Source organism: Streptomyces sp. NPDC030838 (assembly GCF_055572035.1).
Genome location: NZ_JBVIED010000008.1, coordinates 286,597 through 342,599 on the forward strand (window position 1 = coordinate 286,597; position 56,003 = coordinate 342,599).

Sequence of the window (56,003 nt, forward strand, 5' to 3'; positions counted from 1 at the left end):
CGGCCGCAGGCGGAGGAGGGGCTAGCCGCGTGGAAGACGCACGACGCTGTGGGCCTGAACGCGTATGTTGTGCAGCAGTCTAGTGGCGTGGCGGAGGTCGTCTTGCGCCTCTGCGGAAGGATCACCCGTCCGTGGCTGGACGGGATGGACAACGCCTTCTTCTTCGACGTTACCCCGGGTTCGCCGAAGGGGCTGTCGTCAGCCGACGACAGCCCCTCGGGGTGAGGCTTACGCCTCCTCGTTCACCCAGCTCATGAGCTTGCGCAGCTCCTTGCCGGTGGTCTCCAGCAGGTGCTCGGCGTCCTGCTGCTTGTACTCGTTGTACTTCTTCAGACCGCCGTGGTACTCGTCCATCCAGGTCTGGGCGAAGGTGCCGTCCTGGATCTCGGCGAGGACCTTCTTCATCTCGGCCTTGGTGGCGTCGGTGATGATCCGCGGGCCGGTGACGTAGTCGCCCCACTCGGCGGTCTCGGAGATCGACCAGCGCATCTTCTCCAGGCCGCCCTCGTACATGAGGTCCACGATCAGCTTCAGCTCGTGCAGGCACTCGAAGTAGGCGATCTCCGGCTGGTAGCCCGCCTCGGTCAGCGTCTCGAAGCCGGCCTTCACCAGCGCGGCCGTACCACCGCAGAGGACGGCCTGCTCGCCGAACAGGTCGGTCTCGGTCTCCTCGGTGAAGGTGGTCTTGATGACGCCGGCGCGGGTGCCGCCGATGCCCTTGGCGTACGACAGGGCCAGCGCGAAGGCGTTGCCCGTGGCGTCCTGCTCGACGGCCGCGATGCACGGAACGCCGCGGCCCTCCTCGTACTGACGGCGCACCAGGTGGCCCGGGCCCTTCGGGGCGACCATGCAGACGTCGACGCCGGCCGGGGGCTTGATGAAGCCGAAGCGGATGTTGAAGCCGTGGCCGAAGAACAGCGCGTCGCCGTCCTTCAGGTTCGGGGCGATGTGCTCCTCGTAGACCTGGGCCTGGATCGGGTCCGGGACGAGGATCATGATGACGTCGGCCTCGGCGGCGGCCTCGGACGGGGTCACCACGCGCAGGCCCTGCTCCTCGGCCTTCGCCTTGGACTTGGAGCCCTCGTGCAGACCGACGCGGACGTCGACACCCGAGTCACGCAGCGACAGGGCGTGGGCGTGGCCCTGGCTGCCGTAACCGATGACCGCGACCTTGCGGCCCTGGATGATGGACAGGTCGGCGTCGGCGTCGTAGAACAGCTCGGCCACTTTGGGTTCTCTCCTTGAGTGCAGGTGTTGCGTCCCACCGTATGACGGCGGGGGGAAGGGAAGTCTCGGGGTCTCGGTATACGGGCGGCCCCGGTGGCCGGAAGCCGCCCGTACGGAGGTGTCAGGCGCTGCGGTCGAGGGCGCGCAGCGAGCGGTCCGTGATCGAACGCGCACCGCGTCCGATCGCGATCGTGCCGGACTGGACCAACTCCTTGATGCCGTACGGCTCCAGCATCTTGAGCATGGCGGACAGCTTGTCGCTGCTGCCGGTGGCCTCGATGGTGACGGCCTCCGGGGAGACGTCGACCGTCTTGGCGCGGAACAGCTGGACGATCTCGACGATCTGGGAGCGCGTCTCGTTGTCGGCGCGCACCTTCACCAGAACGAGTTCGCGCTGAACGGCCGAACCCGGCTCCAGCTCGACGATCTTGAGCACGTTGACCAGCTTGTTGAGCTGCTTGGTCACCTGCTCCAGCGGCAGGTCCTCGACGTTCACCACGATGGTGATGCGGGAGATGTCGGGGTGCTCGGTGACACCGACGGCGAGCGAGTCGATGTTGAAGCCGCGGCGGGAGAACAGGGCGGCGATCCGGGCGAGGATGCCCGGCGTGTTCTCCACCAGGACGGAGAGCGTGTGCTTGGACATGTCTTCTTGCTCTTCTCTGCCAGTCGACGTCAGTCGTCTTCGTTGTCGCCGAAGTCGGGGCGGACGTCCCGGGCGGCCATGATCTCGTCGTTGGAGGTGCCGGCGGCGACCATCGGCCACACCATCGCGTCCTCGTGGACGATGAAGTCGATGACGACCGGGCGGTCGTTGATCGAGTTCGCCTCCTCGATGACCTTGTCGAGGTCGGCCGGGTCCTCACAGCGGATCGCGTAGCAGCCCATGGCCTCCGACAGCTTCACGAAGTCGGGGATCCGGGTGCCCTGGCCGGGCTCCCTGCCGTCGTGCTCCGGACCGGAGTGCAGGACGGTGTTGGAGTACCGCTGGTTGTAGAAGAGGGTCTGCCACTGGCGGACCATCCCGAGGGCGCCGTTGTTGATGATGGCGACCTTGATCGGGATGTTGTTCAGGGCGCAGGTGGTCAGCTCCTGGTTGGTCATCTGGAAGCAGCCGTCGCCGTCGATCGCCCAGACCGTACGGTCCGGCGCGCCGGCCTTGGCGCCCATCGCGGCCGGGACCGCGTAGCCCATGGTTCCGGCGCCGCCGGAGTTCAGCCAGGTGGCGGGCTTCTCGTACTCGATGAAGTGCGCGGCCCACATCTGGTGCTGGCCGACGCCCGCGGCGAAGATCGTGCCCTCCGGGGCCAGCCGGCCGATCCGCTCGATGACCTGCTGCGGGGCCAGCGAGCCGTCCTCGGGCTGGTCGTAGCCGAGCGGGTAGGTGTCGCGCCAGCGGCTGAGGTCCTTCCACCAGGCGCTGTAGTCGCCCTTGTGGCCCTCGCTGTGCTCCTTCTGCACGGCCTGGATCAGGTCGGCGATGACCTCGCGGGCGTCGCCGACGATCGGCACGTCCGCGGCGCGGTTCTTGCCGATCTCCGCCGGGTCGATGTCGGCGTGGACGATCTTGGCGTACGGGGCGAAGCTGTCCAGCTTGCCGGTGACACGGTCGTCGAAGCGGGCACCGAGGGCGACGATCAGGTCGGCCTTCTGCAGCGCGGTGACGGCGGTGACCGCACCGTGCATGCCCGGCATTCCCACGTGCAGCGGGTGGCTGTCGGGGAACGCGCCGAGCGCCATCAGGGTGGTGGTGACGGGCGCTCCGGTGAGTTCGGCGAGGACCTTCAGCTCGGCGGTGGCCTTGGCCTTGAGGACGCCGCCGCCGACGTAGAGGACGGGCCGCTTGGCGGCGGTGATCAGCTTGGCGGCCTCGCGGATCTGCTTGGCGTGCGGCTTGGTCACCGGCCGGTAGCCGGGCAGGTCCATGGTGGGCGGCCAGGAGAAGGTGGTCTTCGCCTGGAGGGCGTCCTTGGAGATGTCGACCAGGACCGGGCCGGGGCGGCCGGTGGAGGCGATGTGGAACGCCTGCGCGATCACCCGCGGGATGTCCTCGGCCTTGGTGACCAGGAAGTTGTGCTTGGTGATCGGCATGGTGATGCCGACGATGTCCGCCTCCTGGAAGGCGTCCGTGCCGATCGCCTTCGAGGAGACCTGCCCGGTGATCGCCACGAGCGGCACCGAGTCCATGTGCGCGTCGGCGATCGGGGTGACCAGGTTGGTGGCGCCGGGTCCCGAGGTCGCCATGCAGACGCCGACCTTGCCGGTGGCCTGCGCGTAGCCGGTGGCCGCGTGGCCGGCGCCCTGCTCGTGGCGGACCAGGACGTGGCGCACCTTGGTGGAGTCCATCAGCGGGTCGTATGCCGGAAGGATCGCGCCGCCGGGAATGCCGAATACCGTGTCGGCGCCGACCTCCTCGAGAGAGCGGATGAGGGACTGCGCACCCGTGACGTGCTCGGGGGCGGAGTGCTGTCCTCCGGATCGGGGCCGCGGCTGCGGGTGATGGGCCCCGGTGGCCTGCTCGGTCATCGGCATTCTCTTCTCGATGCTGAGGGTTTTTGCGAAGTTTGTGCGGTGTACGACTGCTGTACGGCAGGTGCCCGTGCAACAAAAAACCCCTCGTGCCGTAAGGCAAGCGAGGGGAGCGCGCCGGTGAGGTCGCTGGGGATTCCGGATCGTCCTCCGGTGGGTCCCAGCTCAGCCGACGCGCTGTCCAAGTACGAGAATTCGGGTGCGCATGGCACTGACCCTCCCCCCGGCACGCACCCACTGTCAAGTGGGTGGGACGGGAGTCTCATTATGTGAGCGAAGGGCCGTCCCGCCTCCGAAGACGGCGGTCACACCACCCGTGTACACCCCCGCGCCGCCGCCCGCCAGAGCGGGCTCGGCCGGTCCGTGCGGCACCGGAAAGTGGCCGGATCCGAGTGCCCGGCGCAGCCGGTACTCGTCCAGCGGACCGGAGAACGCCATGCCCTGCCCGTGCGTGCAGCCCATCGCGCGCAGGGCCACGACCTGCTCCGGCAGGTCCACGCCCTCGGCCACGGACTGCAGCCCGAGGTCGGCGGCGATACGCAGCAGACCGCTGGTGATCTTGTGCAGCCGCGCGGACTCGACGACGCCCTCGACCAGGCCGCGGTCGAGCTTCAGCACGTCCAGCGGGAGGCGCCGCAGCGCGGTGATGGCCGGGCAGCCGGTGCCGAACCCGTCCAGCGCGATCCGCACGCCGAGCCGCCTGAGGCCGCTCAGCCGGCGTTCCAGCTCCTCCAGCGGGACCCGCTGATCGATGTCCGACAGCTCGATGATCAGCGACCCCGACGGCAGCCCGTGCCGGGTCAGCAGGGCCTCCACCGAGCCGAGCGGCATCGAGCGGTCCAGCAGCCGGCGGGCGGCCATCCGGACGGCCACCGGCACGACGAGCCCGCCCGCGGCGCGCTCGGCGGCCTGCTCGACGGCCTCCTGGATCGTCCAGCGGCCCAGCTCGGCGGTCTTGTCGCTGTCCTCGGCCACCCGCAGGAACTCGGCGGGCGTGAACAGCACCCCTTGCGAGGACCGCCAGCGCGCCAGCGCGGTGACCGACGAGATCCGGCCGTCCGCGAGCCGCACCACGGGCTGGTGCAGCAGCGTGAACTCGCCGTCGTGCAGCGCGGCCCGCAGCCGGGTGGCCAGCTCCGCCTTGCGGACGACGTCCTGCTGCATCTGCGGCTTGTACAGCACCACGCGGCCCTTGCCGGCCGACTTGGCCCGGTACATGGCCAGGTCGGCGTTGCGCAGCAGCTCGCCCGCGCCGAGGCCGGGCTCGGCGAAGGCGACGCCGATGGAGGCGGCGACCCGGACATCGTTGCCGTCGATGACGTACGGCTGCGACAGCTTCACCCTGAGGCGGTCGGCGAGCTCCAGGATGTTGCGTTCGCGGGCGGCCCGGTCCCGGGTGGCGCCGTCGCCGACGATCAGGGCCGCGAACTCGTCGCCGCCCAGCCGGGAGGCGGTGTCGCCCTGGCGGACCGCCTCCTGGAGCCTGCGGGCGGCCTGCACGAGGAGTTCGTCCCCGGCCTGGTGCCCGATGGTGTCGTTGACGGCCTTGAAGCCGTCCAGGTCGATGAAGAGCACGGCCGTGCCCCTGAGGGCGGCGCCCCGGTCGGAGGCGCGGCGGCCGGACAGGGCCTGCTGGACGCGCTTGGTGAACAGCGCGCGGTTGGGCAGGTCGGTCAGCGGGTCGTGCTCGGCGTTGTGCTGCAACTGCGCCTGGAGGCGCACCCTTTCGGTCACGTCCCGGCTGTTGAAGATCAGGCCGCCGTGGTGGCGGTTGACGGTCGACTCGACGTTCAGCCAGCCGCCGTCCCCGGACCGGAAGCGGCACTCGATGCGGGTCGTGGGTTCCTCCAGGGGGCTGGCGGCGAGGAAGCGGCGCACCTCGTGCACCACGCAGCCCAGGTCCTCCGGGTGGATGAGATCGGCCAGTTCCGAGCCCACCAGTTCCTCCGCGGGGCGGCCGTAGACCCCGGCGGCGGCCGGGGAGACGTACCGGAGGATGCCGTTGGGCGCGGCGATCATGATGACGTCGCTGGAGCCCTGCACCAGGGAGCGGAAGTGGTTCTCCTTCTGCGCCAGTTCCTGGGTGAGGGTGATGTTGTCGAGCAGCATGATCCCCTGGCGCACCACCAGCGCGAGCACCACGGTGCCGCCGGTGAGCAGCACCACGCGGTCGACGCTGCGGCCGTTGAGCACGTTGTAGAGGATCCCCAGCGTGCACACGGCGGCGGCCAGGTACGGCGTGAGGGCGGCCAGCGAGCCGGTGAGCGGGCGGGTGGACGGATAGCGGCTGTGCTCGCCCGGCGGTACCGGACCGTGCGGGGGATGGCCCGCGGGTCGCTGTCCCGGCACGTGCTCGTGCACCACGCGCGTGTGCTGCTCCTCGCCCTGCCGCGGCGCCACCCAGGGGGCGTACGCCAGCAGCAGCGAACCGGCGAACCAGCCCGCGTCGAGGAGCTGGCCCGAGCGGTAGCTGTGGTGCAGCAGCGGCGAGGTGAACAGGGCGTCGCACATCACGGTCAGGGCGAGCGCGCCGATCGCCGTGTTGACGGCCGGGCGGTGCGTGCCCGAACGCCGGAAGTGCAGCGCCAGCACCATGCTGACCAGGGCGATGTCGAGCAGCGGGTAGGCGAGCGAGAGCGCGGCGTGCGCCACGCCCTGGCCGCCGCCCTTGGCCGCCTGGGCCAGCGCCAGGCTCCACGACAGGGTGAGCAGCGAGCCGCCGATCAGCCAGGCGTCCAGCGCCAGGCAGACCCAGCCGGCCTTCGTCACCGGCCGCTTGGCGAGCACCAGCAGGCCCACGATGGCGGGCGGCGCGAAGCACAGGAAGAACAGGTCGGCGTAGGAGGGGCTGGGTACGGGCTGCCCCAGGACGACCTCGTACCAGCCCCAGACCAGGTTGCCCATCGCCGCCATCGCGGAGGACAGGGCGAACAGCAGCCACGCGGGTCGAAACCGCACCCGGCGGCTGCGGGCGTAGAGGAGGCAGGACACCGCGGCGGCGCCGGCCGCCGCGCTCAGCCCGAAGTCCCCCATGATGAGGGCGAGCTGCTCCGAGCCCCAGCCGAGCGCGGATCCGACGGCGTAGGCCGCGCACACCAGGGCCAGCAGCAGTTGGTGGACCGCGCTCGGCCCGCTGTGCGGGACGGGCGGACGGGGACGCGGCGCACTCGAGGCGCGCTGGGTCCGCAGTCGTGCGTCGAGGGTGGTGGGAGGCGAGGGCGCGTTCACCGGTCCCTCCCGCTCCGCGGCGCCGCCCCCGCATCGCGCGGGTCCCGCTGCGCCGGATGTGCGTGCCGCCTGCGGCTGCTGTACCGGCGGTGGTGAGGACTGTGGTTGTGGTTGCCGTGGTGGCCGCCATGACCGGCGTGGTGGCCACGCCTGCGCGTGGCCGTGCGCCAGGGTCGCCGTCGGCGGCCCCGCCGAGTCGGATCGTTGGTCCATAGGCCGTGCATCGCCCGTCGCCCCCCTCGCAGTCTGAAATGTCCATCCCCGGCGCCGAACGGTCCACGGCGCAGCCCCTGTCGGGACGATACACCAGTCTCGTCACTCAGGGACATAGCTTCTCTACGCTCCGTGACCACCAGCGGGAATGCGGGTACGGACCGCGTCCGAGGGATTGCGGAGGGTACCCGAAACGGATTACACGCCCGCGGCGCCGGTTGCGCCAGCCCTGTCGGCGCCCGTCGTAAGGATCACGTTGCGCAGCGGCTGCCGGTTCACGAAACGGCTCAACTGGTCCACCAGGAGCCGCTTGGCGCGCGGCAGGAACGCGGACGTGGGTCCGCCGACATGGGGGCTGATCAGCACGCCCGGCGCACGCCACAGGGGGTGGCCCGGCGGCAGCGGCTCCGGATCCGTGACGTCCAGGGCCGCCGTGATCCGGCCGCTCTCCAGCTCGCCGAGCAGCGCCTTGGTGTCGACGACCGGCCCGCGGGCGACGTTGACGAGCAGCGCTCCGTCCTTCATCCGCGCCAGGAACTCGGCGTCGACGAGCCCGCGCGTGGTCTCGGTGAGCGGGGTGGAGAGCACCACCACGTCCGCCTCGGGCAGCAGGGCGGGCAGATCGGTGAGCGGATGCACAGGACCGCGCGCCGTGGTGCGCCCCGAGCGCGCGACGCGCGCCACCCGCGCGACCTCGAACGGTTCAAGCCGGTCCTCGATCGCTGATCCGATCGAGCCGTACCCCACGATGAGGACGCTCTTGTCGGCCAGCGCGGGACGGAACCCGCCCAGCCACTCGCCCCGGCCCTGCGCGCGCACGAAGTCGGGAATCCCCCGCAGCGAGGCGAGGATCAGGGTGAGCGTCAGCTCGGCCGTGCTGGCCTCGTGCACCCCGCGCGCGTTGCACAGCCGCACCCCCGCGCGGATCCGGCCCAGCGCCGGCTCCACGTGGTCGATGCCGGCCGACAGCGTCTGCACCACCTCCAGCGAGGTCATCTCCGGCAGGGGACGCTGCCCCAGTTCGGCGGGCTTCATGTAGGGGACGACGTAGAAGGCGCAGTCGGCGGGGTCCGAGGGGAAGGTTTCCGCACCGTCCCAGAAGCGGTACGTCGGCCCCTCCGGAAGCCCCTCGATCTCCTCCGGCGGGATGGGCAGCCACACGTCAGCAGTCATGGTCCGGAGGCTATGTCAGGGGCGCGCGGGCGCAGACGTTAGGTTGGGGGCCGGGAGAGGGAGGGTCACGACCAGGTGGAGCGCAGGACGATCGGCGCGGCGGCACTCGCGGTGGGGGCCGTCGGACTCGGGTGCATGCCGATGAGCTGGGCGTACAGCACGTCCAGGCAGCGCGGCGACGAATCGCTCAGGGCGGTGCACCGGGCGCTGGATCTTGGCTCGACGCTGCTGGACACCGCCGATATGTACGGTCCCTTCACCAACGAGCTGCTGGTGGGCCGGGTGCTGAAGGAGCGGCGCTCCGACGCGTTCGTCTCCACCAAGGTGGGGCTGCTGGTGGGCGAGCAGCACATCGTGGCCAACGGACGCCCGGGCTATGTGAAGCGGGCCTGCGACGCGTCGCTGAGACGGTTGCAGACGGACGTGATCGACCTCTACCAGCTGCACCGCGCCGACCCCGAGGTCCCGGTCGAGGAGACCTGGGGGGCGATGGCGGAGCTGGTCCGGGCCGGGAAGGTGCGGGCGCTGGGCTTCTGCGCGGTCGGCGCACGCGGCGGACGCCGGTCCGGCAGTCGCCTCTACGATGCGACGATCCGCCAACTCCAGCGGGTCCAGCAGGTGTTCCCGGTGAGCGCGGTGCAGGCGGAGCTGTCGGTCTGGTCCCCGGAGGCCCTGGAGACGCTGCTCCCCTGGTGTGAGACGCGCGGCATCGGCTTCCTGGCGGCGATGCCGCTCGGCAACGGCTTCCTCACCGGCACGCTGACCCCCGGCGAAGGCTTCGAGCCGGACGACATGCGCGCCCGCCACCCGCGCTTCACCGCCGAGATGATGGCCGCCAACCAGCCCATAGTGGCCGGCCTGCGCCGCGTCGCCGCCCGCCACGGCGACCATGTCACCCCCGCCCAGGTGGCCCTGGCCTGGACGCTGGCCCAGGGCCGCCACGTCGTCCCGGTCCCCGGCACCAAGCAGGAACGCTGGGTCACCCAGAACGCCGCCGCGGCCGGGCTGCGGCTGTCGCCGCAGGACCTGGCCGAGGTGGCGGGGTTGCCGGGGGCGCAGGGATCGTGGGAGTAGGCGGCACGGCGGCAGGGAGCTGACACGGCGGTGATCCGGCGGGCCGGTGACCCGGTGCGGTTCGGGGTGCCGGGATCGGGAACCTGTGGGGCGCGAGCGGTGTATGACAAGGAGAAGCCGGGCTGGAGACCGCCGCGTCGAAGGGACCAAGATCGTGCAACGTCGAGCTGTGTCGGCCGTGTTGGCCGCGGCCGCCCTCGTGCTCACGGCCGCCTGCTCCTCCGAGGACGGCGGAGGAGCACCGGGCGGCGCCGAGCGCGCCACCCCGAGTCGTACGGCCGCCGAGGCCTCGCCCCCGGGCGGCGCGGCCGAGGAGACCCCGCCGGCGACCGGCACCGTCAAGGTGGTCCGCACCGTCACCGAGGGCCTGAACAGCCCCTGGGGCCTCGCCCCGCTCCCGGACGGCGACCTGCTCGTCTCCTCCCGCGACGAGGGCACGATCCTCCGGGTCGACGACAAGACGGGCGAGAAGACCGAGCTGGGCGAGGTGCCCGGCGTCTCCGCGGCCGGCGAGGGCGGCCTGCTCGGCATCGCCCTGTCCCCGGACTACGCCTCGGACCACATGGTCTACGCCTACTTCACCTCCGCCTCGGACAACCGCATCGTCCGCATGCTCCACGACGAGCAGAAGCCCGCCGGCGAACAGCTCGGCGCTCCCGACACGATCTTCAAGGGCATCCCCAAGGGCTTCGTCCACAACGGCGGCCGTATCGCCTTCGGCCCCGACAAGATGCTCTACGCCGGCACGGGCGAGAGCGGCGAGGAGGGCCTCTCCCAGGACAAGGAGTCCCTGGGCGGCAAGATCCTCCGTCTGACCCCGGAGGGAGAACCGGCCCCGGGCAACCCGTTCCCGGACTCCCCGGTGTATTCCTACGGCCACCGCAATGTGCAGGGCCTCGCCTGGGACGACAAGCAGCGTCTGTTCGCCGCGGAGTTCGGCCAGGACGCCTGGGACGAGCTGAACGCGATCAAGCCGGGCGACAACTACGGCTGGCCCGAGGCCGAGGGCAGGTCCGACGAACCCGGCTTCCACAACCCGATAGCCCAGTGGACCACCGACGAGGCCTCCCCCAGCGGCATCGCCTACGCCGAGGGCTCGATCTGGATGGCGGGCCTGCGCGGCGAGCGCCTGTGGCGGATCCCGCTGAAGGGCACGGAGGCCTCGGCCGACCCGCAGGCCTTCCTGGAGGGCGACCACGGCCGGCTGCGCACGGTGGTCCCCGCGGGCGGCGACAGGCTCTGGCTGGTCACCAGCGAGACGGACGGCCGCGGCTCCCCCGGGGAGGGCGACGACCGGATCCTGGAGCTCCAGGTGAGCTGACCGCGCTCACTCCCCCTCCGGCGCTCCGCCCCCCGTCTCCGGCTCGTCGGTCCCCGCCTCCGGCTCGGTCCGCCGTATGACGACCTTCCCGGACGCGAGGTCTATCGGCCCGCGTCCGGGATCGGCGTCACCGACGTCCTCCCGGGTCAGCTCCAGCCGGTTCTGTTCGTCGCGGGTGTGCTTGCGGCCCGGGGCGAACAGTTCCTCGAAGGGGTTGAACACAGAACCTCCCTGGGCCGGCGTCCCTCCAGCGTAAGCCTCAGCCGGCGGGACCGGCCGGGAGCGGTTCCATGGGGAACAGCCCCAGCCGGTGGGCGACCGCCGCCGCCTCGCCTCTGCCGGAGACGCCGAGCTTGGCCAGGATGTTGGAGACGTGGACGCTGGCCGTCTTCGGGGAGATGAACAGCTCCTCGGCTATCTGGCGGTTGGTGCGCCCGGCGGAGACCAGGCGCAGGACGTCGCGCTCCCGGCTGGTCAGGCCCAGTGCCTCGGCCGGGTCGGCGGGCGCGAGGGCCTGCTGCGGGGCGCGGGTCAGGGAGAGACGGGCGCGCTGGGCGAGCAGGGTGACGGCCTCGGCGAGCGGTCGGGCGCCGAGGTGGCCGGCGACGGCGTGGGCGAGGCGCAGCAGCTCGGCTGCGCGGTCACGGTCGTCCTCGCCGCCGGCCGTGAGCAGGGCCTCGGCGAGGCGGTGGCGGACCCGGGCCAGGTCATAGGGGCGTTCCAGCCGCTCGAAGGCGGTGACCACGTCGGACCAGGTGTCCGGGTCGGCGGTGTCCTCGGCGCGGTGCAGTTCGGCGCGGACCCATGTGTCGTGGGCGAGCCAGATGGGAGCGCCGGTGGTGAGGCGCTTGGCGGCGTCGCGGATGCGGTCGATCGCCTCGGTGCGGCCCTGGTGGGCGGCGGGCAGGGCGCGGGCGTCGGCCTCGGCGGTGGCGGCGGCGAGGAGCAGGGGCCAGGCGTAGCGGTGGGTGCCGGGCGGGAAGCCGGTGTCCAGGAGGGTGTGGAGTTCGGCGCGGAGGTCGAGGAGGCGGCCTTCGGCGGCGGCGATGCCGAGGCTGATGCCGGCGAGCGGGAGGGACTGCTGGGGCATGGGGTCGTGGGTGCCGAAGTAGCCGCGGGCGGCGGCGAGATGGCGGGCCGCCTCGGCCACGTCGCCCCGGCCCAGGGCGACTCGGGCGAGGCACATGGTGCCGGTGCCCTGCGGCTTGGCGCTCTGGCCGCGCCGCAGGGCGTTCTCCGCGGCCTGGGCGGCCTCGTCCCAACGGCCCAGTGAGTAGAGCGAGTCGGAGAGGTTGGCCCAGACCCAGGCCTCGGTGTTGAGCAGGCCGAAGGTGCGGGTGTGCGCGACGCCCTGTTCGAGCAGAGGCACGGCCTCGCGCGAGCGGCCCACGGCCTCCAGCTCGGAGGGGAGATTGATGTAGGCGCGACCCGCGACATAGGGCATGCCCTCGGCGAGGGTGCGCTCCTTGACCTCGTACATCACCGCGAGCCCGGCCTCGGTGTCGCCGGAGTCGACCATGAGGCCGCCGAGGGTCAGGCGGGCGTTCAGCTCGGTCTCGCGGGCGCCGACCATCCTGGCGTACTCCACCGCGCGTTCGGCCGCGGAGAAGGCCTGCGGGCCCGGGGCGCGCAGCATCAGCCAGCCGGCGACGGCGGCCAGCACGTCGGCGTGCACCTGGGACGGCGGCAGGCCGCGGACGAGGTCCTGGGCGGTGGCGAGTTCCGTCCAGCCGTCCCCGCGGCCCTTGCTCTGCATCAGCTGGGCGCGCTGGGTCCAGAACCAGGCGGCGCGCAGCGGGTCGGGCTCCTCCTCCAGCAGCCTCAGGGCGCGCTTGGTGATCTTCATGGCGCGGTCCCGCTCGCCGCAGAGCCGGCCCGCGACGGCGGCCTCGGCCATCAGGTCGAGGTAGCGCAGCGGGGCGGTCTCGGGGTCGCAGCCGCAGGGGGGATAGACCTCGGTGTGGTCGGCGGGGCGCAGGGTGGCGCGGATCTCCTCGGGGGCGGCGTCCCACAACTCCATCGCGCGTTCCAGGAGCCGGAGTTGTTCGGCGTAGGCGTGGCGGCGGCGGGCGGCGGAGGCGGCGTCGAGGACGGCGGGGAGGGCCTTGGCGGGGTCGTGCGCGTGGTACCAGTAGCTGGCCAGCCGGGTGACGCGCTGGTCGGCGGGGACCAGGGCGGGGTCGGCCTCCAGGGCCTCGGCGTAGCGGCGGTTGAGGCGGGAGCGTTCACCGGGCAGCAGGTCGTCGCTGACGGCCTCGCGGACCAGGGAGTGGCGGAAGCGGTAGCCGTCGCCGCCGGGGGTGGGGAGCAGCAGATGGGCGTTGACGGCGGCGCGCAGCGCCTCGATGAGGTCGTCCTCGGCGAGCCCGGCGACGGCGGCGACCAGCGCGTGCTCGACGGTGGAACCGCCCTCGGCGACGATCCGGGCGACCCGCTGGGTGCTCTCGGGCAGCGCCTCGACGCGGACGAGGAGGAGGTCGCGCAGGGAGTCGGTGAGGCCCGTGTGGCAGCCCTCGTGGGCGGCGACGGCCAGTTCCTCGACGAAGAAGGCGTTGCCGTCGGAGCGTTCGAAGATGTCGTCGACGTGGGCGGGGTCGGGTTCGGCGGCCAGGATGCCGGCGATCTGGCGGCCGACCTCCTCGCGGGTGAAGCGGGCGAGTTCGAGGCGGCGGACGGTGCGCAGCCGGTCGAGTTCGGCGAGCAGGGGGCGCAGCGGGTGGCGGCGGTGGATGTCGTCGGAGCGGTAGGTGGCGAGGACGACGAGGCGGCCGGTGCGGAGGGTGCGCAGCAGGTAGGAGAGCAGGTGGCGGGTGGAGGCGTCGGCCCAGTGCAGGTCCTCCAGAGCGAGGACGACCGTGTGGTCGGCGGCGACGCGTTCCAGCAGGCGGGCGGTGAGTTCGAAGAGGCGGGCCACGCCCTCCTCGTCGTCGTGCCGCCCGGCGCCGACCTCGCCCAGTTCGGGCAGCAGCCGGGCCAGTTCCTCCTCCTGGCCGGCGGCCGCGGCGGCCACGGCGTCCGGCAGGGCGCGGCGCAGGGTGCGCAGGGCGGCGGAGAACGGGGCGAAGGGCAGTCCGTCGGCGCCGATCTCGACGCAGCCGCCGAGCGCGACGACGGCGCCCTTCCGGCCGGCGACGGCGGCGAACTCCTCGACGAGCCGCGTCTTGCCGACGCCGGCCTCGCCGCCGAGCAGCAACGCCTGCGGCTCTCCCGCGGCGGCACGGGCGAGCGCGTCGTCGAGCGTCGCCAACTCCTCGGCGCGACCGACGAAAACGGGACTGACGGACCTGGTCTCCACGGCCCCGAGCATCGCATGCGGGTCCGACAACGCGGCACCGGTTTTCCGGCGGGCGAAGGCAACGGGGATGCGACGCGCGACCGGCCCGGCGCCTGTCGGTGGGGCGCCGGGCCGGTCGGGTGCGTCGGTGCGGTGCCGGGTGGTGGAGCGAGCCGGCTCCTGCCCGGCCGCCACGTTCACGCGGTGCGCGGGAAGCGGGAGCGGCGGAGGCGGCGGCTATGGGACTCGCTCTCGGCGGTGCGTCGGGCGGCTTGTCGGCGCGCGGCGCGGTTGTTCCGGGCGACCTCGCGGGCCAGGCGCTCCTGCTCGGCGTGGCGAATCAGCTCGGCGGACCGCATCTGCTGCAACTCGTACGCGTTCATGGTCTCTCCCGGGGAGATCGAAGGGTCGGTCATCGCTCTCTGCGATGCCTCAACCTTCGTCTCCCAGGGGGGTCCGCCACATCGGGAGAGTTCCGCATCTTGGGGGTGGGGCGGTGCCTTAGACGGGCGTGCGTGATCCGGGCGCCGCCATAAGTCCCCTAAGGCACATGCCTCCTGAGGCATAAGGCCCCTAGGCCGCCGGCAGTCCCAGCAGGACGTCGGTGTACTTCAGGACGGCCAGGAGCAGGCCGACGACGCCGAGTGAGATGCCCGCCCAGGCGACCGACTTGATCCAGGCGGCCTGCGGCCTGCCGGGCGCCCCGAACGCGGGCCGGGCGAGGACGACGACGCCGACCACCAGCGCGGCCAGCGCGAACAGGCCGGCCCACAGGGCGTTGGCCTGCCAGGCGTCGCCGTAGCCCTCCTTGACCATGGAGGCGACGCTGGAGGAGGTCGAGGTCTCCAGCTGGCCGATCAGCGACTCCCGCGCGGAGGCCACCGTGCCGACCCAGCTGCCGGTCAGTGAGACGACGCCGAGCGCGGCGGATACGACGGCTCCGGCGCCCTGCCCGACCCCGGAGGGCCCGGCTTCCTCGGCCGGCGCGGCCTCCTCGGCCTCCTCGGGGGCCTCGGGGGCCTCCGCCCCCGTCGTCTCGGCCTCCGTCACCTCGTCGTTCGTCGCCTCCTCAGCGGTCGTCGGCTCGTTCTCGTCCACAGTCTTGGTACCCATGCCCCGCACCGTACGGACGGAGTCTGAGAGCCGCCTTAATGATCGTTGTGCGCGGCGCGCCACTCGGGGGCGAGCACCGACCAGATCTCCATGTCGTGCCGTACGCCGTGGTGGAGGTAGCTCTCGCGCCGCACGCCGTCCCGGGTCATCCCCAGCCGCCGGGCGACGTTCAGGCTGGGCTGGTTGCCCGCGGCGGCGACCCACTCCACGCGGTGCATCCCGCGCTCCTCGAAGGCCCAGTCGAGCAGCACCCGCATCGCGCGCGTGACCAGCCCTCGCCCGGTGCCGGCGGGTTCCAGCCAGCAGCCGACCTCGCAGGTGCCCTCGGCGGCGTCGAAGTTCAGGAACAGGACGCCCCCGACGAGCTTGCCGCTCAGCCACAGCCCGTGCAGCGACCCGGTGTCGGCGGCGCGCCGGTCGGCGTGCCGCTGGAGCAGCTCCCGCGCGCCGGCCACATCGGTGGCCTGCTCCCCGAAGGGGACGAACCGGTTGATGAACTCCCGGCCCCGGTCGAGGTGGGCGAGGAACTCCTCGGCGTGCCAGGGCTCCAGGGGACGCAGTTCGGCTCCGTCGTCACCCAGGGATATCGCGTACATCCGGTCTGCCGCTCCTTATGCGCTACGTCAACGACGTCCGAGCTTTTCACGTTCGGCGTCGACATCCGCGAGCTTTTCCTGCTCGGGGCGGCACTCGGGCGGTTCGATGCTGATCCTCGGCAGGCGCCGGTCGAGCCAGCGCGGCAGCCACCAGTTGGCGCCGCCGAGCAGATGCATCAGCGCGGGCACCAGCAGCGTACGGAGGACGAAGGCGTCCAGGGCGACGGCGGCGGCGAGCGCTATACCGAACATCGCGATCACTCGGTCACCGCTGAGCACGAACGCGAGGAACACCGAGATCATGATCACGGCGGCCGAGTTGATCACCCGGCTGGTCTCGGCGAGGCCGACCCGCACGGCCCGCCGGTTGTCGCCGGTCTCCAGCCACTCCTCGTACATCCGGCTGACCAGGAAGACCTGGTAGTCCATGGAGAGGCCGAAGAGCACCGAGACCATGATCACCGGCAGGAACGGTTCGATGGGGCCCGCCCGGCCGAGACCGAGCAGCTCGCCGCCCCAGCCCCACTGGAAGATCGCGACGACCACGCCGAAGGCGCCCGCGACGGCGGCGACGTTCATCGCGGCGGCCTTCAGCGGGATCCCGATGGACCGGAAGGCGAGCAGGAGCAGCAGACAGCCCAGGCCGATCACGACGCCGACGAACAGCGGCAGCTTGCCGACGATCACGTCCGCGAAGTCGTCGTAGCCGGCGGTGACACCGCCGACGTTCAGATCGAGCGAGGTGCCCGCCTCCGCGCGGGGCAGCACCTCGGTGCGCAGCCGGTCCACGAGGTCGCTGGTCTGCTGCGACTGCGGGGAGGACTCCGGTACGACGGTCAGGTACGCGGTGTCGCCGCCCGCGTCGAACGTCACGGGGGACGCGGAGGCGACGCCCTCGGTGCCGCGCAGGGTGGCGTCGAGGTTGTCGAGGGCGAGCCGGTCACCGGCGCCGTGCACCTCGGTGACGAGGGTGAGGGGGCCGTTCACGCCGGGCCCGAAGCCGTCGGCGAGGAGGTCGTAGGCCTGCCGCGTGGTGGCCGTCTCCGGATCGTTGCCCTGGTCGGAGGTGCCCAGGTGGAGGGAGAGGGTGGGCAGGGCGAGCAGGGTCATCACGGCGAGCGCGAGCGCGCCGAGCTTCCTCGGGTGCCGTTCGACGAACGCGGACCAGCGGGCGGCGAACCCGGTGGGCAGCTCCGGCTCGGGCCCGTGCTCGGCGAGCCTGCGGCGTTCGCGGCGGCTGAGGGCCCGCATGCCGATGAGGGACAGCAGGGCGGGCAGCAGGGTCACGGAGGCCGCGACGGTGAGGACGACGGTCAGCGAGGCCGCGACGGCGACGCCGTTCAGGAAGCCGAGCCGCAGGATCAGCATGCCGAGCAGGGCGATGCAGACGGTCGCGCCCGCGAAAACGACCGCGCGTCCGGTGGTCGCGACGGCCTGGGTGGCCGCCTCGGTGACACCGAGCCCGCGTTTCAGGCCGCGCCGGTGCCGGGTGACGATGAACAGCGCATAGTCGATGCCGACGCCGAGGCCGATCAGCATGCCCAGCATGGGCGCGAAGTCGGCGACCGTCATGACGTGGCCGAGCAGCACGATCCCGGCGTAGGCGGTGCCGACGCTGACCAGCGCGGTGGCGATGGGCAGCAGGGAGGCGGCGAGCGAGCCGAAGGCGAGGAACAGCACGACCGCGGCGACGAGCACGCCGACCACCTCCGCGAGGTGCCCGCCGGAGGACTCGGTGAGCGCGACGGCGCTGCCGCCCAGCTCCACCCGGAGCCCGTCGCCCTCGGCGGCCTTGGCGGTGTCGACGACGGCCTTCGCCTCGGCGGCGTCTATGTCCTTGGCCTGGTCCTCGAAGGTGACGGTGGCGTACGCCGTATGGCCGTCCTCGCTGATCCGGCCGACGCCGTGGCCGTCGTAGGGGCCCGCCACGGAGGCCACGCCCGGCAGGTCGGCGATCTTCTGCAGGGTCCGGGTCATGGTCTGCTCGACGTCGGCGGCGCGGACGGTGTCCTGCTCGGTGTGCCAGACGACCGTGTCGCTGTCCCCGCCGAGGTTCGGGAAACCGTCCTTCAGCAGCTGTTCGGCGCGGCCGGACTCGGTGCCGGGGACCCGGTAGTCGTTCGAGTACGCGGTGCCGGCGACGACCGCGCCCGCGCCCACCCCTCCCAGGGCGAGGAGCCACAGCAGAACGGCGACCAGGCGGTGCCGGACACACCAGCGTGCAAGGGCTGCCACGAACGTGCTCCCAGAGTGGTGACGTGTGGATCTTTGGCCGGGAACAGTCCTACATAGTCTGAACAGCCCGCAAAGAACATATGAGCAATGCAGCCACTCTTGCAGGGAGATGTGATCATTTGGTGGTTTCGTGTGCTTGTTCACACGATGGTCGGATCACCTGTCAGTCGAACTGGTCGCCCACCGCCATCACCATCACCCCGGCGATCAGCAGCCACAGGGCCCTGCGGGTGCGGCCCCGGGAGCCGAGCAGGGCGGCGAGGGCGCACACGGCGGCGCCGAGGGCGTAGGCGGCCGGGACGAGTGCCGGAGCGGGGGCGGCGAGCCGCAGCCCGGACGCGGCGAGCCCCGCGAGGGCCAGCAGCGCCCCGGCTCCGGCGGCCGTCCAGCGGGCCCGCCGCGCGTCGGTCATCCCCTCGGCTATCTCGGGTTCCGGGTCGGAATCAGCACGTCCACTCATGGCGCGGGAGCGTAGCGCGTACGGCCGCAGCCGATGGATGAGGGGCGTTTGTCGCAGTTCGCGCGGGTCATCGCGCGGGTCGCGGGCGCCGTACGCATGCCACAGGCCCTGGGGACGAGTGTCCCCAGGGCCTGTACGCGTGGTGGGCTCAGCCCTCGCTGACGCGTGGTGGGCTCAGCCCTCGCTGACGCCCAGCTTCTCCAGGATCAGCTCCTTGACGCGCGCCGCGTCGGCCTGGCCGCGGGTGGCCTTCATGACCGCGCCGACCAGGGCGCCGACCGCGGCCACCTTGCCGCCGCGGATCTTGTCCGCGATGGCCGGGTTGCCGGCGATGGCGTCGTCGACGGCGGCGGTGAGCGCGCCCTCGTCGGAGACGACCTTCAGACCGCGCTTCTCGACGACCTCGTCCGGGGTGCCCTCACCCGCGAGCACGCCCTCGATGACCTGGCGGGCCAGCTTGTCGTTCAGGTCACCCTTCGCGACCAGCTCGGTGACCCGGGCCACCTGCGCCGGGGTGATCGCCAGCTCGTCCAGCGCCTTGCCGGACTCGTTGGCGCTGCGGGCCAGCTCGCCCATCCACCACTTGCGGGCGGCCGCGGCGTCGGCACCGGCCTCGATCGTGGCGACGATCCGGTCCAGCGCACCGGCGTTGAGGATCGCCTGCATGTCGGTGGCGGAGACGCCCCACTCCTCGCGGAGCCGGTTGCGGCGGACCAGCGGCAGCTCGGGCAGGCCCGCCCGCAGCTCCTCGACCCAGTCCCGCGAGGGCGCCACCGGCACCAGGTCGGGCTCCGGGAAGTACCGGTAGTCCTCGGCCTCCTCCTTCACGCGGCCCGAGGTCGTCGAGCCGGTGTCCTCGTGGAAGTGGCGGGTCTCCTGGACGATCGTGCCGCCGTCGCCGAGCACGGCCGCGTGCCGCTGGATCTCGAAGCGGACCGCACGCTCCACCGAACGCAGGGAGTTGACGTTCTTGGTCTCCGAGCGCGTGCCGAACTTCTCGCTGCCCTTGGGCATCAGCGACAGGTTCACGTCGCAGCGCATCTGGCCCATCTCCATGCGGGCCTCGGACACACCGAGGGCACGGATCAGCTCCCGCAGCTCGCGGACGTACGCCTTCGCCACCTCGGGGGCGCGCTCGCCGGCGCCGACGATCGGCTTGGTGACGATCTCGATGAGCGGGATGCCGGCGCGGTTGTAGTCGAGCAGCGAGTGCTGGGCACCGTGGATACGGCCCGTCGCGCCGCCGACGTGGGTCGACTTGCCGGTGTCCTCCTCCATGTGGGCGCGCTCGATCTCCACGCGGAAGGTCTCGCCGTCCTCCAGCTGCACGTCGAGGTAGCCGTTGAAGGCGATCGGCTCGTCGTACTGGGAGGTCTGGAAGTTCTTCGGCATGTCCGGATAGAAGTAGTTCTTCCGGGCGAAGCGGCACCACTCGGCGATCTCGCAGTTCAGCGCGAGACCGATCTTGATCGCGGACTCGACGCCGGTCGCGTTGACGACCGGGAGCGCGCCGGGCAGGCCGAGGCAGACCGGGCAGGTCTGGGTGTTCGGATCGGCGCCGAGCGCGGTCGAACAGCCGCAGAACATCTTGGTCTTGGTGCCGAGTTCGACATGGACCTCGAGGCCCATGACGGGGTCGTACGACGCCAGCGCGTCCTCGTACGACACCAGGTCGGTCGTGGTGGTCACGGTGAAACTTCCCTCTCAGCCCAGCAGGACGTCGTCGTCGCCCAGCCGCTTCAGCTCGCGGTAGAGAATGGCGAGGTTGGTGACGACCGCGGCGCCGGTCACCACGGCGTCGAGCAGCCGCAGCGTGTCGTTCTCGCCACGGGCCTTCTTGATCTGCTTGTAGACACCGACGGCGCCGAACGCCGACGTGGCCATCGAGATGTACAGACCGGAACGGGACTTCTTGAAGCCCTTGGCCTTGGACAGTGCACTCACAGCGACGGAGCCTCCTCCAGGAGCGGGTGGCCCCACTTTTCCACGAAGGCGGCCTCGACGGCGGCGCCGACCTTGTACAGGCGCTCGTCCTTCATCACCGGGGCGATGATCTGCAGGCCGACCGGGAGGTTGTCCTCCGGGGCGAGACCGCAGGGCAGCGACATGGCCGCGTTGCCCGCCAGGTTGGTCGGGATGGTGCACAGGTCCGCGAGGTACATCGCCATCGGGTCGTCGGCGCGCTCGCCGATCGGGAAGGCGGTGGTCGGGGTCGTCGGGGAGACGATCACGTCGACCTGCTCGAACGCCTTGTCGAAGTCCTGCTTGATGAGCGTACGGACCTTCTGGGCGCTGCCGTAGTACGCGTCGTAGTAGCCGGAGCTGAGCGCGTAGGTGCCGAGCATGATGCGGCGCTTGACCTCGGGGCCGAAGCCCGCCTCACGGGTGAGGGAGGTGACCTCCTCGGCGGAGTGCGCGCCGTCGTCGCCGGTCCGCAGGCCGTAGCGCAGGCCGTCGAAGCGCGCGAGGTTGCTGGAGCACTCGCTCGGGGCGATCAGGTAGTACGCCGACAGGGCGAGGTCGAAGGACGGGCAGTCCAGCTCGACGATCTCGGCGCCCAGTTCCCTCAGCAGCTCGACGGACTCGTCGAAGCGCTGGATGACGCCGGCCTGGTAGCCCTCGCCGCGGAACTGCTTGACCACGCCGACGCGCATGCCCCGCACGCTGCCGTTGCGGGCGGCCTCGACGACCGGCGGGACCGGGGCGTCGATGGAGGTGGAGTCCATCGGGTCGTGACCGGCGATGACCTCGTGCAGCAGCGCCGCGTCCAGGACCGTACGGGCACAGGGCCCGCCCTGGTCGAGGGAGGACGAGAAGGCGACCATGCCGTAGCGGGAGACCGCACCGTACGTCGGCTTCACGCCGACCGTGCCGGTGACGGCGGCCGGCTGACGGATGGAGCCGCCGGTGTCGGTGCCGATGGCGAGCGGCGCCTGGAAGGAGGCGAGCGCGGCGGAGGAACCGCCACCCGAACCGCCGGGGATCTTGGTGAGGTCCCAGGGGTTGCCGGTCGGCCCGTAGGCGCTGTTCTCGGTGGAGGACCCCATGGCGAACTCGTCCATGTTGGTCTTGCCGAGGATGACGACGTCGGCGGCCTTCAGCTTCCGGGTCACCGTCGCGTCGTACGGCGGGATCCAGCCCTCGAGGATCTTCGAGCCGACGGTCGTGGGCACGCCCTCGGTGGTGAAGATGTCCTTCAGCGCGAGGGGGACGCCGGCCAGCGGGCCGAGCTTCTCGCCGCGCTCCCGCTTCTCGTCGACGGCGCGGGCCTGCGCGAGGGCGCCCTCACGGTCGATGTGCAGGAAGGCGTGCACCTTCTCGTCGACGGCCTCGATCCGGGCCAGGTGCGCCTCGGTGACCTCGACGGCGGTCAGCTCGCCGGAAGCGATCTTCGCGGCGATCTCGGCCGCGGTGAGCTTGATGATGTCCGTCATGGCGGATTACTCCTCCCCCAGGATCTGCGGCACCTTGAAACGCTGCTGCTCCTGGGCCGGGGCGCCGGAGAGCGCCTGCTCGGGGGTGAGCGACGGGCGGACCTCGTCCGGGCGCATGACGTTCGTCAGCGGGAGCGGGTGCGAGGTCGGCGGTACGTCTTGGTCGGCGACCTCGCTGACGCGGGCGACCGCGCCGATGATGTCGTCCAGCTGTCCCGCGAAGTGGTCGAGCTCTTCGGGCTTCAGCTCCAGACGCGCCAGCCGGGCGAGGTGGGCGACCTCCTCGCGCGTGATGCCAGGCATGCAGCGATCCTCTGGGGTGAGTGTGAGTGTTTTGGCCCAATCCTATGGGGCGCCGCCCCATGCCCGTGAAACGGTTTGCCGCGACCGGCGCACGGAGGCGCCGGGCGCACTGGTGAGCCAACGGCACGGGGACCGACCTAGGGGGGCGGGGCTGTATCGATATGCGGCTCCGCCGCGTGGGCGCGACCAGCCACAACCGACCCGCACCCGGCCGACGACCGAACCCGGCACTGCCCCTGGCCGCTACTCCTCCGCCGCCGCCGCAGGCAATGCCGCAGCCGCGCGGGAGGGCCGCTGCCAGCCCCGGGAACCCCGGGCCCGCAGCCACGCCGTGGTCTCCTCGGGAGGCATCGCCGCGGCGACCAGCCAGCCCTGTACGGCGTCGCAGCCCAGGTCCCGCAGGCGTTCCCAGGTCTCGTCGTCCTCGACGCCCTCGGCCACCACCAGCAGCCCCAGGGAGTGCGCGAGATCCACCGTGCAGCGCACGATCTCCGCGTCCTCGGTGTCCACGGCGAGACGGGCCACGAAAGAGCGGTCGATCTTCAGTTCGCTGACCGGGAGGCGCCGCAGATGGACCAGGGAGGAGTAGCCCGTGCCGAAGTCGTCCAGGGACATCTTCACGCCGTGGCCGGTGAGGCCGGCGAGGGTGTCGGCGGCGCGCTGCGGGTCCTCCAGGAGGACGTGTTCCGTGATCTCCAGCTGGAGCGCCCCGGCCGGGACGCCGTGGCGGGCCAGGCGGGCGGCGACGGAGCCGGCGAAGCCGGGGGTGTGGACGTCGCGTGGGGAGACGTTGACGGCGACCGGGACGAACAGACCCTGGGAGCGCCACTCGGCGACCTGGCCGAGCGCGGTCTCCAGCACGTACTCGGTGAGGTGGGGCATCAGCCCGGAGGACTCGGCGATCGCTATGAACTCGTCCGGCGGCACCTTGCCCCGCTCCGGGTGCACCCAGCGCACCAGCGCCTCCAGGCCGGCCACCTGGCCGTCGAAGCGGACCTTCGGCTGGTAGTGCAGCTGCACCTCGTGGGCGTCCAGCGCCCGGCGCAGGTCGGCGAGGAGCCCGAGCCGGTCGGGGGTGTTCGAGTCGCGCTTGGACTCGTAGACCTCGACGCCGGTGCGGTCCCGCTTCGCCTGGTACATCGCCACGTCCGCGCGGCGGAGCATGCCCTCCGCGTCGAGCGCGTGGTCGGGGAAGACCGCGACGCCGGCGCTGGCCTCCAGGACCAGGGTGAGCCCGTCGAGGTCGAGCGGGGAGCTGAGCGCGGCCACCAGGCCGCGGGCGATCCGGGTCGCGGAGGTCGTGGAGTCGGCGACCGGCAGTAAGACGGCGAACTCGTCGCCGCCCAGCCGGGCGACCTCCGCGCCGCGCGGCAGGGCCAGCCGCAGCCGGTCGGCGGTCTGCAGCAGCAGCCGGTCACCGGCCAGATGGCCCAGGGTGTCGTTGACCGATCGGAAACGGTCGAGGTCGATCAGCATCAGGGCGGCGCGGGCGCCGATGCGCTCGGCGTCGTCGAGGGCGGTCCAGATGCGCTCCAGCAGCCACTGCCGGTTGGGCAGCCCGGTGAGCGGATCGCGCAGTTGCTCCTCGGCCCGGGCCCGGGCTATCCACAGGGTGGAGTCGAGGGCGATGAGCGGGATGGAGAACAGCGGCAGCAGGATCGGCTTGGCGACGGCGACCACACAGACCAGCGGCGCGATGCCGAGCAGCGCGATCGCGACCAGGCCCTGTCTGACCAGGGCGGTGCGGGCGACGGTGGGCAGGCCGCCGGTGCGGGGCGCGTGCAGGTACCACAGCAGGATGCGGGTCATCAGGAGGTACGCGGCCGCGACCAGCACCACCTCGGGGGCGGTGTAGAGCGTCCAGGAGTCGGGGTTCCAGGGATCCTCGACGGACGGCACCCGGCCGAAGGCGGCGAGCACCAGGGCGCCGGCGCCGATGCCGAGGATGTCCACCGCGCCGTGCAGGACGCCCTGCCGCCAGCGGTGGCGCCGGGCTATGCCGACCAGTACGACCACGGTGAGGCTGACCATGCCGGCCGACACCCAGCCGTAGAGCAGCAGCACGGCGAGGGTGAGGGCGGCGCCGGAGCCGGTGCCGCCCCACCAGCGGGCGCGGCCGAGCATGACCAGGTGGCCGACGATGATGCCGGTCAGCACGGCCAGCGACCAGCCGGCCGTGCCGGACGGGAAGAGCGCGTGATGGCCGGTGAAGGCCCGCAGAAAGCCGGCGCCGAGCGCGAACCCGGCGGCGGCGACGACGGCCGCGGGCAGCGCGGGCCACGACAGGTGCCGTTCGCCCTCGGCTTCCGGCAGCCCGGTGCCGCGCCCGGCGGTCAGGGGTGCGGTGCCGGGGCCGTCCGCGACCGCGGACGCTCCCGGGGCCCGCTCCCGCGTACCCGCGTTCCGGGCCGGCCGGCGGCCCCCTCGCCAGACGCCGGCCAACCGGCGCAGCCGTGAATCCGGGGCGGCGCTCTCGGTCGGTTCCATTCCCGTCCCTCTCACAGCCGGCGGTGCCCACGCCTCGCGGCCCGATGCCCGACAACCTTCAGCGGCGCCGCGTTGGAAAACCCTTCCCCGTGCCCGTCAAGAGCAGGGGATGCCCCAACCGCAGCTGGGCACGGCAGGCGCACATCTCAACAGTAGGCCGCAGAAGGCTTCCACGGGCAGCGGTCGCCGACGGTTGCCCGAATGCGCCCCAGCCGCCCGTATGCATCTGATATGCGCCGATCGGGTGGCCTTCAACCGCTACTCCTCGACCGGGAGAGCGGCCTCCGACGCGGCCTCAGGCCCTTGTTCCAGCAGGACGTTGAAGCCGTCCTCGTTCAGAACCGGCACCTTGAGCTGCATCGCCTTGTCATATTTCGACCCCGGGTTGTCACCCACAACGACGAATGACGTCTTCTTCGAGACGGAACCGGTCACCTTGGCGCCCCGGCTCTGCAGGGCGTCCTTGGCGCCGTCGCGGGTGAAGTGTTCGAGCGTGCCGGTGACGACCACGGTCAGGCCCTCCAGGGGGCGCGGCCCCTCCTCATCGCCGGTGCGCTCCTCCTCCATACGGACGCCGGCCGCCCGCCACTTGCGCAGGATCTCCTGGTGCCACTCCTCGGCGAACCACTCCTTGAGCGAGGCCGCGATGATCGGCCCGACACCCTCGGTGCCCGCCAGCTCCTCCTCGGTCGCCTGTTCGATCCGATCGATGGAGCGGAACTCGCGCGCCAGCGCCTCGGCGGCGACCGGACCGACGTGACGGATCGACAGGCCGGTGAGGATGCGGGCGAGCGGGCGCTGCTTGGCGGCCTCGATGTTCTTCAGCATGGCAAGCGCGTTCTTCTTGGGCTCGCCCTGCTGGTTGGCGAAGACCGTGACGATCTTCTCCTCGCCGGTCTTCGGGTCCCGCTTCGGCAGACCGCTGTCCTGGTCGAGGACGTACGCCTTGATGGGCAGCAGCCGCTCCACGGTGAGGTCGAACAGATCGCCCTCGTCCTTCAGCGGCGGGTCCTCGGGCTCCAGCGGCTTGGTGAGCGCGGCGGCGGCGACATAGCCGAAGTGCTCGATGTCCAGCGCCTTGCGCCCGGCCAGATAGAACAGGCGTTCACGCAACTGTGCGGGGCACGTACGTGAGTTCGGACAGCGCAGATCGACGTCGCCCTCCTTCATCGGCCGCAGCGGCGTGCCGCACTCCGGGCACTCGGCCGGCATCACGAACTCGCGTTCGGTGCCGTCCCGCAGGTCGACGACCGGTCCCAGGATCTCCGGGATGACGTCACCGGCCTTGCGCAGCACCACCGTGTCCCCGATGAGGACGCCCTTGGCCTTCACCACGTCCTGGTTGTGCAGGGTGGCGAACTCGACCTCCGAGCCGGCGACCGTCACCGGCTCGACCTGCGCGTACGGCGTCACGCGACCCGTACGGCCGACGCCCACGCGGATGTTGACCAGCTTGGTGTTGACCTCCTCCGGCGCGTACTTGTACGCGATCGCCCAGCGGGGCGCGCGGGAGGTGGAGCCCAGCCGGCCCTGGAGCGGGATCTCGTCGAGCTTGACGACGACGCCGTCGATCTCGTGCTCCACGGAGTGGCGGTTCTCGCCGTAGTACGCGATGAACTCCCGTACGCCGTCGAGGTCGTCGACCACCTTGTTGTGCCGGGAGGTGGGCAGGCCCCAGGCGCGCAGCAGGTCGTAGGCCTCGGACAGGCGGGTCAGGCCGTCGAAGCCCTCCAGGGCACCGATGCCGTGCACCACCATGTGGAGCGGGCGGGTGGCGGTGACGCGGGGGTCCTTCTGGCGCAGCGAACCGGCGGCTGCGTTGCGCGGGTTGGCGAAGGGCTTGTCGCCGGCTGCGACCAGACGGGCGTTCAGCTCCTCGAACTTCTCCATCGGGAAGTAGACCTCGCCGCGGATCTCCACCAGGTCCGGGACGCGGTCGCCCTTGAGGCGGTCCGGGATCTCCGTGATCGTCCGCACGTTCGGCGTGATGTCCTCGCCGGTGCGGCCGTCGCCGCGGGTGGCCGCGCGGGTGAGGCGGCCGTGCTCGTAGGTGAGGTTCACGGCGAGGCCGTCGACCTTCAGCTCGCACAGGAAGTGGTGCGGGGCGCTTCCGACGTCCTTGTGGACGCGCTCGGCCCAGGCCGCCAGCTCCAGGTCGTCGAAGGCGTTGTCCAGCGACAGCATGCGCTGGCGGTGCTCGACGGAGGTGAACTCCGTCGCGTACGCCCCCGCGACCTTCTGGGTCGGGGAGTCCGGGGTGCGCAGCTCCGGGTGCTCGTCCTCCAGGGCCTCCAGCGTGCGCAGGAGCTGGTCGAACTCCGCGTCGCTGATGACGGGAGCGTCCTTCACGTAGTACCGGAAGCGGTGCTCCTCGATCTGCTCAGCGAGCTGCGCGTGCCTCTCCCGTGCCTCGGTGGGCACCGTGCTCTCCGCTTGCTTGTCGCCGGCCACCGTGTTGTCCTCCCGTTACTCAGGGTTGTCCGCGAGGGATCTCGCCGCCCGGACGCAGTGGGCGAGGGCCTTGCGCGCGTACTCGGGGGAAGCGCCCGCGAGTCCGCACGTCGGCGTGACCGTGACCGCCTCCGCGAGAAGCCCCGGTGACAGCCCCAGCCTGCGCCACAGCGTCCTGACACCCATGACGCTACCGGCAGGGTCTGACAATCGGCCGTCCGTGCTCGGGACGACACCGGCGAAGAGCCGGGTGCCGCCCTCCACCGCTTCGCCGATCGCCTCGTCGTCACGCTCGGTGAGCAGGGAGAAGTCGAACGAGACCGCCGCCGCACCGGCCCGGCGCAGCAGGGCGAAGGGCACGTCCGGGGCGCAGGAGTGGACCACGACCGGACCGCCCTCCTGCACGCCGATCACATCCCGCAGGGTGGCCTCGACGAGCTGGCGGTCGACGGCGCGGTGGGTGCGGTAGCCGCTGGCGGTGTTCACCTGGCCGCGCAGGACGGCGGTGAGGGACGGCTCGTCGAGCTGGAGCACGAGGCGCGCGCCGGGGATGCGGCGGCGGACCTCGTCGAGGTGGAGGCGCAGGCCCTCGGCGAGCGAGGCGGCGAGGTCGCGGCAGGCGCCGGGGTCGGAGAGGGCGGCCTCGCCGTTCCTCAGCTCCAGCGCGGCGGCGAGCGTCCAGGGGCCGACGGCCTGCACCTTCAGCGGCCCCTCGTAGCCCTGGGTGAACTCCTCCAGGGCGTCCAGGTCCTCGCCGAGCCAGGAGCGGGCGCGCCTGGTGTCCCGGCCCGGGCGGTCGCCGATGCGCCAGCCGCTGGGCTCCACGCGCGCGTACAGCTCGACGAGCATGCCGGCGGTACGGCCGATCATGTCCGCGCCGGGGCCGCGGGCGGGCAGTTCGGCCAGGAACGGGAAGTCCTCGAAGGAGCCGGTGACGGTCTTGGCGGCCTCCCGGGCGTCGTCGCCGGGCAGGGACCCGACGCCGGTGGCGGGGCCGAGGGTGAACTGGCTGTTTTCACTCACCCGGGAAGCCTATGCCTCCGGCGGCAGGGCGTTTTCCGCCCCCGCCGCCCCTACCCGTCCCGTCCCGGGGCGCCGCCCCGGACCCCCGCTGGGGGCACGCCCCCAGCCCCCCGGCGGGGGCTCCGCCCCCTGCACCCCCACGGGCGCTGGGCCCAGGCCCACACCGGGGGCTCTCCGCCCCGCCCCCCAACACACACAGCCACTGCATCCAGCTCCACGCCCGGGCTCCGCCCCACACCCCCACTGGGGCTGCGCCCCAGACCCCCTTCGGCCCTGAACGGGCCTCGTCCTCAAACGCCGGACGGGCTGGGTAGGTCCGCTGCACGGGCGGTGGGGCGACGGACGACCGGGGAGGGGGCGTCGTCCCGCCTCCTGAGGGCGCTGCGAGCGGCGTAGCCGCCACGGCGGAGGCCTCAGTACTCCGGCACGCCGTATCCCGCCAGCAAGGCACGCAGCCGATCCGGGTCGGCGACCTGGAGGTTGTTCCGGAAGCGGCCGCGCTCCCAGGCGATGTCGCTGCGGCCGTGCCAGCTACCGCTGCCGACGAACTCTCCCTCGGCGTCCAGCAGGGCGACGGTCAGGCTGCCGAAGCAGCGGCAGATGTCGTCCAGGAAGACGCCGGTGGTGGTGAGCGCTCTGAGTTCCGCCAGGCCGGTCGCGTCGAAGACCTCGCCGAGGACCTTGCGGTCCGCGAGCGGTCCCCCGTCGTCGCCGCCCGCGAGGATCAAGGCGGCCTCCGCGCGGTCCCACGCCTCCGCCGGCCAGCCCCGGATCTCGTCACCGCTCGCCGCGTCGTCCCCCCACCACGGGTTCACCGCCCCGGCCGCACCGTCAGATCATTGACCTCCGCGTCCCGCGGCAGATCCAGGGCCATCAGGATGGTCGTGGCGACCGAGTCGGGGGCGATCCACTTGGACGCGTCGTAGTCCTTGCCCTCCTGCTGGTGGACCTTGGCCTGCATGGGGCTGGCTGTGCGGCCGGGGTAGACCGAGGTGACCCGGATGCCGTTGGCGTGTTCCTCGTGGCGCAGGGAGTCGGCGAGAGCCTTCAGGCCGTGCTTGGAGGCGGCGTAGGCGGACCAGTCGGCGTGGGCGTTGAGGCCGGCGCCGGAGTTGACGAAGACGACGTGGCCGCGGGTGGCGCGCAGCTGGGGCAGGAAGTGGCGGGTCAGCTCGGCGGGCGCGATCAGGTTCACGTTGAGCTGGTGGCGCCAGGACTTCGGGGTCAGGTCGCCGACCGGGCCCAGGTCGACCACGCCCGCGATGTGCAGGAGCGAGTCCACCCGGTCCGGGAGCGTCTGGTGGGAGAAGGCCCAGCTGAGCTTGTCGGGGTCGGAGAGGTCGCCGACGAGGGTGCGCGCGCCGGGGAACTCGGCCGCCAGTTCCTTCGCCCGGCCCGCGTCGCGCGCGTGCAGCACGAGTTCGTCCCCGCGCGCGTGCAGACGGCGGGCGACGGCCGCGCCGATGCCGGAACCCGCTCCGGTGATCACATGTGTAGCCATGCCCGCCATGCTCGCATCAGTGAGAGGTCACTCCACTCCGCGGCTCTCCTCCAGGTAGGCCAGCGCCCCCACCGGCTCCTCCGCGAAGAACACCAGCTCGGTCAGCGGGCAGGGCAGGAAGCCCTCGTCCTCCATGCGCCGGAACTGCTCCTTCAGGCCGTCGTAGAAGCCCGCGGTGTTGAGCAGGACCACCGGCTTGTCCGTCTTGCCGTGCTTCTTCAGCTCCAGGATCTCGGTCGCCTCGTCCAGCGTCCCGGTGCCGCCCACCATGATCACCACGGCGTCCGACTTCTCCAGCAGCAGCCGCTTGCGCTCGGCGAGGTCCCGGGCGATCACCATCTCGTCGGCGCCCGCGCGGGCCTTCGCCGCAAGGAAGTCGACGGAGACCCCGACGAGCCGGCCGCCCGCCTCCTGCACGCCGTCCGCGACGACCTTCATCAGGCCGACGTCGGAGCCGCCCCAGACGAGCGTGTGCCCGCCCTTGCCCAGGAGCTTCGCGAACTCCCGCGCGGGGCGCGTGTAACGGTCGTCGAGGTCGGCGGCGGAGAGGAAGACGCAGATGTTCATGGACTCCACGGTACGGGGGAACAACCGGCGTCCCGCACGCGCTGTCCGGGTATGGCAGAAGGACACACGATCACCATCGAGCAGGGCACCCAGCGGGTCCGGGTCGTGCACGACGGGCAGGTGCTCGCGGAGAGCGACCGGCCCCTGGTGCTGCGGGAGACCGGCTGTCCGGTGCGGTACTACCTCCCCGCCGAGGACGTCCGGCTCGATCTCCTGACCCCGTCCGACACCCACACCTACTGCCCCTTCAAGGGGACCGCCTCCTACTGGTCACTGCCGGACGCGGCCGACCTCGTCTGGGCCTACCCGGACCCCAAGCCGGACGTCGCCGCGATCAAGGGCCACCTCTGCTTCTACGACGTCGAAGTGACGTGACCCGAAGTGTTGTGAGCCGATGAGTGCCGTGTCCCATGGCAGTCTCCATGGGCATGGACAAGGAGACCATCTCGCGCGACGGCACGCCGATCGCGTACCAGCGCACCGGTGAGGGCCCCGCGGTCGTCCTGATCAGCGGGGCCATGTCGGCGGGCGCCACGGTGGCGCCGCTGGCCGCCGTCCTGAGGGACCGCTTCGACGCGGTGGTGTACGACCGCCGGGGCCGCGGCGCGAGCGGCGACACGACGCCGTACACGGTGGCCCGCGAGGTCGAGGACCTGGCGGCGCTGATCGAGGCGGTGGGCGGCGAGGCGTCGCTGTACGGCATGTCCTCGGGCGGCGCGCTGGCCCTCGAGGCGGCGGCGAGCGGACTGCCGGTGCGCCGGGTCGCGGTGTACGAGACGCCGTACGCCGACTTCGCCCCGGGCGGCGCGAGGGAACGCGCCGACTACACCGAGCACTTGACGCGGGCGCTCGCCGAGGGGCGGCGCGGGGATGCCGTGGAGCTGTTCCTGCGGCTCACCGGCATGGAGCCGGAGATGATCGCGGGCGCGCGGCAGTCCCCGATGTGGCAGGAGATGGAGGCGATCGCCCCGAGCCTCGCCTACGACGACGCGGTGATGGGCGACGGTCTGGTGCCCCGCGAGCGCCTCGCCGCGGTCTCCGTGCCCGTGCTGGCCGTCGCCGGCGCGGAGAGCCCCGCCTGGCTGCGCGAGGCGGTGCGAGCGGTCGCGGAGGCGGCGCCCCAAGGCACGTATCGCGCCCTGGAGGGCCAGACGCACATGGTGGACCCGCAGGTGCTCGGGCCGGTGCTGGCGGAGTTCTTCGCCACCGGGTGACCGCGAGGGGAAAGTGCCAGCGCGGAGAAGCGGGTGACCGCGCGGAGCCGTCTCAGGCCACCTCGGCCGTCGCCCGTACCGTCGTCGCGATCGTCGCCGAGCCGACCACGCGGGTCCCGTCGTACAGCACGATCGCCTGGCCGGGGGCGACCCCGCGGACCGGCTCGGCGAAGTGCACGCGCAGCTCGCCGTCGACCAGTTCCGCGGTCACCTCGGTCTCGCCGCCGTGGGCGCGCAGCTGGGCCGTGTAGGTGCCGGGGCCGGTGGGGGCCACGCCGCACCAGCGGGGCTTGATCGCGGTGAGGGAGGAGACGTCCAGGGCGTCCGCCGGGCCCACCGTGACGGTGTTGTTCACCGGCGAGATGTCGAGGACGTAGCGCGGCTTGCCGTCGGCGGCGGGGGTGCCGATCCGCAGGCCCTTGCGCTGGCCGATGGTGAAGCCGTAGGCGCCCTCGTGGGTGCCGAGCTTGTTGCCGGCCTCGTCGACGATGTCGCCCTCGGCCTTGCCGAGCCGGCGGGCGAGGAAGCCCTGGGTGTCGCCGTCGGCGATGAAGCAGATGTCGTGGGAGTCGGGCTTCTTGGCGACCGCCAGCCCTCGCCGCTCGGCCTCCGCGCGGATCTCGTCCTTCGTCGTGACCGTGTCGCCGAGCGGGAACATCGCGTGCGCCAGCTGCTTGTCGTCCAGGACGCCGAGGACGTACGACTGGTCCTTGGCCATGTCGGAGGCGCGGTGCAGCTCGCGGGTGCCGTCCTCGCGGACGATCACCTTCGCGTAGTGGCCGGTGCAGACCGCGTCGAAGCCGAGGGCCAGCGCCTTGTCCAGCAGCGCGGCGAACTTGATCTTCTCGTTGCAGCGCAGGCACGGGTTGGGGGTGCGGCCCGCCTCGTACTCGGCGACGAAGTCCTCCACGACGTCCTCGCGGAAGCGGTCGGCGAGGTCCCAGACGTAGAACGGGATGCCGATGACGTCCGCCGCGCGGCGGGCGTCCCGGGAGTCCTCGATGGTGCAACAGCCCCGCGCGCCGGTACGGAACGATTGCGGGTTCGCGGAGAGCGCGAGGTGGACGCCGGTCACGTCGTGGCCTGCCTCGGCCGCACGGGCGGCGGCGACGGCGGAGTCGACACCGCCGGACATGGCGGCGAGGACGCGGAGCGGGCGGGAGCGCTGCGGGGTGTCAGTCATAACCCCTCCAGAGTACGGGGGCGCGGGAACCGGAGCCCGCGAGTATCCGTTCTGGATCACATGGAGGAGACGAAGGACGGCTCGGGCCGGCGGATCGGGCGGCGCTCGCTGATCGTCGGCGGGGCGGCGGCCGTGCTCGGCACGGGCGCCGTGCTGGCGCGCGAGGAGCTGTCGCGGTTGTGGTGGCAGGTGCCGGGCGTGGAGAAGCCCCGGGTGGAGGGCGCGGTCGACTACCGGGGCGCGCGCTGGGTGGCGGCCTCCTCGGCCAACTTCCGGTGGGCGGACCGGCCGGACGACTACTCGATAGACATGGTGATCGTCCATGTCACCCAGGGCAGCTTCGACAGCGCGGTGAAGGTGTTCCAGGATCCGGGGCACGGCGCAGCGTCGCACTACATCGTGGGCCAGGACGGCCGGGTCACCCAGATGATCCGCGAGCTGGACGTGGCGTATCACGCGGGCAACCGGGACTACAACGAGCGCAGCATCGGCATCGAGCACGCCGGTTTCGTCGATCGCCCGCAGGACTTCACGGACGCGATGTACGCCGCGTCGGCCCGCCTGACGGCGGGGGTCTGCCGGCAGTACGACATCCCGGTCGACCGCGAGCACATCATCGGGCACGTGGAGGTGCCGGGGACCGATCACACGGATCCGGGGCCGCACTGGGACTGGGACCGGTATCTGCGGCTGGTGCGCGCGGCGCGTACGGCGACGGCCTGACCCCGGTCGGTCAGGCGCCGGGCGCGCGGTAGTCGACCGTCCTGCGGGCGGCCTCGTCGACCTGGTCGGCCGACAGCAGGACGACGGTGTTGGTCCGGACACCCCCGGCGGCCGAGGTGACCAGGCCGATGGCCGCGGCGGCGACGTTGTCCGGCAGGTCCACGGTGAGGTACACGTCGTCCTCGCCGAACGCCCAGTACATCGACTCCACGCTGCCCCCGAGGCCCTGCACCATGCGCTCGACGACCTCGCGACGCGCGCCGGCGCCTTCCTTGAGCAGGCCCTTCAGCCCATCGACGGTCAGTCTGACCTTGAAGAGGTACTTCGCCATGACAGCCTCACTCATTCCCGCTCAATCCGGATGAACCGGGGAAAAAATGTCTATACAGACTCTTCCATCTGGAGCCGGACGTTCTATTATTGAAGTAGGCCTATGGGACGAGTGAGGGAGCTCGACCGGAGTAGCCGACTTTGGCGAGAAGCTACGGCTTCCGCTGAGGCCGACGTCGACGGTCGCGCTGAGAGGCCCGAAAGTCGCAAGACTGGAAGGCGACCCCTAGCCACCTGATCCGGGTCATACCGGCGAAGGGAACCCGTCTCATAGGTCGTTTTGCTGCGCCTGCGGCCCGGGGGCCTACGTCAGCCCCGCCGCCCGCGCCCTCTCCACCGCCGGCCCGATGGCCTTGGCGACCGCCTCCACATCCGCCGCGGTCGAGGTGTGGCCGAGCGAGAAGCGCAGCGTGCCCCGGGCCAGGTCGGGGTCGGCGCCCGTGGCGAGCAGGACATGGCTGGGCTGGGCGACGCCCGCCGTGCAGGCGGAGCCGGTGGAGCACTCGATGCCCTGGGCGTCCAGGAGCAGCAGCAGCGAATCGCCCTCGCAGCCGGGGAACGTGAAGTGGGCGTTGGCCGGGAGCCGGTCGACGGGGTCGCCGCCGAGGATCGCGTCCGGGACGGCCGTACGGACCGCGGTGACCAGGTCGTCGCGCAGGGCTCCGATCTCCCGGGCGAAGCGCTCGCGGTGCTCGCCGGCGTGCCGGGCGGCCACGGCGAAGGCGGCGATCGCGGGAACGTCGAGGGTGCCGGAGCGCACGTGCCGCTCCTGGCCGCCGCCGTGCAACACGGGAACGGGGCTGTACTCCCGGCCCAGCAGCAGCGCGCCGATGCCGTACGGGCCGCCGATCTTGTGGCCGGACACCGTCATCGCGGCGAGGCCGGAGGCGGCGAAGTCGACCGGGAGCTGACCGACCGCCTGCACCGCGTCGGCGTGCAGCGGGACACCGAACTCGGCGGCGGCCTCGGCGAGTTCGCGGACCGGCATGACGGTGCCGATCTCGTTGTTCGCCCACATCACGGTGGCGAGGGCGACGTCGTCGGGGTCGCGGGCGATGGCCTCGCGCAGGGCGTCCGCGTGGACCCGGCCGTAGGCGTCCACCGGGAGGTACTCGACCGTGGCGCCCTCGTGTTCGCCGAGCCAGTGCACCGCGTCGAGGACCGCGTGGTGCTCGACGGGGCTGGCGAGGATGCGGGTGCGGGCGGGGTCGGCGGACCGCCGCGCCCAGTACAGGCCCTTGACGGCGAGGTTGTCCGCCTCGGTGCCGCCGGAGGTGAAGACCACCTCGCTGGGGCGGGCGCCCAGGGCCTCGGCGAGGGTTTCGCGGGCTTCCTCGACGGTACGGCGCGCCTGCCGGCCCGACGCGTGCAGGGAGGAGGCGTTGCCCGTGACGCCCAGGTGGGCGGTGAGTGCCTCCGCCGCCTCCGGGAGCATGGGGGTGGTCGCGGCGTGGTCGAGGTATGCCATGGTGAGGCCGATTCTACGGCGCGCTCCCCCACGGGCTTCAGACGCCCGGTCGGCCAAGGTGGCCGACGGCCGGCGCGGTCCGGCTCAGAGGCTCGAAGCCCAGCGGCTCACAGGCCCGGAAGCTCAGAGGCCCAGAAGCTCAGAAGCTCCACGAGATCGTGTTGTCCGCCTGCATGAACGCCGCCAGCACCACCAGGTCCGCGACGCCGAGGCCGAGGCCGAGGGCGGCGCGCCCGCGGCGGTTGGTCCCGCGCCACAGGGCGATGCTCGCCAGGGCGATGGCGATGGGACCGAGGAAGACGTTGAGGACGAGCAGGCCCAGGAGGCCGAGGACGAAGGACGCGACGGCCATGCCGTCGGTGTCGTGGATGCCGATGCGGCGCGTGGCCGGTGCGGTGAGGTGCATGTCGGTCGGCTCCCGGCGGTCAGTGGGTCGGTGTGTGACGGCGGCGGGCGTGGCGCTCGCGCACGGCGAAGACGGCGAGCCAGACGGCGATCACCGCGGCCGCAACGACGGAGAAGGTGAGCGGCGCGTGGGCGACGGTGCCCATGACCACGCCCAGCAGGAGAAGGGCGGCAACCAGGAAGAGCATTGGGGGATCCCCCTCGGTGAACGGTTGCGGAAACAGTTGTTCACTGACTCTGGAGTCTAACGCGCCGCCGGCCTTTCCAATTACGGAGAACAGTTGTTAACTGCATGGCATGAGTCACACCCTCGGCATCCGGCAGGCCCAGAAGCAGAAGACCCGGCAGGCGCTCCTGGACGCGGCGTTGCGGCTGCTGGAGGAGCAGAGCCTGAGCAGTCTGGGCCTGCGTGAGGTCACCCGCGCCGTCGGTGTCGCCCCGACCGCTTTCTACCGGCACTTCCGCTCCACGGCGGATCTCGGCGTGGCCCTGGTCGAGGAGGCGCTGGGCAGTCTGCACCCGATGATCCGGACGACGGTGTCCGCGGTGGACGACCACGAGGAACGCATCGCGCGCGCCGTCGAGTTGATCGCCCGTCATGTGGACGCGTACCCCGCTCACGTCCGTTTCATCGCCCGGGAACGGCACGGCGGGGTGCAGCCGGTGCGCGAGGCGATCCGGGAGCAACTGGCCCGGTTCACCGAGGAGGTGAAGGCCGAGCTGGCCAAGGACCGGGTGTCCGAGGGCTGGAGCGACGACGACCTGGCGATGCTCGCCGGTCTCTACGTCGACCAGATGCTCATCACCGCTTCGCTCTTCCTGGAGAGCCTGGACGCCCCCGAGGAGGAGCGCCGGCGCGTCACCCGGCTCGCCACCCGCCAGCTCCGGCTGATCAGCGTCGGCCGCGCGCACTGGCGGGAGTGAACTCCCGGGACGGGAGCCTAAAGGCGCGCCCGGGCCAGCTGGCGGGACTGGGCCACCAGGCGGTCCGCACTGTCCCAGACCTCCGCGTCCTCCTCCAGGAAGCCGCCCGCGAGGTTGCGGGTGGTGATGGAGACGCGCAGCGGACCGGGGGCCGGGCGGCAGCGGATGTGGACGGTGAGTTCGACCGTGGGCACCCAGCCGGAGAGGCCGAGTTCGAAGGCGGTGGGCGGCAGCGCGTCGACCGCGAGCAGCAGGGAGAAGGGGTCGGCGTCGCGGCCGTCCTTGAGCCCGAACCAGGCCCGCATCTCGCCCTTGCCGGAGGGCGCGCCGAGCGCCCAGCCCAGGGTGGCGGGGTCGAGCTTGAGCATCAGCCGGTCGGTGATGGCGGAGCTGCCGGGGACGGGGGCGGGCGCGTCGTCCGGGCCGAAGCACTGGTCGATCGGCGGGATCGCGGGCGGCTTCGCCGTCGTCCGCACGTCGTCGGGGAGGGTGTCGAGGTCGCCGTAGGAGGCGAGGACACGGATCCGCTCGACCTCGTTGCCCTGCTCGTCGTACTGGAAGAGGGAGGCCTGGCCGGTCGACAGGGTGCGGCCGGTGCGCACCACGTCCGTGCGGACGACCGCGGGGCCCGGCTGGGAGGCGGTCAGGTAGTGCGCGGAGATGGTGAACGGGTCGGGGTGCGGCAGGGCGTCCGCGAGGGCACGGCCCAGGACGGCCAGCAGATAGCCGCCGTTGACGGCGTTGATGATGGTCCAGCCGGCGGAGAGGTCGATGTCGTAGACGCCCTCCGCGCGGCGCGTGACGGCCGTGTCGCGGTCGAACTCGCTGTCGCCGATCGTCGCCTGGGATGCCTGAGCCATGGCGGTACGGTACAACAGAAAATTACTAAGCGGTAGCTTTGGATGGGTCCTCTTCGCGGACCGTCGACCGCCGGTTCCACGCGCGCGGCGCCCGCCAGTGGAAGCGCATCGCGAGCAGCCGCAGGACGAAGGCGGTGACGACGGCGGCCCCGGACGTCACCGTGGTCAGCGCGTCGAAGCGGATGCACAGCACCACCATCGTGGCGCCGACCATCGCCGGCACCGCGTACAGATCGCGGTCCCAGCGCAGCAGCGACGGCACCTCGTTGGCGAGGACGTCGCGCAGCACACCGCCGCCGACCGCGGTGGCGAGGCCGAGGGCCGCCGAGGAGGTCAGGCCCAGGCCGTACTCGTACGCCTTTATGGTCCCGGAGACGCAGAACAGGCCGAGCCCGGCGGCGTCGAAGACGTTCACCCCGGTCTGGATGCGCTCCACCTGCGGATGGAGGAAGAAGACGAGGAGCGCGGCGAGCAGCGGGGTGAGGAAGTACCCCAGGTCCGTGAAGGCGGCCGGCGGTACGGCGCCGATGATCAGGTCACGGAAGAGTCCGCCGCCCAGCGCGGTGACCTCGGCGAGGACGGCGATGCCGAAGACGTCGAAGTTCTTGCGGACGGCCAGCAGGGCACCGGAGATCGCGAAGACGAAGATGCCGATCAGATCCAGGGTGTGCTGGACGGACGGGGTGAACAGTTGCTGGAGCACTCGAACATTCTCGCCCAGAAATGGCTGTGGGCCTTGCAAAGCAAGGCCCACAGCCATTGACGGTTACTTGTCCGAGGACTCCTCGCCCTCGGCGGTCTCCTTCTTGACCGCGTCCGGCACCAGCTCCCCCGCCTCCTTGGCGGCGGTCAGCAGGACGGTGTCCTGCGGGGCCTGGTCCGCGAAGTTCTCCGGGTGGTGGCAGGCCACCTGCTGACCGGGGCGCAGCTCCAGCAGCGGCGGCTCGGTCGTCTTGCAGATCTCCGTCGCCTTCCAGCACCGGGTGTGGAACCGGCAGCCGCTGGGCGGGGAGATCGGCGAGGGCACGTCGCCCTTGAGCAGGATGCGCTCGCTCTTGGCGTTCTTGCGCGCCGGGTCCGGGATCGGCACCGCCGACATCAGCGCCTTGGTGTACGGGTGCATCGGCGACTTGTAGAGCAGGTCCCGGTCGGCCAGCTCCACGATCTTGCCGAGGTACATCACCGCGATCCGGTCCGAGACGTGCCGGACCACCGAGAGGTCGTGCGCGATGATCACATAGGTCAGGCCCAGCTCCTCCTGGAGGTCGTCCAGCAGGTTCACCACCTGGGCCTGGATCGACACGTCCAGCGCGGACACCGGCTCGTCGGCCACGACCAGCTTCGGGTTGAGCGCGAGCGCGCGGGCGATGCCGATGCGCTGGCGCTGGCCGCCGGAGAACTCGTGCGGGTAGCGGTTGTAGTGCTCGGGGTTGAGCCCGACCACCGACAGCAGCCGCTGCACTTCCTTCTTGATGCCGCCCTCGGGCTCGACGCCCTGGAGCCGGAAGGGAGCGCCGATGATCGTGCCGATGGTGTGGCGCGGGTTCAGCGACGAGTACGGGTCCTGGAAGATCATCTGCACATCGCGGCGCAGCGGACGCATGCCCGCCACCCCGAGGTGCGTGATGTCCTTGCCCTCGAACTCGACCTTGCCGCCGGTCGGCTCGAGGAGCCGGGTGATCAGCCGGCCCATCGTCGACTTGCCGCAGCCGGACTCGCCGACGACGCCCAGCGTCTCGCCGGCCCGGACCTCGAAGTCGATGCCGTCGACCGCGTGCACCGCGCCGACCTGCCGCTTGAGCAGGCCCTTCCTGATCGGGAAGTGCTTCTGCAGGCCGGTGACCTTCAGCAGCACCTCACGCTCGGCGTCGGCACTCTCGCTCTGCGCGGGAATCGTCACCGCTTTCTCGTCACTCACAGCTTCGGCGCAATCTCTTCGGTCCAGATACGCTCCCGCTGCTCCTGCGTCATGTGGCAGGCGGCCCAGTGCTTGCTGCCGACCTCGGTCAGCTCGGGCCGGACCGTGCGGGTGACGTTGTCCTTGGGCACGTCGGCGTACGGGCAGCGGGGGTTGAAGGCGCAGCCGGACGGGACGTTGATGAGGGAGGGCGGGGAGCCCTTGACCGGGATCAGCCGCTCCTGCTGCTCGCGGTCCAGGCGCGGCATCGAGCCGAGCAGACCCCAGGTGTAGGGGTGGCGGGGCTCGTAGAACACCTTCTCGGCGGGGCCGCGCTCCACGCACCGGCCGCCGTACATCACCAGCAGGTCGTCGGCCAGCTCGGCGACGACGCCCAGGTCGTGGGTGATGATGATGACCGCCGAGCCGAACTCCTTCTGCAGATCCCGGATCAGGTCCAGGATCTGTGCCTGCACGGTGACGTCCAGGGCGGTGGTCGGCTCGTCCGCGATGAGCAGTTCGGGGTTGTTGACCAGCGACATCGCGATCATCGCGCGCTGGCGCATACCGCCGGAGAACTCGTGCGGGTAGTTGTCGACGCGCTTGTCGGGCTGCGGGATGCCCACCCGGTCGAGCATCTCGACCGCGCGGCGCTTGGCGGTCTTCTTGTCGACGTCGTGGTGGATCCGGTACGCCTCCACGATCTGCTGGCCGATCGTGTAGTACGGGTGCAGCGCGGACAGCGGGTCCTGGAAGATCATCGCCATCTCGCGGCCGCGCAGCTTGCGCACCTCGTCGGCCGGGGCGGACAGCAGCTCGGTGCCGTTGAGCCAGATCTCGCCGGAGATCTGCGGCTTGCGCTTGCCGTAGTTGCCGGCCGTGTGCAGGCCCATGATGCCGAGCGAGGTCACCGACTTGCCGGAGCCGGACTCGCCCACGATGCCGAGGGTCTTGCCCTTCTCCAGCTGGAAGCTGAGCCCGTCGACGGACTTGACCAGGCCGTCGTCGGTCGGGAAGTGCACCTTCAGGTCGCGCACTTCGAGGAAGGCGGTCGGCGCGGCGCCGGAGGTGGTGGGCTCGCCCACGGCCGCGCCGGTCTTGCTGAGTTCGGTCATGCGAGCCTCACTCGGGGGTCGATCACGGCGTACAGGACGTCCACCACGAGGTTGGCGATGAGCACCGCGAGAGAAGTGATCAGGGTGACGCCGAGGATGACGGGCAGGTCCTGGTTCTTGATCGCGTTCAGCACGGCCTGGCCGAGGCCGGGCAGGGAGAACGTCGTCTCGGTCAGGATCGCTCCGCCGATCAGGGCACCGAGGTCCATGCCGAGCATGGTGAGGATGGGCGTCATCGTCGAGCGCATGGCGTGCTTGCGGATGACGACCTGCTCCCGCAGACCCTTGGCGCGCGCGGTGCGGATGTAGTCCTCGCCGAGGATCTCCAGCATGGTCGCGCGGGTGATGCGGGCGTACATCGCCGCGTAGAGGAAGGCCAGGGTGACCCAGGGCAGGATCATGCCGCCGAGCCAGCCGGTGAAGCTCTCCTCCAGCGGAACGAACTCACCGTTGATCCAGCCCAGTCCGTACGAGAAGACCGCCAGGCTGAGCAGACCGGTGAAGTAGATGGGAAGGGAGACACCCGCCAGGGCGACGATCATCGCGCCGCGGTCCCAGAAGCTGCCCCGCTTGAGGGCGGAGAGCACACCCGCGGCCAGGCCGAAGATCAGCCACAGGACGGCCGCGCCGAGCGCCAGGCCCAGGGTCACCGGGAAGCGGTCGGTCAGCACCGGCCAGATGGCCTGTTCGCTGCGGAAGGAGTAGCCGAAGCACGGCGCGGCGCAGTGCGTGATGTCACCGCCGCCGGCGTAGGTCCGGCCGACGAAGATGCCCTTGAAGAACTCCCAGACCTGCGCGTAGATCGGGTCGCCGAGGCCCAGCTTCTCCCGCACGCCCTCGACGGCGGCGGGGTCGGCCTGCTTGCCCACGAAGTTCAGGGCGACGTCGACGCCCGCCCACTTGGGGATGAGGAAGAAGATGCTGAAGACCACCACGACGATGACCACGAGCATCACTGCGGCGGCGAACAACCGCCTGATGAGGTAAGCGAGCACAGCTAACGGCCCGCCGCGGACCGCGGGCCGCCGGAGGTCGTCCGGGGCCCGCGGTCACGCCGCGCCGGCCTTCACCTGCCTTTCGTGCCGTACGGCGGGTGTGCCGGTTACTTCGTGTTCTTCAGACCGAGGTTGACGAAGTCGTACATACCGCTGTACGCGTCGGTGGTGTAGACGTTCGCCAGTCGGTCCGAGCGCCAGTTGAGGAACCGCTCGAAGACGAAGGGCAGGTAGTACGCGCCCTCCATCACCTTGTGGTTGATCTCCGTGGCGATCTTGACCTTCTCGGCCTCGTCCAGCGTCTTGACGTAGTCGCCGAACAGGCCGTCGATCGTCTTGTCGTTGATGAGCGCGTAGTTGTTGTTGGCGCTCTCCAGGATGTACTTGCTGTGCCAGAGCGGCAGGCCGTAGCCCTGGACGGACGGGAAGTCCGCGCCCCAGCCCATGATGATGATGCCGTAGCCCTTCTTCTCCACGTTCGAAGGGCTGCCGACGACGCTGGAGTTCTGCGCGCCGTCGTACTGGTCGATCTCGACCTCGATGCCGACCTTCTTCAGCGACGCCTGGAGCGACTCGGCGGTGGCCACCTCGGCGGGCTTGTTGTTGCGGACCGCGATGGTGGTCTTGAAGCCGTTGGGCTTGCCGCAGGCCTTCAGCTCTTCCTTGGCCTTGGCGACGTTGCCGTTCTTGTTCTCACCGGCCATGCCGTACGGGTCGTACTTCTGACCCTCGCCGCCCGGGATGCCGGGGGGCAGCATGTTGGTGCCGATGTCACCGCCGGCGACGGGGCCGCCGCGCGCGGTCTGGAGCGAGACGTGGTCGGCGCCGTAGAGCACCGCCTTGCGGCAGTGGATGTTGTCGAACGGCTTCACGTTCTGGGCGAGCGCCGCGTACCGGATGTAGCCGGAGACCGGGTTGTCCAGGTTCGCCTTGTGCTCCTTCAGGGCGGTGGCGCGGCCCTGCGGGGAGAGGCTGGTCTGGGCCAGGTCCAGGTCGTAGTCGCCGGCGATCAGACGGGCGTCCAGGTCGTTGGCGTTCGAGAAGAACTTGACGGTGATCTTGTCCGGGTACGCCTTGCGGATCGGGTCCGAGGACTGCTTCCACTCGGTGTTGCGGACCAGCGTCAGGTCCTTGCCCGGGCTGTAGGACTCGAACTTGTACGGGCCGGAGGAGAACGGCTTCAGGCCGTACTTGGACTTGGTGTCCTTGTCCTGGCGGACCGGGGAGGCCGAGATGAGCGCCAGCATCTCCTCGAAGTCCGAGTTGGCCTCGGGCAGCTTGAAGACGATGGTCTTGTCGTCCGGCGTCTCGATGGCCTTCAGGCCGAGCTTGTCCGCGGACTTGTCCTTGTACGGGCCCTTGTACTCGCCCTTGGGGTCGAGCACCTCCTTGAGGTACGTCGGGCCGCCGGACAGCACGTCCTGCGCCCAGACGCGCTCGATGCCGTACTTGATGTCCTTGGAGGTGATCGGCTTGCCGTCCTCCCAGGTGATGTCGTCACGCAGGGTGTACGTGTAGGTCTTGCCGTCGTCGCTGATCTTGGCGAGACCGGTGGCGAGGTCCGGGGTCAGCTCGGTGCCGGCCTTGCCCGGCTCCGTCTTGTTCGTGACGAGCTGGCGGCTGTAGTAGCGCGCGAAGTTCCACATGAAGCCGTAGTAGCCGCGGGTGGTGTCCCACGAGTCGGCGTCCTGCGGGGCGGCGAACTTCAGGGTGCCGCCCTTCTTGGCCTGGTCGGCCTGGGCGACCTTGTTGTTCGCGGCGTTGAAGCCGGCCGCGCCGTTCTTCGACCCCTCGTTGCCGTCCTTGCCACCGCCGCCGCCGCACGCCGCCGTGGTCAGCAGCGCGGCGACCACCGCGGCAGCGGCCATGGCCTGCTTGCGCCGCCCTGAGGTGCGTTGGGTAGTCACGATCTCGGATCCTCCGGAATTGATGAGAGACCCCGTGCCTTGCGCCACGGGTCGCTTGCGGTACGGCAGTTCAGCGCGAGCCCTTCGGGTCGAGCGCGTCGCGCACGCCGTCGCCGAAGAGGTTGAAGGCAAGAACGGTGATGAAGATCGCCACGCCCGGGATCACCATGTACATGGGGTCCGAGTCGTAGTAGTCGATCGCGTTCGAGAGCATCTGCCCCCAGGACGGCGTCGGCGGTTTGACACCGACGCCCAGGAAGCTGAGTGCCGCCTCGGTGAGGATGTTGGTGGGGATCATCATCGTCGTGTACACGATGATCGGCGCGACCAGGTTGGGCAGCAGCTCCTTGAAGAGGATGTAGAACCGCCCGGCGCCCAGCGAGCGGGCCGCCTCGACGTACTCGCGTTCGCGCAGCGAGAGCGTCTGGCCGCGTACCACGCGTCCGATGTAGGGCCAGCCGAAGAAGCCGATGACCAGGATCATCACGAACAGGCGCACGCCGGTGCCGGTCAGTCCCAGCATCTCGTTCGGCATGACGGAGACCAGCGCGATGATGAACAGCAGCTGGGGGAAGGCCAGCAGGCCGTCCATGACCCGGCTGATGACGGTGTCGACCCAGCCGCCGAAGAAGCCGGCGAGGATGCCGAGGACGGTGCCGAGGACGACGGCCACGATCGCCGACAGGAAGCCGACGAGCAGCGAGATCTGGGCGCCGTAGACGATCCGGGCGAAGATGTCGCGGCCGTTGACCGGTTCCACGCCGAGCCAGTGCTCGCCGCTGATCCCGCCGAACGACCCGACCGGGGTGCCGAACAGCGGGTCGATGAGGTCCTCGTGGTGGGCCTCGGGGTCCTGTCCGGCCAGGCCGGTGATCACCGGCGCGAGCACGGCGACCAGGATCAGGAAGAGCACCACGATGCCGCCCGCGAGGGCCAGTTTGTCGCGCTTGAGCCGCTCCCAGGCGATCCGGCCCAGGGAGCGCCCCTGTACGGCCTTCGCGTCGCCGCCGACCTGCGCCGCTTCCTCGGCCGCACTCGGAGCCGCTTCCGCGGTCGGCTCGTGCAATGGTGCCGTCATCTGGCAGGGACCCCTCTCAACCGGCGGTAGCCGGCCCGCACTTGCCGCTGTAGCGGCGTGATCAGTCCGTCGTACACAGGGGCGAACACCCGGGCGAACTCCCCTTGGAGCGGGAGTCTTCAACGCTTTGGCGATCTGTTGCCAGACTTGACGGTGAATGGATGCGTAACCGTGATGCTGTCTGCCGGGTTCCGTTATCCGAACAGTGCGTAACGCGGGCCGGACGGGGGCCAGTTGGGACAATAGGGACAGGGTGGGTGTTTTCGTCCCACGTCTACGCGCGAAGAGAACGGGGTGGTCCGGACCTGACCGGGATCCGGACGCGGGCCGGGGGTCCGGTCAGTACCGGCCCTGGACCGGCGGAACCGGCGGGTAGCCGTAGCCGGCCGCCGGGGCCTGCGCCGGGGCGGCGTGCGCCTCCCGGTCGTAGAACGGGCGGGCGTGGGCGCGCAGCCACATCGCGACCGGGTCGTACTCGTCGGACATCGCGACCGTCGACACCGGCAGGCCGTCCGGTACGGCGCCGATGGACTGCTGCATCATCGCGCGCACCGAGTCGACGGCGGCCGGGGAGGTGTCGTACACATCCAGTCCGATGGCGAGATACGGCGCGCCGAGCGCGGGCTGCACCCAGGCGCGGCGCAGCGAGCGGACCGCCGGGGTGCGGTGGGCGTTCTGGGTCAGCAGGGCGTAGAACGCGGGGATCTCGATGGTCGGCTCGGCGAGCCGCAGCGGGCCGGCGGGCTGGCGGTCCAGGCCGGTCGCGATACGGCGCAGATCGAGCCACGGGATGCCTACGCCGCCGCCCGGAGCGTGCGGGTTCAGCCAGAGGCCGTAGTGGTCGGGGTAGAGCGTGCGGGCCACGTCGACGCCGTCGACCACTTCGTAGCTGCGGTTCCAGCCGCTCGCGGACAGCTCCTGGGCGGAGGTGACGCAGGGGGCGTAGCCGTAGCCGTCGACCTCCATGTTCCCGTACTGGGCGTCCGGGCTGCCGGCCTGGCCGTGCCACAGCAGCATCCAGACCTGGCCGGAGGAAGGGGTCGCGAGGGCGCGCAGCAGTGCCTCGTAGGCGTCGTAGCGGCCGGGGGTGACCTGGCGCAGCATGTGCTCGACGCCTGCGGCGGCCGTGCCAGCGCTCACTTTTCAACGCCCCTTCGTGTAACGCCCTCTTTTTGAGTCGTGCCCCTAGCTTAAGGGTGCCTACTGAGTCCGGTCTTGATGGTGTCTCGCGGGTGCGGGTTGTTGGTGGCCGGTCGCTCCCCCAAGTTCTCGGCTTCGCTCGAACAGGGGGGACCCCCATCGCGGCGGAGCCGCATATCGATACAGCCCCGCGCCCCTTGGGGTGGGTCACCTACCCCCGTGTGTAGAAGGGCCGTACCTTTTCGCGCATCCAGTGGCCCACCGGGTCCTCCGCCACGTCGAGCAGGACCAGGTTGACGGGCCACTTGACGGGGACCTTGCCGAGGGCGCGGCCCAGGGCGTCCATGGGGAGGGTGCGCAGGTCGCCCTCCCACTGGGAGAGTTCGACGCCGACGAACATGACGGGGTCGGCGGTCTCGATGGCGGCCAGGCAGCGGCGGGCCGTCCGGACGACGCCGATGCCGTCGAACTCGGCGGAGGCGGCGGAGAGGAAGTCGACCGGGTCGTCCTGCCAGTCGGGTTCGAAGAGACGCACCCGGCCGCCGGAGTTCGGGCCGTCCAGCGGGGTACGGCCGACCCGGCAGAGTTCGGCGACGGCGGGCGGGGGCAGCGGGATGCCGACGACGCCGCCGGGGTTCAGGGCGATGCCGGCCTGCGGGGGCAGACCGCGGGCGAACTCGACGGCGGGGGCGATGGTGTACGACATGTGGGCGCCGGCGACCTGGCGGAACTGTTCCTCGGAGCTGAACACCGGGACGTAGGCCTGGCCGTCGATCTCCATGCCGGGCAGGTCGAGGGAGCCGCTCTCGGGCCCGCCGCCGCTGGGCAGCGGGACCCAGACGAAGCTGCGGCCCAGAACCTCGAGGACGCGCCCGCCGGCCGCGGGGCCCGCGCCGAGGGCGGCGGACAGCACCTCCTCCAGCTCGTTGCCGGGCCAGCCGCCGTGCGCCTGGGGGTGCGCCGGGAAGTCCGCGGAGAAGTCCGCCGGGAAGTCCATCTGCCTACCGCCTGCTTCGAACCACTGCTTGGGACCGCCCAGGCTAACGGTTGCCCCGAAGCCCCCCGAAGCCCCCGCCCTCAGCCCGTGAAGCCGATCCGGTGCAGCGTGTCCGCCGCGTCCCGGTCCAGGAGGACCGCCGAGGCGCAGCCGCGGGGCAGGTCGCCGTGTTCCACGGCGTGGAGGAGGCGGGTGGCGGCGGTGCGGTGGCGGAGGAAGGCGTAGCGGGAGACGCCGCGGCCGCGGGCGCGCTGGCCGGCGAGGGCCTGTTCGGGGGTGACGTCGAGGAGGAGCAGGTGGAGGGTGCCGCCGCGGCGGGCCGCCTCGCGGGCCAGCCAGCGGCGCACCCAGGCCTGCGTGCCGCAGTCGTGGACGACGACGCCCTCGCCGGTGCGCAGGGCGCGCCGCAGCCCGGCGTAGTGGGCGAGGCGGACCAGGGGGCGGTAGACCGCGTAGGGCAGCCAGGGCGGCATGCGGCGGTCCCAGCGGTCGCGGGTGTCCTGGGAGTCGACGCGCCGGGCGCCGCGCACCGTGCGGCGCATCAGCGTCGACTTGCCGCTGCCGGGCAGGCCCGTGACCACGGCGAGGTCCTTGGGCCCGAAGAGCAGGGCGCGCGGGCTGCGGCCGGCGCGCTCGCGCAGGTCGCGGACGACGGGGGACGGCAGCGGGGCGCACGCCTCCCCGGCCGGGACGGCCGGCTGCCGGGGCACCGCGATGCCGGTGGTGGTCGCGTACGCCGTGGTCCTGTTCACCGTGATCGTCCTCCCTGGGGCGGTTCACGTGTTCCCATGCCCGTCGAGTGTAAAGAGAAGGTAATTCGAGATGTCTCGTGTTTTCGTACTCGTACCGCCACAGAGCGGTTACAGATGCGGTCTGCCACGATCCGGCCCGGCGTGCAATGATGTCCGCGCCAACTGCATACCGGCCGTTTGAATCCGCGCGGGAGAGTCCCCGGCAGCCGTGTCGCCGGGGCGCCGAAGGAGCAAGTCCCTCCCTTGAATCTCTCAGGCCCCGTTACCGCGCGGGCGAGGCACATCTGAAAAGCGGGCCGCCCCCTTCCTCCGGAAGAGGCGTGGCTCCACCCAAGGTGCAAGCCGTGATCGTCCCTGTGGCGGTCGTGGCGAACCTCTCAGGTTCCGATGACAGATGGGGAGGACCTTTCCTCGCCCGTCATGCGTTCATGCCCTGGGAGACGACCGACCGATGAGCAGTACCGAATCCTCAGAGAAGCGCCGCACCGCGCTCGATGCCCTGCATCGGTCGCTGGGCGCGACGATGACCGACTTCGCCGGCTGGGACATGCCGCTGCGCTACGGCTCCGAGCGCGACGAGCACAACGCCGTGCGCACCAGGGCCGGGCTCTTCGATCTCTCCCACATGGGCGAGATCACCGTGACCGGGCCCCAGGCCGCCGCCCTCCTCAACTATGCCCTGGTCGGCAACATCGCCTCCGTCGGCGTGGGGCGGGCCCGCTACACCATGATCTGCCAGGAGGACGGCGGCATCCTCGACGACCTGATCGTCTACCGCCTGGCCGAGACCGAGTACATGGTCGTCGCCAACGCCTCCAACGCCCAGATCGTGCTCGACGCGCTCACCGAGCGCGCCGCCGGCTTCGACGCCGAGGTGCGCGACGACCGGGACGCCTACGCCCTCATCGCCGTCCAGGGCCCGGCGTCCCCGGAGATCGTCAAGAGCCTCACCGACGCCGACCTCGACGGCCTCAAGTACTACGCCGGGCTGCCCGGCACCGTCGCCGGCGTCCCCGCGCTGATCGCCCGCACGGGCTACACCGGCGAGGACGGCTTCGAGCTGTTCGTGAAGCCGGAGCACGCCGTGGAGCTGTGGCAGGCGCTGACCAAGGCGGGCGAGGGCGCGGGCCTGGTCCCGTGCGGTCTGTCCTGCCGGGACACCCTGCGCCTGGAGGCGGGCATGCCGCTGTACGGGCACGAGCTGAGCACGTCCCTCACTCCCTTCGACGCCGGGCTCGGCCGAGTGGTCAAGTTCGACAAGGAGGGTGACTTCGTCGGCCGCGAGGCGCTCGCCGAGGCCGCCGCGCGCGCCGAGCAGAACCCGCCGCGCGTGCTGGTCGGGCTGATCGCCGAGGGCCGCCGCGTCCCGCGCGCCGGGTACGCCGTGGTCGCCGGCGGCGAGGTGATCGGCGAGGTCACCTCCGGGGCGCCCTCCCCGACGCTGGGCAAGCCGATCGCCATGGCCTACGTCGACGCCGCGCACGCCGCACCGGGCACCCCCGGTGTCGGCGTGGACATCAGGGGCAGTCACGAGCCGTACGAGGTCGTCGCGCTCCCCTTCTACAAGCGCCAGAAGTAGCCACCGAGCGCAGTTCCGACGTGACGCCGCGCACATCTGTGCTGCTCACGCACGGTTCCGGCAGTCCCCCATTCATCACCACTCCCCCGCGTACAGGAGAATTCAGGCCATGAGCAACCCCCAGCAGCTGCGCTACAGCAAGGAGCACGAGTGGCTGTCGGCCGCCGAGGACGGCGTCGCGACGGTCGGCATCACGGAGCACGCGGCCAACGCGCTCGGCGATGTCGTCTTCGTGCAGCTCCCCGAGGTCGGTGACACGGTGTCCGCGGGCGAGACCTGCGGCGAACTGGAGTCGACCAAGTCGGTCAGCGACCTGTACTCCCCGGTGACCGGCGAGGTCACCGAGGTCAACGAGGACGTCGTCAACGACCCGTCGCTGGTGAACTCCGCCCCCTTCGAGGGCGGCTGGCTGTTCAAGGTACGCGTCGCGGAGGAGCCGGCCGACCTGCTCTCCGCCGACGAGTACACCGAGTTTTCCGCCGGCTGAGGAGTCGTAGACGTATGTCCGTCCTGAACACGCCCCTGCACGAGCTCGACCCGGACGTCGCCGCCGCGGTCGACGCCGAGCTGCAGCGCCAGCAGTCCACCCTGGAGATGATCGCCTCCGAGAACTTCGCCCCGCTGGCGGTCATGGAGGCCCAGGGCTCGGTCCTCACCAACAAGTACGCCGAGGGCTACCCCGGCCGCCGCTACTACGGCGGCTGCGAGCACGTCGACGTCGCCGAGCAGATCGCCATCGACCGGGTCAAGGAGCTGTTCGGCGCCGAGTACGCCAACGTGCAGCCGCACTCGGGCGCCTCCGCCAACCAGGCGGCGCTCTTCGCCCTGGCCCAGCCCGGCGACACCATCCTGGGCCTGGACCTGGCGCACGGCGGCCACCTCACCCACGGGATGCGGCTGAACTTCTCCGGCAAGCAGTTCGACGTGGTCGCGTACCACGTGGACGAGTCCGGCCTGGTCGACATGGCCGAGGTCGAGCGGCTCGCCAAGGAGCACCGCCCGAAGGTGATCATCGCGGGCTGGTCGGCGTACCCGCGGCAGCTGGACTTCGCCGAGTTCCGCCGGATCGCCGACGAGGTCGAGGCGTACCTGTGGGTCGACATGGCGCACTTCGCGGGCCTCGTCGCGGCCGGTCTCCACCCGAACCCGGTGGAGTACGCGGACGTCGTGACGTCCACCACGCACAAGACGCTCGGCGGCCCGCGCGGCGGCATCATCCTGGCGAAGAAGGACTTCGCGAAGAAGCTGAACTCCTCCGTCTTCCCGGGCTTCCAGGGCGGCCCCCTGGAGCACGTGATCGCGGCCAAGGCGGTCTCCTTCAAGGTCGCCGCCTCGGAGGACTTCAAGGAGCGCCAGCGCCGTACAGTGGAAGGCGCGCAGATCCTCGCCGAGCGGCTGACCGCCCCGGACGCCCGCGAGGCCGGGATCAACGTCCTGACCGGCGGCACCGACGTCCACCTCATCCTGGTCGACCTGCGCGACTCGGAGCTGGACGGCCAGCAGGCCGAGGACCGTCTCCACGAGGTCGGCATCACCGTCAACCGCAACGCGGTCCCGAACGACCCGCGTCCGCCGATGGTGACGTCCGGCCTGCGGATCGGCACCCCCGCCCTCGCCACCCGCGGCTTCACGGCCGAGGACTTCCGTGAGGTCGCGGACGTGATCGCACAGGCGCTGAAGCCGTCCTACGACGTCGAGGCGCTCAAGTCCAGGGTCACCGCCCTGGCGGACAAGCACCCGCTCTACCCGAGCGTCGGCAAGTAAGCACCACCCCGTGCGGGGCACCCCACCGGGTGCCCCGCCACCACCCGCATTGAGGAGTCTGACGTGGCCATCTCGGTCTTCGACCTGTTCTCGATCGGCATCGGCCCCTCCAGCTCCCACACGGTCGGCCCGATGCGCGCTGCGCGCATGTTCGCCCGCCGGCTGCGCAACGAGGGCCTGCTGGACTCGGTCGCCTCCGTCCGCACCGAGCTGTACGGCTCGCTGGGCGCCACCGGCCACGGCCACGGCACCCCCAAGGCGGTGCTGCTCGGCCTGGAGGGCGACTCGCCGCGCACGGTCGACGTGGAGACGGCGGACGAGCGGGTGGAGACGATCAAGTCGGATCGCCGCCTGAAGCTCCTGGGTGAGCACGAGATCGCCTTCGACTTCGACGCGGACCTGGTCCTGCACCGCCGCAAGACGCTGCCGTACCACGCCAACGGCATGACCATCTGGGCGTACGACGCGGCCGGCACCGAGCTGCTGAGCAAGACGTACTACTCGGTGGGCGGCGGCTTCGTCGTCGACGAGGACGCGGTCGGCGCGGACCGGATCAAGCTCGACGACACGGTCCTGAAGTACCCCTTCCGCACGGGCGACGAGTTGCTGCGCCTCACGAAGGAGACCGGCCTGTCGATCTCCGCCCTGATGCTGGAGAACGAGCGGGCCTGGCGGACCGAGGAGGAGATCCGCGCGGGCCTGCTGGAGATCTGGCGGGTCATGCGGGAGTGCGTGGAGCGCGGCATGTCCCGCGAGGGCATCCTGCCGGGCGGGCTGCGGGTGAAGCGCCGGGCCGCGACCACCGCGCGCAAGCTGCGCTCCGAGGGCGACCCGCAGGCCCTCGCGATGGAGTGGATCACCCTCTACGCGATGGCGGTGAACGAGGAGAACGCGGCCGGCGGACGCGTGGTAACCGCCCCGACGAACGGCGCGGCCGGCATCATCCCGGCGGTCCTGCACTACTACATCAACTTCGTGCCCGGCGCCGACGAGGACGGCGTGGTCCGCTTCCTGCTCGCCGCGGGCGCGATCGGCATGCTCTTCAAGGAGAACGCCTCGATCTCCGGCGCCGAGGTCGGCTGCCAGGGCGAGGTCGGCTCCGCCTGCTCCATGGCGGCCGGCGCGCTCGCCGAGGTCCTCGGCGGCTCCCCGGAGCAGGTGGAGAACGCCGCCGAGATCGGCATGGAGCACAACCTCGGCCTCACCTGCGACCCGGTCGGCGGCCTCGTCCAGATCCCGTGCATCGAGCGCAACGGCATGGCCGCGGTGAAGGCGGTCACGGCGGCGCGGATGGCGATGCGCGGCGACGGCTCCCACAAGGTGTCCCTGGACAAGGTCATCAAGACGATGAAGGACACCGGCGCGGACATGTCGGTGAAGTACAAGGAGACCGCGCGGGGCGGGCTGGCGGTCAACATCATCGAGTGCTGACCGCACACGCCGCTGGACGTCTCCGGGTCAGCCGCGGAACTCCGGCTTGCGTTCCGGTGACGCCTCCGTCAGTGCCTTGCGTACCTGCTCGGCTCCGGCCCGCAGTCCGTACACCGGGGTGTCGGGCTGCTGGCGCCAGGACTCGTCGAGGCCACCCGCGTCGACCGTGTCGAAGCCGAGCTCGTCGATGAGGGCCCGCACCTTCCGCTTGGCCGCCTCGTCGTCGCCGGCGACCGGGAGGGCCATCCGGTCCGGGTCACCGGCCGGGCGCGGGCGGTCGAGGATGTCCTGGGCGTAAGTGCCGTTGAACGCCTTGATCACGGGGTGCCCGATGCGGCGCTCGGTCCAGCGGCTCTCGGTGATGCCCTCGTCCTCGATCTCCGCGATCCGCCCGTCCCGCTGCCGCGGGTAGTAGTTGCCGGTGTCGATGACGGCGACCCCGTCGGCCGCCTCGTCGAGGAGGCCGGCCGGCAGATCCGGCACCGCCTTCACCGGGATCGTGACGACGACGATCTCGGCGCCGCGCGCCGCCTCCTCCACCCGCACGGGCGTCGCCCCCGTCTCCTCGGCGAGCGCGGTGAGGGTGTGCGGTCCACGGGAATTGGCGACGGAGACGTCATGGCCGAGGGCGGTGAGCCGCCGGGTGAGATTGCCGCCGATGTTGCCCGCGCCGATGATGCCGATCTTCATGGCCGGCCCTTCCGGAGTCGATGTTCCTGCCGTGCGGTGTGACGGGGATCAACGGCGGAGCCGGGCGGGCTATTCCACCGAGCCTGGTGAGCCGGTGCCCAGCCACTCATTTCCCGGCCCGTGAGGTCAGCAGCGCCAGCGTCTGCTCCAGCTCCCGCCGCAGCACCTCCGCCGCCGCCTCCGCGTCCCCCTCCTCGATCGCCCGGACGAGTGCCGCGTGGGTGTCGTCGCCCCGGTGTCCGGGTCCTGCTCGCGCAGCCCGGTCAGGGCGAGCAGGTCGATCAGGCCGTCCCGCAGGGCGGGGCTGAACTCGGCGAACAGGGAGCCGAGGAGCGGGTTGTGCGCGGCGGCGACCACCGCCGTGTGGAGCGCGATGTCGGCGTCGACGAAGGCCGGGTCGTCGGCGGTGGCGGCGGTGCGGCGGCCCTCCAGGGCAGCCCGCAGCGCCGCCACGTCCTCGTCGGTGCGGCGGTGCGCGGCCAGCCGGGCGGCGTGCACCTCGACGGCCATACGGACGTCGTAGACATCGGTCACCGCGGCGCGGCGCAGCCGGGTGGGCCAGTCCTCGACGGGTTCGGTGGCGATGACGAAGACGCCGGCGCCCTGCCGGGGCCGTACCAGCCGCGCGCTCGCCGGGCGTGCACCGCTTCGTCTGCACGCTGGAGGCCGGCGACCGCACGGGCGACTACGAGGGCACGGGCACCGGACCGCTGACCGCTTTCGTCGACGCGCTGGCCGGCGCCGGGTTCACGGTCCGCGTCCTGGACTTCTCCGAGGACGGCCCGGCCGCCTACGCCGAGTGCGAGGTGAACGGCACCACGGCCTGGGGCGCCGGAGACGGCCCAGCGGCCCCCGTCCGGGCCGTGCTGTCCGCGGTGAACCGGGGGGTCCGGTGACGGAGGTCCTGCGCGCCGCCGACGTGCACGTCGTGCGGGAAGGGCGGCCGATCCTCCAGGAGGTGTCTCTCACCGTCCGGACCGGCGAGCACTGGGCGCTGCTCGGCGCGAACGGCGCGGGGAAGTCGACGCTGCTCGGCCTGCTCGGCGCCCGCGTCCACCCGACCCGGGGCACGGTGGAGGTGCTGGGCCGCCGGCTGGGCCGCGTGGACCTGCGGGAGCTCGGCACGTACGTCGGTCATGTCGACCCCCGCCATCCGCTGACCGAGCCGCTGCGCGTGCGCGACGTCGTCCTCACCGGTGTGACCAACTCGGTGGCGCCGCTGCCGCGGTGGCGTCCGACGGCCGCGCAGGAGGAGCGCGCCGACCGGCTCATCCGGACGCTGGGGCTGGCGGACCGTCGCGACGCCCGCCGGCCCACCCTCTCGCAGGGGCAGCGCGGCCGGACGCTGATCGCCCGGGCGCTGATGCCCGAGCCCCGGCTGCTGCTCCTCGACGAACCCGCCACCGGGCTGGACCTGCCGGGCCGGGAGCGGCTGATCGGCGCCCTGGAGGAACTGCGCCGGGAGCATCCCCTCCTGGCGACGGTCCTTGGTCACCCACCACCTGGAGGAGCTGCCGCCCGGCACCAGCCACGCCCTGCTGCTGCGCGAGGGCCGGGCGCTGGCCGCCGGCCCGGTGGCGGAGGTGCTGACCGGTGACGCGGTCGGCACGTGCTTCGGCCTGCCGCTGGACCTGGACCGGCACGGCGGCCGGTGGAGCGTGCGGGTCCGGCGCCGGGCATGACGAAGGGGCGCGCGCATCCCTGGCCGGGGATGCGGGCGCCCCCGCGGCACGCGTCACTTGTTCAGGTGGGCCCAGAACTCGTCGAACGACAGCAGCTTGTCGCCGTTGAGGTCGCGGCTGGCGATGATCGCCTCGGCGACCGCCTCCGTGACGTTCCAGTCGCCGCCCTGGGCCAGGGCGGTCCTGAACTCGGCAGCGGTGATCTGGCCGTCCCCGTCCGTGTCGATCCGCTCGAACTGCTTGCGTGCTTCCTCGATGTCGGCCACCGATCCGCCCCTCTTCGTCATACTTCGCTGCGTGGTGCTGTCGCACTGACGCAGGTCAGATTAACTGCCCGCCCGAGCGCGCAGTGCGGCGACCACCCAGGCGAACTCCTCCCGGTGCGGCGGCATGGGCGTGCCCTTCAGCACGCCGAGCAGTTCCCGGTAGCGGGCCAGCCGGTCGTTGGACGCCGACTCCATGCGGGCGAGGACGGCCGCCCGGTCCGCGTCGCCGAGCAGTTCGCGCAGCACCTCGTCGGCCGCCGGTGACTCCGGGGCGATCCCCCGCTCCCGGGCCGCCCCGGCCAGCTGCACCAGGCGGCGGGCGAACCACAGGGACGCCCCGGCGGGGGTCTCCTGCCCCCGGTCGGCCGCGTTGAACTCGGCGACCGCCCGCATCTCGGCCCGGAACGCCGGGTCCTGGAGCATCTCGGCCAGCTCCACCCAGGCGTCCACCTGCTCGGGTGTCGGGTCGTCCGGCAGGTCGGCGGCGGTGTTCCGCATCCGCTCCAGAACCACCGGGTCCGCGGTGTCCAGACCCTGGAACATCTCGTCCACGAACTCCTCGACGATCCGCCTCCGCTCGGCGGCCGACAGCCGCGCCAGCTTGTTCATGAGTGTCGTCTCCTCTGCGGTCGAGCCGCGTCGCGCCACGGTCGACAGCACCGCGCGGGTCACCCTCAGGGACCGGATCTGCGCGTCCAGCGCCGCCACATGGGCCGCCGCGACCTCCGCGACCGTCCGCTCCCCGGCCAGCACCCGGCGTACGTCGCCCAGTCCGAGGCCCAGTTCACGCAGGGTGCGGATCAGCTCCAGGCGGGCGGCGGACTCGGCGTCGTAGAGCCGGTAGCCGCCCGCGGAACGGGTGACCGGGGTCAGGACGCCCTCGTCGGACCAGTAGCGGATGGTGCGCACGGTCAGTCCGGTGGCCCGGGCCAGCTCGCCGATGGTGAAAAGTCCGGTGCCGTCGTCGATCATGTCTGCGAGTGTGGGCCTTCCAGTGGGTGGAGACTCAAGGAGCGCGCGGTGGGGCAGACCCTGCGGGACATTCTCGACGCGGCGGCGCGAGGCGTCTTCCCTCCGGCGGACGGCGGGACGACCGTGGTGCCGCAGCATGGCGACCGGGACGCGGGGGTGATGTCGTTCACCGCGCACTCGGTGGTCTTCACGGACGAGGACCCGGGCTGGGTGTACGACACGCTGGGCGCCCTGGACTGCGATCCGCTCGCCGCGACGATGAACCCGAGGTTCCTGGCGGCCTTCCTGGAGCGCACCGGGCGGACGACCGAGACCATCGACGCGCTCCTGGTCGGCACCCCGCTGCCGGGCGAGCCGCCGCTCGCGCTACGGGAGGTCGACTCGGAGCATCCCCGTATCGCCTACGCCCGCAGGCGCCGCGA

Annotated in this window: 51 protein-coding genes, 3 pseudogenes and 2 riboswitches (1 of these 56 running past the window's edge); of the genes and pseudogenes, 13 read left to right on the forward strand and 41 right to left on the reverse strand. The window is 71.5% G+C overall.

What is annotated here, in order from left to right:
- Window positions 1-228 precede the first annotated feature (228 nt).
- From ilvC to ACZ42A_RS22390, 5 genes are all read right to left on the reverse strand, one after another.
- Window positions 229-1,227, reverse strand: a complete 999-nt coding sequence (ilvC, locus tag ACZ42A_RS22370; protein ID WP_073941084.1) for a ketol-acid reductoisomerase — start codon at window positions 1,225-1,227, stop codon at window positions 229-231.
- A 121-nt stretch (window positions 1,228-1,348) separates the two neighbouring features.
- Window positions 1,349-1,873 (reverse strand): acetolactate synthase small subunit, encoded by a 525-nt coding sequence (gene ilvN, locus ACZ42A_RS22375; protein WP_043504310.1) that lies wholly within the window; start codon window positions 1,871-1,873, stop codon window positions 1,349-1,351.
- 29 nt (window positions 1,874-1,902) lie between these two features.
- A complete protein-coding gene (locus tag ACZ42A_RS22380; protein WP_468529001.1) occupies window positions 1,903-3,759 on the reverse strand; it encodes an acetolactate synthase large subunit in 1,857 nt (618 codons plus the stop codon).
- 237 nt (window positions 3,760-3,996) lie between these two features.
- Window positions 3,997-7,197: a putative bifunctional diguanylate cyclase/phosphodiesterase gene (locus tag ACZ42A_RS22385; RefSeq protein WP_468529002.1), complete on the reverse strand. Its 3,201-nt coding sequence runs from the start codon at window positions 7,195-7,197 to the stop codon at window positions 3,997-3,999.
- Between the two features lie 198 nt (window positions 7,198-7,395).
- Window positions 7,396-8,370 (reverse strand): 2-hydroxyacid dehydrogenase, encoded by a 975-nt coding sequence (locus tag ACZ42A_RS22390; RefSeq protein WP_468529003.1) that lies wholly within the window; start codon window positions 8,368-8,370, stop codon window positions 7,396-7,398.
- Between the two features lie 75 nt (window positions 8,371-8,445).
- On the opposite strand from ACZ42A_RS22390, the gene ACZ42A_RS22395 reads away from it, so the two are divergent.
- A complete protein-coding gene (locus ACZ42A_RS22395) occupies window positions 8,446-9,444 on the forward strand; it encodes an aldo/keto reductase (protein WP_468529004.1) in 999 nt (332 codons plus the stop codon).
- 169 nt (window positions 9,445-9,613) lie between these two features.
- A complete protein-coding gene (locus ACZ42A_RS22400) occupies window positions 9,614-10,765 on the forward strand; it encodes a PQQ-dependent sugar dehydrogenase (protein WP_468529005.1) in 1,152 nt (383 codons plus the stop codon).
- A 6-nt stretch (window positions 10,766-10,771) separates the two neighbouring features.
- On the opposite strand, the gene ACZ42A_RS22405 is transcribed toward ACZ42A_RS22400, so the two are convergent.
- The 17 genes from ACZ42A_RS22405 to ACZ42A_RS22485 form a co-directional block, all read right to left on the reverse strand.
- Entirely contained in the window at window positions 10,772-10,987 is a 216-nt protein-coding gene (locus tag ACZ42A_RS22405; RefSeq protein ID WP_468529006.1) for a DUF6191 domain-containing protein, read from the reverse strand.
- Between the two features lie 37 nt (window positions 10,988-11,024).
- On the reverse strand, window positions 11,025-14,072 hold the full coding sequence (locus ACZ42A_RS22410) for a helix-turn-helix transcriptional regulator (protein WP_468529069.1): 3,048 nt from the start codon (window positions 14,070-14,072) through the stop codon (window positions 11,025-11,027).
- A 164-nt stretch (window positions 14,073-14,236) separates the two neighbouring features.
- Window positions 14,237-14,455: a hypothetical protein gene (locus ACZ42A_RS22415; protein WP_468529007.1), complete on the reverse strand. Its 219-nt coding sequence runs from the start codon at window positions 14,453-14,455 to the stop codon at window positions 14,237-14,239.
- 157 nt (window positions 14,456-14,612) lie between these two features.
- Entirely contained in the window at window positions 14,613-15,152 is a 540-nt protein-coding gene (locus ACZ42A_RS22420; protein WP_468529008.1) for a hypothetical protein, read from the reverse strand.
- 35 nt (window positions 15,153-15,187) lie between these two features.
- On the reverse strand, window positions 15,188-15,748 hold the full coding sequence (locus ACZ42A_RS22425) for a GNAT family N-acetyltransferase (RefSeq protein WP_468529009.1): 561 nt from the start codon (window positions 15,746-15,748) through the stop codon (window positions 15,188-15,190).
- Between the two features lie 27 nt (window positions 15,749-15,775).
- Entirely contained in the window at window positions 15,776-17,983 is a 2,208-nt protein-coding gene (locus ACZ42A_RS22430) for an MMPL family transporter (RefSeq protein ID WP_468529010.1), read from the reverse strand.
- 163 nt (window positions 17,984-18,146) lie between these two features.
- Window positions 18,147-18,443 carry a hypothetical protein gene (locus ACZ42A_RS22435; RefSeq protein WP_468529011.1) on the reverse strand — a complete coding sequence of 99 codons (297 nt, stop codon included), beginning with the start codon at window positions 18,441-18,443 and terminating at the stop codon, window positions 18,147-18,149.
- A 174-nt stretch (window positions 18,444-18,617) separates the two neighbouring features.
- Window positions 18,618-20,132 (reverse strand): Asp-tRNA(Asn)/Glu-tRNA(Gln) amidotransferase subunit GatB, encoded by a 1,515-nt coding sequence (gatB, locus tag ACZ42A_RS22440; protein ID WP_468529012.1) that lies wholly within the window; start codon window positions 20,130-20,132, stop codon window positions 18,618-18,620.
- Between the two features lie 15 nt (window positions 20,133-20,147).
- Entirely contained in the window at window positions 20,148-20,387 is a 240-nt protein-coding gene (locus ACZ42A_RS22445) for a hypothetical protein (RefSeq protein WP_073941070.1), read from the reverse strand.
- The gene (gene gatA, locus ACZ42A_RS22450) at window positions 20,384-21,877 is read right to left on the reverse strand and encodes an Asp-tRNA(Asn)/Glu-tRNA(Gln) amidotransferase subunit GatA (RefSeq protein WP_468529013.1); all 1,494 of its coding nucleotides are present in this window, start codon (window positions 21,875-21,877) and stop codon (window positions 20,384-20,386) included. The genes ACZ42A_RS22445 and gatA overlap by 4 nt, the downstream gene beginning before the upstream one ends.
- A gap of 6 nt (window positions 21,878-21,883) precedes the next feature.
- Complete coding sequence (gene gatC / locus ACZ42A_RS22455) at window positions 21,884-22,180, reverse strand: Asp-tRNA(Asn)/Glu-tRNA(Gln) amidotransferase subunit GatC (protein ID WP_004925108.1); 297 nt, start codon at window positions 22,178-22,180, stop codon at window positions 21,884-21,886.
- 243 nt (window positions 22,181-22,423) lie between these two features.
- The gene (locus ACZ42A_RS22460; RefSeq protein WP_468529014.1) at window positions 22,424-24,667 is read right to left on the reverse strand and encodes a putative bifunctional diguanylate cyclase/phosphodiesterase; all 2,244 of its coding nucleotides are present in this window, start codon (window positions 24,665-24,667) and stop codon (window positions 22,424-22,426) included.
- Between the two features lie 258 nt (window positions 24,668-24,925).
- Window positions 24,926-27,118 (reverse strand): NAD-dependent DNA ligase LigA, encoded by a 2,193-nt coding sequence (gene ligA / locus ACZ42A_RS22465; RefSeq protein ID WP_468529015.1) that lies wholly within the window; start codon window positions 27,116-27,118, stop codon window positions 24,926-24,928.
- 15 nt (window positions 27,119-27,133) lie between these two features.
- The gene (locus tag ACZ42A_RS22470; RefSeq protein WP_468529016.1) at window positions 27,134-28,141 is read right to left on the reverse strand and encodes a methionine synthase; all 1,008 of its coding nucleotides are present in this window, start codon (window positions 28,139-28,141) and stop codon (window positions 27,134-27,136) included.
- A 413-nt stretch (window positions 28,142-28,554) separates the two neighbouring features.
- Window positions 28,555-28,956, reverse strand: coding sequence for a hypothetical protein (locus tag ACZ42A_RS22475; RefSeq protein WP_468529017.1), 402 nt, complete (start codon window positions 28,954-28,956; stop codon window positions 28,555-28,557).
- Window positions 28,953-29,642: an SDR family oxidoreductase gene (locus tag ACZ42A_RS22480; RefSeq protein WP_468529018.1), complete on the reverse strand. Its 690-nt coding sequence runs from the start codon at window positions 29,640-29,642 to the stop codon at window positions 28,953-28,955. Before ACZ42A_RS22480 ends, ACZ42A_RS22475 begins: the two co-directional genes overlap by 4 nt.
- Window positions 29,643-29,669: 27 nt before the next feature.
- Window positions 29,670-30,209 carry an LOG family protein gene (locus tag ACZ42A_RS22485; protein ID WP_468529019.1) on the reverse strand — a complete coding sequence of 180 codons (540 nt, stop codon included), beginning with the start codon at window positions 30,207-30,209 and terminating at the stop codon, window positions 29,670-29,672.
- 51 nt (window positions 30,210-30,260) lie between these two features.
- Here ACZ42A_RS22485 and ACZ42A_RS22490 point away from each other — a divergent pair, with 51 nt between their 5' ends.
- Window positions 30,261-30,584, forward strand: a complete 324-nt coding sequence (locus ACZ42A_RS22490; protein WP_468529020.1) for a DUF427 domain-containing protein — start codon at window positions 30,261-30,263, stop codon at window positions 30,582-30,584.
- A gap of 53 nt (window positions 30,585-30,637) precedes the next feature.
- On the forward strand, window positions 30,638-31,423 hold the full coding sequence (locus ACZ42A_RS22495; RefSeq protein ID WP_468529070.1) for an alpha/beta fold hydrolase: 786 nt from the start codon (window positions 30,638-30,640) through the stop codon (window positions 31,421-31,423).
- Window positions 31,424-31,475: 52 nt separating this feature from the next.
- On the opposite strand, the gene mnmA is transcribed toward ACZ42A_RS22495, so the two are convergent.
- Window positions 31,476-32,606 carry a tRNA 2-thiouridine(34) synthase MnmA gene (mnmA, locus tag ACZ42A_RS22500; RefSeq protein WP_468529021.1) on the reverse strand — a complete coding sequence of 377 codons (1,131 nt, stop codon included), beginning with the start codon at window positions 32,604-32,606 and terminating at the stop codon, window positions 31,476-31,478.
- Between the two features lie 60 nt (window positions 32,607-32,666).
- Here mnmA and ACZ42A_RS22505 point away from each other — a divergent pair, with 60 nt between their 5' ends.
- Window positions 32,667-33,329 carry an N-acetylmuramoyl-L-alanine amidase gene (locus ACZ42A_RS22505; protein WP_468529022.1) on the forward strand — a complete coding sequence of 221 codons (663 nt, stop codon included), beginning with the start codon at window positions 32,667-32,669 and terminating at the stop codon, window positions 33,327-33,329.
- A 10-nt stretch (window positions 33,330-33,339) separates the two neighbouring features.
- Here ACZ42A_RS22505 and ACZ42A_RS22510 read toward each other — a convergent pair whose 3' ends face one another.
- The 4 genes from ACZ42A_RS22510 to ACZ42A_RS22525 form a co-directional block, all read right to left on the reverse strand.
- Entirely contained in the window at window positions 33,340-33,675 is a 336-nt protein-coding gene (locus ACZ42A_RS22510) for a GYD domain-containing protein (protein WP_468529023.1), read from the reverse strand.
- Between the two features lie 288 nt (window positions 33,676-33,963).
- Entirely contained in the window at window positions 33,964-35,127 is a 1,164-nt protein-coding gene (locus tag ACZ42A_RS22515) for a cysteine desulfurase family protein (RefSeq protein WP_468529024.1), read from the reverse strand.
- 139 nt (window positions 35,128-35,266) lie between these two features.
- Window positions 35,267-35,533 carry a DUF4190 domain-containing protein gene (locus ACZ42A_RS22520; protein WP_468529025.1) on the reverse strand — a complete coding sequence of 89 codons (267 nt, stop codon included), beginning with the start codon at window positions 35,531-35,533 and terminating at the stop codon, window positions 35,267-35,269.
- Between the two features lie 19 nt (window positions 35,534-35,552).
- Window positions 35,553-35,720, reverse strand: a complete 168-nt coding sequence (locus tag ACZ42A_RS22525; protein WP_468529026.1) for a hypothetical protein — start codon at window positions 35,718-35,720, stop codon at window positions 35,553-35,555.
- Window positions 35,721-35,829: 109 nt separating this feature from the next.
- Between ACZ42A_RS22525 and ACZ42A_RS22530 the strand changes: the two genes are divergently transcribed.
- A complete protein-coding gene (locus tag ACZ42A_RS22530; protein WP_468529027.1) occupies window positions 35,830-36,456 on the forward strand; it encodes a TetR family transcriptional regulator in 627 nt (208 codons plus the stop codon).
- Window positions 36,457-36,473: 17 nt separating this feature from the next.
- Here the strand turns inward: ACZ42A_RS22530 and ACZ42A_RS22535 are convergent, their stop codons facing one another.
- The 10 genes from ACZ42A_RS22535 to ACZ42A_RS22580 all read right to left on the reverse strand — a co-directional run bounded on the left by ACZ42A_RS22535 (window position 36,474) and on the right by ACZ42A_RS22580 (window position 47,197).
- Complete coding sequence (locus ACZ42A_RS22535; protein ID WP_468529028.1) at window positions 36,474-37,316, reverse strand: thioesterase family protein; 843 nt, start codon at window positions 37,314-37,316, stop codon at window positions 36,474-36,476.
- A gap of 25 nt (window positions 37,317-37,341) precedes the next feature.
- Window positions 37,342-38,019: a trimeric intracellular cation channel family protein gene (locus ACZ42A_RS22540; protein WP_468529029.1), complete on the reverse strand. Its 678-nt coding sequence runs from the start codon at window positions 38,017-38,019 to the stop codon at window positions 37,342-37,344.
- A gap of 63 nt (window positions 38,020-38,082) precedes the next feature.
- The gene (locus ACZ42A_RS22545) at window positions 38,083-39,234 is read right to left on the reverse strand and encodes an ABC transporter ATP-binding protein (protein WP_468529030.1); all 1,152 of its coding nucleotides are present in this window, start codon (window positions 39,232-39,234) and stop codon (window positions 38,083-38,085) included.
- On the reverse strand, window positions 39,231-40,328 hold the full coding sequence (locus ACZ42A_RS22550; RefSeq protein ID WP_468529031.1) for an ABC transporter ATP-binding protein: 1,098 nt from the start codon (window positions 40,326-40,328) through the stop codon (window positions 39,231-39,233). Before ACZ42A_RS22550 ends, ACZ42A_RS22545 begins: the two co-directional genes overlap by 4 nt.
- The gene (locus ACZ42A_RS22555) at window positions 40,325-41,323 is read right to left on the reverse strand and encodes an ABC transporter permease (protein ID WP_468529032.1); all 999 of its coding nucleotides are present in this window, start codon (window positions 41,321-41,323) and stop codon (window positions 40,325-40,327) included. Before ACZ42A_RS22555 ends, ACZ42A_RS22550 begins: the two co-directional genes overlap by 4 nt.
- A 107-nt stretch (window positions 41,324-41,430) precedes the next feature.
- Entirely contained in the window at window positions 41,431-43,230 is a 1,800-nt protein-coding gene (locus tag ACZ42A_RS22560) for an ABC transporter substrate-binding protein (protein ID WP_468529033.1), read from the reverse strand.
- Between the two features lie 70 nt (window positions 43,231-43,300).
- Window positions 43,301-44,308 carry an ABC transporter permease gene (locus ACZ42A_RS22565; RefSeq protein ID WP_468529034.1) on the reverse strand — a complete coding sequence of 336 codons (1,008 nt, stop codon included), beginning with the start codon at window positions 44,306-44,308 and terminating at the stop codon, window positions 43,301-43,303.
- 339 nt (window positions 44,309-44,647) lie between these two features.
- On the reverse strand, window positions 44,648-45,412 hold the full coding sequence (locus ACZ42A_RS22570; protein ID WP_468529071.1) for an enhanced serine sensitivity protein SseB C-terminal domain-containing protein: 765 nt from the start codon (window positions 45,410-45,412) through the stop codon (window positions 44,648-44,650).
- A 247-nt stretch (window positions 45,413-45,659) separates the two neighbouring features.
- Window positions 45,660-46,445 (reverse strand): enhanced serine sensitivity protein SseB, encoded by a 786-nt coding sequence (locus ACZ42A_RS22575; protein ID WP_468529035.1) that lies wholly within the window; start codon window positions 46,443-46,445, stop codon window positions 45,660-45,662.
- A gap of 80 nt (window positions 46,446-46,525) precedes the next feature.
- Entirely contained in the window at window positions 46,526-47,197 is a 672-nt protein-coding gene (locus ACZ42A_RS22580) for an AAA family ATPase (RefSeq protein ID WP_468529036.1), read from the reverse strand.
- A gap of 178 nt (window positions 47,198-47,375) precedes the next feature.
- Window positions 47,376-47,475, forward strand: a riboswitch (glycine riboswitch).
- Between the two features lies 1 nt (window position 47,476).
- Window positions 47,477-47,601: riboswitch (glycine riboswitch) on the forward strand.
- 47 nt (window positions 47,602-47,648) lie between these two features.
- Here ACZ42A_RS22580 and gcvT point away from each other — a divergent pair.
- The 4 genes from gcvT to ACZ42A_RS22600 all read left to right on the forward strand — a co-directional run bounded on the left by gcvT (window position 47,649) and on the right by ACZ42A_RS22600 (window position 51,971).
- A complete protein-coding gene (gene gcvT, locus ACZ42A_RS22585) occupies window positions 47,649-48,776 on the forward strand; it encodes a glycine cleavage system aminomethyltransferase GcvT (protein WP_468529037.1) in 1,128 nt (375 codons plus the stop codon).
- Window positions 48,777-48,885: 109 nt separating this feature from the next.
- Window positions 48,886-49,263, forward strand: coding sequence for a glycine cleavage system protein GcvH (gene gcvH, locus ACZ42A_RS22590; RefSeq protein ID WP_468529038.1), 378 nt, complete (start codon window positions 48,886-48,888; stop codon window positions 49,261-49,263).
- A 14-nt stretch (window positions 49,264-49,277) separates the two neighbouring features.
- A complete protein-coding gene (gene glyA, locus ACZ42A_RS22595) occupies window positions 49,278-50,540 on the forward strand; it encodes a serine hydroxymethyltransferase (RefSeq protein WP_468529039.1) in 1,263 nt (420 codons plus the stop codon).
- A gap of 63 nt (window positions 50,541-50,603) precedes the next feature.
- Window positions 50,604-51,971, forward strand: coding sequence for an L-serine ammonia-lyase (locus tag ACZ42A_RS22600; protein ID WP_468529040.1), 1,368 nt, complete (start codon window positions 50,604-50,606; stop codon window positions 51,969-51,971).
- Window positions 51,972-51,998: 27 nt separating this feature from the next.
- On the opposite strand, the gene ACZ42A_RS22605 is transcribed toward ACZ42A_RS22600, so the two are convergent.
- Window positions 51,999-52,661 (reverse strand): NADPH-dependent F420 reductase, encoded by a 663-nt coding sequence (locus ACZ42A_RS22605; RefSeq protein ID WP_468529041.1) that lies wholly within the window; start codon window positions 52,659-52,661, stop codon window positions 51,999-52,001.
- A 106-nt stretch (window positions 52,662-52,767) separates the two neighbouring features.
- Window positions 52,768-53,294: pseudogene (locus ACZ42A_RS22610) on the reverse strand (FadR/GntR family transcriptional regulator); the annotation flags it as partial.
- Window positions 53,295-53,296: 2 nt separating this feature from the next.
- Between ACZ42A_RS22610 and ACZ42A_RS22615 the strand changes: the two are divergent.
- Together ACZ42A_RS22615 and ACZ42A_RS22620 are read left to right on the forward strand one after the other, a co-directional pair.
- Window positions 53,297-53,557 (forward strand): annotated as a pseudogene (locus ACZ42A_RS22615) (2-isopropylmalate synthase); the annotation flags it as partial.
- Window positions 53,554-54,343, forward strand: a pseudogene (locus tag ACZ42A_RS22620) (ABC transporter ATP-binding protein). The pseudogenes ACZ42A_RS22615 and ACZ42A_RS22620, both read left to right, overlap by 4 nt.
- 53 nt (window positions 54,344-54,396) lie before the next feature.
- On the opposite strand, the gene ACZ42A_RS22625 reads toward ACZ42A_RS22620, so the two are convergent.
- Together ACZ42A_RS22625 and ACZ42A_RS22630 are read right to left on the reverse strand one after the other, a co-directional pair.
- Window positions 54,397-54,609 (reverse strand): EF-hand domain-containing protein, encoded by a 213-nt coding sequence (locus ACZ42A_RS22625; RefSeq protein WP_468529072.1) that lies wholly within the window; start codon window positions 54,607-54,609, stop codon window positions 54,397-54,399.
- Window positions 54,610-54,669: 60 nt separating this feature from the next.
- Entirely contained in the window at window positions 54,670-55,581 is a 912-nt protein-coding gene (locus ACZ42A_RS22630) for a MerR family transcriptional regulator (protein WP_468529042.1), read from the reverse strand.
- Window positions 55,582-55,629: 48 nt separating this feature from the next.
- Here ACZ42A_RS22630 and ACZ42A_RS22635 point away from each other — a divergent pair, with 48 nt between their 5' ends.
- A protein-coding gene (locus tag ACZ42A_RS22635; protein ID WP_468529043.1) for a GNAT family N-acetyltransferase crosses the window boundary here: on the forward strand, window positions 55,630-56,003 show its 5' portion. The gene runs 262 nt beyond the window's last position; the window shows 374 of its 636 coding nt (coding positions 1-374); the start codon lies at window positions 55,630-55,632; the stop codon falls past the right edge of the window.

Bases quoted from the DNA above. Each gene is read 5' to 3' on its own strand.
- ACZ42A_RS22515 (WP_468529024.1), bottom strand. From the start codon at position 35,127: ATGGCATACCTCGACCACGCCGCGACCACCCCCATGCTCCCGGAGGCG.
- gcvH (WP_468529038.1), top strand. From the start codon at position 48,886: ATGAGCAACCCCCAGCAGCTGCGCTACAGCAAGGAGCACGAGTGGCTG.
- ilvN (WP_043504310.1), bottom strand. From the start codon at position 1,873: ATGTCCAAGCACACGCTCTCCGTCCTGGTGGAGAACACGCCGGGCATC.
- ACZ42A_RS22570 (WP_468529071.1), bottom strand. From the start codon at position 45,412: ATGCTGCGCCAGGTCACCCCCGGCCGCTACGACGCCTACGAGGCACTG.
- ACZ42A_RS22460 (WP_468529014.1), bottom strand. From the start codon at position 24,667: ATGGAACCGACCGAGAGCGCCGCCCCGGATTCACGGCTGCGCCGGTTG.
- ACZ42A_RS22490 (WP_468529020.1), top strand. From the start codon at position 30,261: ATGGCAGAAGGACACACGATCACCATCGAGCAGGGCACCCAGCGGGTC.
- ACZ42A_RS22480 (WP_468529018.1), bottom strand. From the start codon at position 29,642: ATGGCTACACATGTGATCACCGGAGCGGGTTCCGGCATCGGCGCGGCC.
- ACZ42A_RS22495 (WP_468529070.1), top strand. From the start codon at position 30,638: ATGGACAAGGAGACCATCTCGCGCGACGGCACGCCGATCGCGTACCAG.
- ACZ42A_RS22415 (WP_468529007.1), bottom strand. From the start codon at position 14,455: ATGACCGACCCTTCGATCTCCCCGGGAGAGACCATGAACGCGTACGAG.
- ACZ42A_RS22385 (WP_468529002.1), bottom strand. From the start codon at position 7,197: ATGGACCAACGATCCGACTCGGCGGGGCCGCCGACGGCGACCCTGGCG.
- glyA (WP_468529039.1), top strand. From the start codon at position 49,278: ATGTCCGTCCTGAACACGCCCCTGCACGAGCTCGACCCGGACGTCGCC.
- ACZ42A_RS22420 (WP_468529008.1), bottom strand. From the start codon at position 15,152: ATGGGTACCAAGACTGTGGACGAGAACGAGCCGACGACCGCTGAGGAG.
- ACZ42A_RS22390 (WP_468529003.1), bottom strand. From the start codon at position 8,370: ATGACTGCTGACGTGTGGCTGCCCATCCCGCCGGAGGAGATCGAGGGG.
- gatA (WP_468529013.1), bottom strand. From the start codon at position 21,877: ATGACGGACATCATCAAGCTCACCGCGGCCGAGATCGCCGCGAAGATC.
- ACZ42A_RS22630 (WP_468529042.1), bottom strand. From the start codon at position 55,581: ATGATCGACGACGGCACCGGACTTTTCACCATCGGCGAGCTGGCCCGG.
- ACZ42A_RS22565 (WP_468529034.1), bottom strand. From the start codon at position 44,308: ATGACGGCACCATTGCACGAGCCGACCGCGGAAGCGGCTCCGAGTGCG.
- ACZ42A_RS22505 (WP_468529022.1), top strand. From the start codon at position 32,667: ATGGAGGAGACGAAGGACGGCTCGGGCCGGCGGATCGGGCGGCGCTCG.
- ACZ42A_RS22530 (WP_468529027.1), top strand. From the start codon at position 35,830: ATGAGTCACACCCTCGGCATCCGGCAGGCCCAGAAGCAGAAGACCCGG.
- ACZ42A_RS22485 (WP_468529019.1), bottom strand. From the start codon at position 30,209: ATGAACATCTGCGTCTTCCTCTCCGCCGCCGACCTCGACGACCGTTAC.
- ACZ42A_RS22520 (WP_468529025.1), bottom strand. From the start codon at position 35,533: ATGCACCTCACCGCACCGGCCACGCGCCGCATCGGCATCCACGACACC.
- gatC (WP_004925108.1), bottom strand. From the start codon at position 22,180: ATGCCTGGCATCACGCGCGAGGAGGTCGCCCACCTCGCCCGGCTGGCG.
- ACZ42A_RS22510 (WP_468529023.1), bottom strand. From the start codon at position 33,675: ATGAGTGAGGCTGTCATGGCGAAGTACCTCTTCAAGGTCAGACTGACC.
- ACZ42A_RS22535 (WP_468529028.1), bottom strand. From the start codon at position 37,316: ATGGCTCAGGCATCCCAGGCGACGATCGGCGACAGCGAGTTCGACCGC.
- ACZ42A_RS22425 (WP_468529009.1), bottom strand. From the start codon at position 15,748: ATGTACGCGATATCCCTGGGTGACGACGGAGCCGAACTGCGTCCCCTG.
- ACZ42A_RS22605 (WP_468529041.1), bottom strand. From the start codon at position 52,661: ATGAAGATCGGCATCATCGGCGCGGGCAACATCGGCGGCAATCTCACC.
- ACZ42A_RS22550 (WP_468529031.1), bottom strand. From the start codon at position 40,328: ATGACCGAACTCAGCAAGACCGGCGCGGCCGTGGGCGAGCCCACCACC.
- ACZ42A_RS22575 (WP_468529035.1), bottom strand. From the start codon at position 46,445: ATGGACTTCCCGGCGGACTTCTCCGCGGACTTCCCGGCGCACCCCCAG.
- mnmA (WP_468529021.1), bottom strand. From the start codon at position 32,606: ATGACTGACACCCCGCAGCGCTCCCGCCCGCTCCGCGTCCTCGCCGCC.
- ACZ42A_RS22435 (WP_468529011.1), bottom strand. From the start codon at position 18,443: ATGAGTGGACGTGCTGATTCCGACCCGGAACCCGAGATAGCCGAGGGG.
- ACZ42A_RS22380 (WP_468529001.1), bottom strand. From the start codon at position 3,759: ATGCCGATGACCGAGCAGGCCACCGGGGCCCATCACCCGCAGCCGCGG.
- ACZ42A_RS22525 (WP_468529026.1), bottom strand. From the start codon at position 35,720: ATGCTCTTCCTGGTTGCCGCCCTTCTCCTGCTGGGCGTGGTCATGGGC.
- ACZ42A_RS22410 (WP_468529069.1), bottom strand. From the start codon at position 14,072: ATGCTCGGGGCCGTGGAGACCAGGTCCGTCAGTCCCGTTTTCGTCGGT.
- gcvT (WP_468529037.1), top strand. From the start codon at position 47,649: ATGAGCAGTACCGAATCCTCAGAGAAGCGCCGCACCGCGCTCGATGCC.